This is a genomic window from Hymenobacter telluris (assembly GCF_017313265.1).
GTDB classification, from domain to species: Bacteria; Bacteroidota; Bacteroidia; order Cytophagales; family Hymenobacteraceae; genus Hymenobacter; species Hymenobacter telluris.
Genome location: NZ_JAFLQZ010000026.1, coordinates 1 through 55026 on the forward strand (window position 1 = coordinate 1; position 55026 = coordinate 55026).

A 55026-nucleotide genomic window follows, 5' to 3' on the forward strand; every position below is an offset into this window, starting at 1 on the left:
ACAGCCACCTCCTTTTTAGCCGTCGCCCATTTGCTGGCTGCGTTAGATTGGATGCGCTAGCTGTCCACACAGCCTAGTAAGCCCGCGCGAAGTACACGCGGCGTTTGCTAGGCTTGCCGGTCAGGATGCAGGTACCGTCCTCGTCGGGCTCAGCGAGGGCCATGCAGCGGATGGTGGCTTTGGTTTCTTCCTTGATGCGCTCCTCGGTTTCGGAGGTGCCATCCCAGTGCGCTACCACGAAGCCGCCTTCGCCTTCCAGCGCCTGCTTGAACTCTTCGTAGGTATCTACGCGGTGGGTGTGGGTTTCACGGAACTTGAGCGCCCGGCCGTAGATATTGGCTTGAATATCGTCGAGCAACGCGGCTACGCTATTCACGATGTCGGCCAGCGGCAGGTTCATTTTCTCCTTGGTGTCGCGGCGGGCCACTTCCACGGTACCGGCGTCCAGGTCGCGCATGCCCACGGCGAGGCGTACGGGTACGCCCTTCAATTCCCACTCGGCAAACTTGAAGCCGGGGCGTTCGGTGTCCCGGTCGTCAATCTTCACGGAGATGCCGCGCTCAATCAAGCCCATTTGCATGGGCCGGATGCGCTCCAGCAGCTCATCGAGCTGGCCGGTTTTGTAGATGGGCACAATCACTACCTGGATAGGCGCCAGCTTGGGCGGCAATACTAGGCCTTCATCGTCGGAGTGCGCCATGACGAGGGCGCCCATCAGGCGCGTGCTCACGCCCCAGCTGGTACCCCACACGTGTTCCAGGCCGCCTTCTTTGTTGGCAAACTGCACATCAAACGCCTTAGCAAAGTTCTGCCCCAGGAAGTGCGAAGTGCCTGCCTGCAACGCCTTGCCATCCTGCATCAAGCCTTCGATGCAATAGGTGTCCTCGGCGCCGGCAAACCGCTCATTCTCGGTTTTTACGCCTTTCACTACGGGCAGCGCCATCCACTCCTCGGCAAACTGGGCGTACACCTCCAGCATCTGGCGGGTTTCGGCTACGGCTTCCTCGGCAGTGGCGTGGGCGGTGTGGCCTTCCTGCCACAGAAACTCGGCGGTGCGCAGAAACAAGCGGGTCCGCATTTCCCAGCGCACCACGTTGGCCCACTGATTGATGAGCAGCGGCAGGTCGCGGTAGCTCTGAATCCAGTTTTTGTAGGTGCTCCAGATGATTGCCTCCGAAGTAGGGCGTACTACTAATTCTTCTTCCAGTTTGGCGTTGGGGTCAACGCGCAGCTTGCCGGGGTTGTCGGGGTCGGTCTGGAGGCGGTAGTGGGTTACTACGGCGCATTCCTTGGCGAAACCTTCGGCGTTTTTTTCTTCGGCTTCAAACAGGCTTTTGGGCACAAAAAGCGGGAAGTAAGCGTTCTGATGGCCCGTACGCTTGAACATATCATCAAGGGTGCGCTGCATCTTTTCCCAAATGGCATACCCATAGGGTTTGATGACCATACAGCCCCGCACGGCCGAATTTTCGGCAAGCCCCGCGCGTTTTACTAACTCATTGTACCACAGTGAATAATCTTCACTCCGTTTGGGCAAACCTTTGCTCATGTTTTAGGGTATCTTTGGTCAAGTGAAAAAGTTCCAGTTTGGCCTAGAATTTGTCATAGACAAACCGGCACCGTTTCGACGCCAAATTACGTTATTAAATAAACCGGAGCTTGCCTTTATAAAATGTTTGGGTTTCCAAACAACCATTTGGCAACTCGTTAGCTCTTTCTCTCGCCAGACTACTCTTTACGCAAGCAGCCATGAAAAATTCCCTCTCACATCTATTACCAGCCTTGGCCCTGCTTACGTTGGGTGGTTGCGCGGGTACCAGCGCCCTCTCCACTACGGAGAATGACGGCGTATATTATTCTTCCAAAGACCGCACTGTGCAGAACGCAACGGCGTCGGCGGCGGGTACTACTCCCGCCGAAGAGTTGCAGTCAGACGGTGATATTTCCAATCCGGATTATGCCGCGGAGGGCCAGCGTTCCTCTACGGTTACCGAGTCGACGGAGTATTACGACGACGACTATGCTTATTCTTCCCGCATCCGGCGGTTTCACCAGCCTTACTACCGTGGCTTTGGATACGGCTACAACGATTTCGTGTACGCCGACCCCTACTGGTACGGCGGCTCGCCTTACTACGGCAGTGCTTTCTATGACCCCTTCTGGGGGCCAGGCTACGGCTACGGTGGCAGCTTCGTAAACATCAATATCGGCTTTGGCAGCCCCTGGGGCTGGGGCTACAACCCATGGCGCTACGGCCGCGGCTTCGGCTACGGCGGGCTCTACGATGGCTACGGCTACGGATATGGTGGCTACGGCGGGTATGGCTACGGCGGCTTCGGTGGCTACAACAACTACTACATCAACAACTACTATGGAGGCGGCAACTACGGTGGCGGGGTCATAGGAACGGCACCCAACGTGCGTTATGGCCCACGTACCAGCCGCAGTGCCGAAGCTGGTACTGCTGGACGTACCAGCCCTGGTACGGGTAATGCTATTGGGTCACGGAGCCGCGCTACTGGCGGTGTTGCTGATCCAACAGGTGGCCGCGCTGCTTCTGATGGGTTGGTTGGTAACGGTAGCGTTCAGCCAAACGGCCGGGGCCGTACGCGTACCACCGAAGCTGGCACTGCCGCTGGTGTAGCGCCAGCCGTTATGACCAACGACCAGATACAGACGGGTAGAGTAACTCGTAGCCGAGACAACAATGCAACCGTAGGGCAGAATACCGATAAGATGATCGACCAGATCAACAGCGGAAGCAGTGTAAATCAGCCGGGAAATGTGTACGAAAGCCGTGGCCGCCGGCGTATGGCGGAAGTAACGGGTGGTACTGGCACCGATGCGGCGGCTCCGCAGTATTCGCAGCCTCGCCGCAGCCGCTTCAGCGAGTTGAATACCAACCCAAGCCAAAGCAGCGGCCAAAGCCAGGATGCAGCGCAGCCAACTCGTCGGCAGCGTGTGTACCAAGCTCCGCAGCAGAGTTACGAAACGCCGCAGCGCACTTATCAGGCACCACAGCGGACGTACGAAGCACCTACGCGTAGCTATGAGGCGCCATCACGCTCGTACGAAGCTCCTTCGCGCAGCTCGGCCCCGGCGGGTGGGGGCGGCGACGGTGGCGGCGGCCGTGGCCGTGGGCGCAATTAATTATTCCTTGTCCGGAACCTGATTTGTGACGGGCCTTCGGTGGCCGACTTCTCTTCCCTCAACATGAAAAACCTGAAATACTGGCTTGCTGTGGCTCTGCTGAGCCCGGCTAGCTACAGCTTTGCCCAATACCAAGTGGATGCGCTCCGCTTTTCCCAGACCCAACCTTCTGGAACAGCCCGCTCATTGGGCGTAGCAGGGGCCAACGTGGCGGTGGGTGCCGACTTAGGTAATCTGGTTACCAACCCGGCTGGTTTGGGACTGTATCAACGCTCAGAAATAAGCTTTTCACCTGGGTTTGGGGTGGGCAATACCAGTAGCCAGGCCTTTGGCACCACTACCACTGATAACCGCAACAGCCTGCATGTGGCTAGTTTTGGAGCGGCTTTCACTAACCGCCGTCCGGACGGGGATGGCAACCCGTGGCGGGGTGGAACGTTGGCTTTTGGCCTCAACCGCGTCAACGATTTCAATCAGAGCTTCAGCTACGGCGGTACGCCTAGTATCAAGAGTGATATTCTTTCGTACCTAGGCCGCTCTAACGCTGATCTTACCGCTACCGATTTAGACGATTTAGCTTACGAGGCCTTCGTGACGGAGCGTGACAACCAGGGAACTTACATTCCATCCGATTACGACAATACCGGCCCACTCGACCAGCGAGAAACCGTACTAACCACCGGCTCGCAAACTCAATTCGATATGGGTTACGGTGCTAATTACAAAGACCGGTTATACATCGGGGGCGGTATCGGCATTGTTAGCACCCGTTTCAAGTCTACCAGCACGCTCAGCGCCGTTGATCCTACGCCCCCAAGCACCCAGGAAGGTACCTCGTTTGGGAGCCTGAACTACCGCGAAACACTGGAAACCCGGGGCACAGGTATCAATGCCCGCATTGGAGCCATTTACCGGGTAACGGATGCCGTGCGGTTGGGCGCTTCGGTGCAAACCCCAACGGTTACCAGCTTCTCGGAAACGTACGGCGCTTCGCTGAATGCGGTATATGACAAGCCCATTACGGTGGAAGGCAAAACGTACACCTCGGGCAATGCCGTAGTGGACCCTGGTACGTTTGACTACCGCTTGACTTCGCCGTTCCGGGCCTCGGGTGGTGCAGCAGTAGTGGTGGGTAAGAATGGGTTCTTGAGTGGCGACGTAGAATACGTGAACTACGGCCAAGCCCGTTTGAATAGCGACGACGATGGCTATAGCTTCAGCAACAATAACAACGCCATCCAGAGCCTGTATCAATCCGCTGTAAACGTGCGAGTAGGTGGAGAACTGCGCCTCGACATCTTCCGGCTACGGGCGGGTTTTGCCCGCTACGGCGACCCCTACAAGGATAGCAGCCGCGACCGGACGCAGAACTACTACACCGGCGGTGTAGGCTTGCGCCAGAAGAATTTCTACCTGGACCTGGCTGGTGTGTACGGCACTACCAAGCGCTACTACAACCCTTATGTGCTACCCGATGCTGCTGATACGCCCGAAGTAGTGGTAGATAGCAACCGCTTCACTACTACCATCACGGCCGGTTTCCTTTTCTAAAACTACGGCCTTGCCTTCAGCTTACTATGCAAAACGCCCGCTTCCGTATTGGAGGCGGGCGTTTTGTTTGGCAGGAGTGGACGGCAGGCTGTTATTTGGTGATGCGCACCTGCATTCTGATGGCTGGGGTTGGCACAGTGATGATGGACTGCACGAAAACAAGACCGGTTTTAGCCGGTGAGTCAGCTGTTTGGAAAGCGAAGACCCGCCCGGCACCTCTTGAAGGCAAGGCTCCGGTTGAAGTAATTAGAGTGCCATTTGGGGCCGCAAAAGCAGCTTCTAGTTGGGCCGGAGTAGTAGCCGCCGTGAAAGCTGCCGAATCGAGGGCGGTGGCGCGGAGCTTGGTAGCGCGGCGGTTTGTCCAGAAGGTGCTACGGTTTGTGAAGGTAGGATCTTGGGGGGTGGCCAAGGCCCGGCCGCCATTAGGCAGCGGGAGATACACCAAGTCAATCAGGCTTTGGTTTTCAGGATGTTGGCGCAAGCTGAAGGAGGGCAAGGCCAGCCCCGATAACAGCGAAATGTAACTGCGCGACTGGTAGCTGATGGGAGCCGGCAGAATGGTCGTGTAGCGGTGATACGTCAGCAGGGAATCGGCATTGCGGAGCCGAAGCGTAAAACCACCTTCATTGGATTCGCCATCAACATCATCGGCCTTGAAGCGCCATATTTCCCTGCCCGATGTGGTGCGTGTACCAGCCTGAAACTGAACGGCTACCGACTGTTGCTGTTCCCCCGTCAGCACAGAATCTAGAAAAATCAACTGGCCAGCATCATTCGGAACGTCATTCGCTTCGAAGCCGGTGCTAGGGTACACGTAAGGGTTGCGGCTGCGAATGTATTCCACGGTGATAAGCAACCGGCTCAGATCAGCATCGTTAGGGTCGTACTTATCGGCAAAAACGCGCGTCGAGAAGGTGTCGCCGGGGACGGTGCTGCTCCGGCTAGCCGACAGGAAACGGGAACTGCCCACCAGCGCCACGCGAGGACCAGCCGAGGGCTCGGGGTTGCAGGAAGCCAGTAGTGCGGAGGCCAGTAAAAATGAAAGTAGGTAAAGACGCATAGGTTCGGTAAAGGTCGGGATTTGCCGTTATTGCCCGGCAACGGTTTGCAAACAAAGTCGGGGAGCAAGTGAGTAAGTAGCACTCACCCAGGCAGTACCTGCTATAACGGCAAAAACTGATGCGCATTTCATTTCTCCAGCCAGGAAATATGTTGCTTGAAGCCCAGCAGCACATTTTTGGTCATGCTTCTACAATCTGATGACGAAGTAGGCAGGATCAATCGAAGGTGAAGTAAGATAGGCAGCCGCTTTTTTGGTAGGCAAGCATAAGATATATGCAAGAGGGTACGCAGCCCTCGGCAAATTTTGCCGTAGTTCGCGGTATGCCCACTTTCCGGACTTTTCGCTCCGCTTTCCTATACTTGGGGTTGCTGCTGGTAGCTAGCTGCCAGCCCGACAAACCAACCCGCACTGAGCAGGCCGTTCCTGCTTTAGCCGATACACTTACCCTGGACTCGACGGCCAACCCCATGGGAGCCACCGATACGGCCGCCGCACGGCGCAACTGGCACCGCCTTGCCAAGCCTACTAGCCGCAATGCGCCACTGGTAGTGTACCGGAGTGTTCGTCGGCCGCCAGCGGGATTGGCCGCCAGCCCTGCTCCCGGCGAAGCTACCCTGTTTGATATTGGGCGCAAAGCCAGCGAATATTTTCAGATTGACCCCACCAAGGCTGCGGAAGTGCGTGGCCGGTCCGGTACCGTAGTGCGGTTAGCAGCCGGCACCTTAGTTGATGCCGCACAACGCGCCGCAACCGGGCCGGTATGGGTGGAGCTGAAGGAATGTTACACGCCCGCGGAAATGGTGCTCACCAACCTCACAACCCTCACCACCGATAACCAATTATTGCAAACTGGCGGGATGGTGTTGGTAAAAGCCACGGCAGCCGGGCGCCCGCTCCAGGTGGCCGAAGGCCGCACCATGCGCCTGGAAATACCGGCCGCCAAAGGCCATCCATTGCCGGGTATGCAACTTTACTATGGCCAAGCAACTACGCCGGTTCGCTGGGTGGCTGCTCCCGCAACCACGGCCCCCCCGGTTCTCGAAACCGTGTACACCGAAGCCCGCCCCATGCCCGCCTACGGCAACGGCCCCGCCGATATCAACCGGCTGATTCGCTACCCGCGTGAAGCCTTGGTCAGCCAGATACAGGGCGTGGTGTTTGCATCGTTTGTGGTGGATGAAAGCGGGCGAGTACAACAGCCGCACATCCTGCGTGGCATCGGGCACGGCTGCGACGAGGAAGTACTGCGGGTATTGCGGCAAACTTCCGGCCACTGGATGCCGGGGCAGCGCAACGGCGAGTTTGTGAAAGTGAAAATGGTGCTGCCCATCCGGTTTTCGTTCCAACCCGGCCAGCTCAGCACCGATACCAGCCGCCGCCCACTAACCGATGCCGAACCAGCCGAAATAGCTGCCGCCCCTTCGGAGGAACCCGCAGAAGCCGCACCCACCGACCGATACGTGTTCAACTGCGCGCAGCTGGGCTGGTTGAACGTAGACCGGCCGGTAAGTGCGGGTACCGTTTCGTTGTTGGCGGCTACTGCCCCCGATGATGCTACTACTGTACGCCTGGTACTGCCCGGCGCTACCCCAACTGTGGTAGCGGCCGACGCACTGGAAAACGGCTATCAGTTCAGTAGTATCCCGGCCGGTCGGCGGGGAGTGGTGGTGGGGCTGCGCTACGTAGGAGGCGTGCCGTACCTGGCGTGGCAGGAAGTTACCACCGGTCAGGAAGCCCTGGCCCCGTTGGAGTTCGAGGAAACCACGCTGGAAGAGTTGGAGCGCCGATTGGAACGGTTGTAGTCAGAGCTGCAAGTGTCTAATTTATAGAGTTTTGCAGTAGAATTGTAGGCTAGAGCTGAAGTAGCAGTCTGACTACAGCTTCACGGTAATGCTCTGCGGCTCGGTGAAAAAGCGCAACACCTCCAGGCCGCCTTCGCGCCCAACGCCGGAGTTTTTCATGCCGCCGAAAGGGGTGCGCAAGTCGCGGTGTAGCCAGGTGTTCACCCATACAATGCCACTGTGTAACGCGTGGGCCACGCGGTGCGCCCGGTTCAGGTTGCGGGTCCAGATGGTGGCGGCCAGGCCGTATTGAGTGCCATTGGCCCAAGCTAGTACCTCCTCTTCCGTGTCGAAAGGAGTAAGCGTGACAACCGGCCCGAAGATTTCCTCCTGGTTCACCCGGCAATCCGGTGCCAACCCTTCGAACACAGTAGGAGCAAGAAAATAGCCACCTGCGCACCGGCCTTCCAGCTGCACCCGTTGTCCACCAGCGAGCAGGGTGCCCCCTTCTTCGTGAGCCAACGCAATGTAGCCAAGCACTTTCTGCAAATGCGCCTCGCTCACCAACGCCCCCTGTTGGCTGCCAGCCAACTGCGGGTCCCCGATGGTTAGAGCAGCTACGCCAACCAGAAATTCGGCCTTGAACTGCTCATAAATTGGCCGCTCCACAAAAATGCGCGACCCACACAGGCAAATCTGGCCCTGGTTGGCGAAGCTGCTGCGCAAGCTGGTACGCACGGCTTCGGGTAGGTCACAGTCGGCAAAGATGATGTTGGGGTTTTTGCCGCCTAGCTCCAACGACAGTTTCTTGAACATGGGGGCCGCCGTGCGGGCAATATGCTCACCGGTTTTGGTGCCGCCCGTGAAGCTGATGGCTTTAATGGCCGGGTGCTCTACAATGGCTTGGCCAACCCCTGGGCCGGTGCCGTGTACGATATTGAGTACGCCGGCCGGCAGGCCGGCTTCTATGCACAATGCGCTCAGCAGGAAGGCGGTGTAGGGCGTAATTTCCGAAGGCTTGGCTACCACGCAGCACCCGGCGGCCAGCGCCGGCGCAATCTTCCAGGTAAACAAATACAGCGGTAAGTTCCAGGGCGAAATGCAGCCTACCACGCCTAGCGGATGCCGCACGGTATAGTTGAGCGCTACGCCTTCCTGAAAGTGGGTTTCCGAGGCAAAATGCTGCGCCGCCGTACCAAAGAAGGCAAAGTTGCTGGCCGCCCGCGGAATATCCACGGTCCGGGCCAAACTCACTGGCTTCCCATTATCCTGGCTTTCAGCTTGGGCTAATGCTTCCAGGTCACGCTCAATCAGCTCGGCAATACGCACTAGTAGGCGGCCTCGCTCTTCGGCGGGCAAAGCGCGCCATGCTGGCAGCGCAGCTTCGGCAGCCGCTACCGCCCGCGCAACATCAGCAGCGTCGGAATCCGGAATGTGGGCGTACACCTGCCCGGTGGCTGGCTCTACGTTGGGTAGGTAGCGGCCTGCGGTGGGCGGCACCAGGCGGCCGTTGAGGTAGTTCTGGAAGTGCAGCATAGAGGCAGCAGGAGAGTGAGTGGTAAGGTAAAGCTAGCCGATTTGAATACCTACTTTTGCCCAGTGTTGGCGCTACTTGCTACGCGCCACTTATTCCGTATGAAAAATTGGGTTAGTTTACTGCTGGTGCTGGCTTTTTACGCTGCGGTATTCGTGGTATTCACCTGGCCGTTGGCTACTTCCTTCACCTCTACTTTCCCAGCCGTGCTTGCGCCAGGGCACGACACCTATGGCTTTATCTGGAACACTTGGCACTTTCGGGAGCAAGTGCTTAGCGGCCATAACCCTTACCACACCAACTGGATGTTTTATCCGCACGGGTCGTGGTTGATAATGCACGCTTACACCCCCATTTTAGGGCTATTGAATTTATTGCTGGGCCACGAAATATTGGCCGTAAATACAGCCTTGCTATTGAGCTACGCTTTGTCAGGCACGGGGGCGTATCTACTGGCGCGCCGCTGGGTGCGAAGCCCGTTGTTAGGGCTGCTGGCGGGATTCGTTTTTGCTTATTCGCCTTATAAGTTGCAGCGGCTGCCCGAGCACTACAATTTGGTGCTGACAGCTACTGTTCCGTTCTACATTCTCCTGTTTCTACAAGCGCTGGAGTTTCGAGAAGGCCGCTGGTTGCCGCTGGTGCGGAGCTGGAGAGCAGTAGCCGGCTGTTTTGGGCTTGGTATTATCACGCTGCTCAGCGACTACTACGTTTTGTTTGGGCTACTGTATTTTTCGCTGGCCTACGCAGCATGGTTCTGGTTTCGTATTGGGCAAATTCGCTGGCGTGAGCGGCGTACCTGGTTTTGGTTGCTTGGTATCCTGGTCAGCAGCCACTTGTTTATTCGGCTGTTGCGCGTCAAGCATGTCAAAGACAACGGGGGCTTCTGGTGGGGCGGCGACTTGGTGGCTTATTTCATGCCGCCACCCACTAGCCGTTTTTTATACTGGGATTGGGCTGCGCGGCTCTACCACAACGCAAACGTGTTCAACACTCCTGGTTCTCACGAAAACACATTATTTATTGGCTATACACTGCCACTTTTGACACTGGTAGTAGGAATAGTATATCTGGCTCGTCGGCATTCGGCCCCAGCCTGCTATCAGGATAAGCGTGGCCGGCCACTGGCATGGGTGCTACTTGTTTTTGTGCTGCTCACAGTGCCTGCGCTCCGCATTTACGGGCACGACCGACTGAATTTGCCTACGGCTTTAGTGCACTTTATCCCCTTTATCAACAATATACGCTGCCCTACCCGCTGGATTATGATGGTCGGTTTGTTGCTACCGATTGTAGCGTTTAGCGCGCTGGAAGCTAGCTGGCCAACCCGGTGGCAGTCGTTTGCTCTCCGGACCGGGGGTAGTGTGCTGTTGGCGGTAGCTATTCTACTTGAGTTCTGGCCTCAGCCTTACCAGCGGGCTTCGCAGGCTACTGCTCCCGCTGTGTTCCAGCAAGTAGCCAAGCTACCCGGAAACACCCTGGTGCTTATTCCATTGGGTATTTTCGATGGCCAACAGCAGGTAGGGAAGATGCTGCCCGAACATATGTTCTACCAGACCGTGCATCGCAAAAAAATGCCTGGTGGATGTCTTTCGGTGGTAAATCCTCAGTTATTTAAGTCTATAGACCAAGAGCCGGTGCTGCATACGTTGCTGTATCTTCAAGCCAAGCCGGATACGGTGCCTCCTGCTCCCCTTACGCCTCAACAGGTCCAAAACTTTCTGCGCGTTTATAAGCCCGCTGCTTTTGTAGTGACGCCCGCTTATTACAACAGTCCCGTGTATCTATACCTGCGCAAGTTGCTCAAGCCTTACCATTTCCAAGAGAAAATGGTAGCTGGCTACGTAGTATTTGCCGCGCCGAGCGGGCCACAGTAATTTCTCTATGGCGCGAAAACCGGGCCTTGCTTAAACTAGCTGGTCGGTCATCCGAAGCATACATGCGCTTGGAGTAACCGACCAGAATCCCCATCAGAATGAAGCGCGGAGCTTAACAGTTCGGCTTCTTGAGTGGCAAATCAGTTTCGTCGATGATGTAGAGCGGGCGTTGGCGCGTGTTGGCCCCGAGGCGTGCCACGTATTCTCCAATTATCCCAATGGCCATCAATTGAATACCCCCTAAGAACAGGACGCTTACCATAAGCGAAGGCCAGCCTATTCCGTAATTTTTCAGAAAAAACCGGGCATATACGGCGTACAACATCACAAGGAAAGCCACGCCGGATACTACAAAACCACCTATTGAGGCTATTCGGAGCGGTAAATCTGAAAACGAGGTAATACCATCCAGCGCCAGCTTGATAAGCTTGCTGTACGTGTAGCCTGGTTCACCACCCGCTCGTTCGGAACGGTCGAATTCCAGGAAGGTTTGCTTGTAGCCAATCCAAGAAATCTGCCCCCGGATAAATTTGTTCTGCTCAGGCATGAGCTTTAACGCCTCCACTACCTTGCGGCTTACAATGCGGAAGTCGCCGGTATCAATAGGAATATTCACCGACGTTATCCGAGCCAGTATCCGGTAAAACATCTTGGCCGTGAACAGCTTGATGGCGCTTTCTCCCTGGCGGGAGCGGCGCTTGGCGTACACCACTTCGTAGCCTTCGTGCAGTTTAGCGTACAGTTCCGGAATCAACTCGGGCGGGTCCTGCAAGTCGCCATCCATAACCACAACGGCAGCACCCCGCGACAAGTCCAGGCCCGCCGTGATGGCAACCTGATGCCCGAAGTTGCGGCTGAAGGTGATGTAGTGCATCCGCGGGTCGCGGGCGGCAAACCCCTGCATCAGTTCCAACGACCGGTCACGGGAGCCATCATTCACAAAAATGACCTCTGTCTCAAGTAATAATGCATCGAGCATGGCCGCTAGCCGAGCATACAGGACCGGAAGGTTGATTTCTTCGTTGTAGATGGGAACGATAATGGAGAGATCCACGGAATAGGGAAAACAGGAGTCAGACAGTCGGAGATTTTGAGGCCAGCGCAAATACGCTCACGCCCACTGGCGCATTCAGGGCCTGGAGCAGTCGGTTTTCGGTGGTAATAACGCTGGTCAGCAGCTTGTTAACCAGCGGAGGCGCGGCAAAGAAGTCGTCTTCCGCTGGCTTGTTGTCGGCGGGCAGTACCTTCTTCAGCAGCCGGACGGCGGCAGTTGGAAAGAACAGGCTCACGTTCCAGTAAGAACGGCGGTTTACCTGCAAACCAGCTTTCCGGAGGCTAGCTGCCAGCTGTGCCGTCGTGTAGCGCCGAAAATGATGGTTGGCTTCATCGTGCTTGCCCCACAGAAACTGAAATGCTGGCACAAACACCAGCAGTTTGCCACCAGGCCGCAGCACTCTGGTCCACTCCCGTAAAGCCTGGGCTTCATCCTGAATGTGCTCCAGTACATCAGATGCCACCACCAAATCAAACGAATTGTCCGCAAAAGTCAGGTTGGCGCCATCCATGCACGACACATTCGGGATGCCACGCTGCTGCGCTACGGCAATACCAGCTTCGCTCACATCAATACCCGTCAGGTTGGAATAGCCGGCACCGCGCAGGCGCTGGAGGAGGGGGCCACCCGAGCAGCCGATTTCCAGAACAGGGGCTTCGGAGGGTAGTTTCAGATCCTCTATAAGCCGGAATACCATATCACGACGGGCCTGAAACCACCAGTATTTCTCTTCGAGCTGATGGTATTTTACTTCGTATTCGATATCCATAGTTCTTCAAAAGTAAGCAACATCGGCATAGGTCGCTACTTAGCATGTATCTCAGTCCTTATATAGGAAATCTAATGCCGAAACGGAATGCATGGCTATACTTAGCTCTTGGTGCATGTATCACATAAGCCAGCGTGACGAGGCCGCACAAAGGGCCAGGAATAAGGTAGTGCTTCTTGGGTTGCGAAAGGCAGTGCTTATGACGGCAAGTTGAACTCAGCTCTACCAACGATAAAAAACCGATAGAATCTTTATTCCGTTGGTTTTCAGAGTATACACTTCATTGCCGATGGTATCGGGGTAGGCTTCTGGGTGCATGCGGTAGGCTGTCAGGTAGTAGCGCTCTTTATCGGTTCCGTTTATTTTGAAACGAGCCCGGTCCGCTGGTTTCAGAATGGCGAGGTTGTTTTCCAGCACGATAGAAACAGGGGCATTAATGGTGAGCTGAGCAGCCGTATCGTGAGTTGAAATCCATTCCAGTCCCTGGCGGTACGCAACGCCCCAATAATCACGGTCAAAAAGCTGCTCCACTTGTTCCGGTGACAAAAAGGAAAAGAAGACCTGCTGGTTAGGATGAGCCGCTACCATGCGCACTGCCGTGTACACGGCTTCGGCGCCAGCCAACACCGCTAGAACTAAGGTTGCTCGCTTCAGCACGAGGCTATTTTTGCTGGCTTGCCAAACCGCGTAGGCCCCACGCACGGCCACCACTAAAAATGCCGGATAAATAAAATATAAATGCCGCCACCCGTCGTATATCACGGAGTGGAGCAGAATAACCATCAGAAGAGGAATACTAAACCAGCCCGCCAGCAACACGTCTATTCGCCCCTCTAAAGCGCGCAGCACCGCAAAACGGTAACGAACAACGGTGTAAAGCCAAATGACTGCCCCTGCCAAAAATGCCAGCGAATATGCTACTGGTGTGGTAATTGCAATCCAGACCGGCGCGTAATGCCACGGCAATTCGATGCCTTTTACTACCTGGCCCAGGTAGTAAACGTCGCCTTCCCAACGGAACCGCTTCATTTTGTCGAAAGCCTCCAGGAATTTACCCGCCGGATCTTCCCACAGATAAGGCCATCCAACCACCGTGAGGCTAATGGCAACCACGCAATAAAGGCTGATGGCTTTGCCAAGCTGCCTACGTTCGGCTTTGGGTTTCTCCCCCCAGATAGCCTCTATCATAAACATGCCGATGGAAAGCGCAAACAGCAAGCAACCTAGGATGCGCACATCGGTGGCAATAGCCGTGGCAAAGCCATGCAAGGCAGCGCGGGCTAGAGTGGGGCGCTCTAAGAGGCGGATAAGGGTATAAATTCCGAAAGTGAAGAACGACAAGAAAACCAGGTCTTTACCGTTGTAAAATCCGTCGGCAAATATGCGTGGAGACAATAGCAGTAACGCGCTGGTCAGCAAGCCTAGCAACTGACTCTTGAACCGGACAAGCGCTATTTTGTAAACCGACCAGAGGGCCAGTAGAAAGGTCAGGAATATGCAAAAATGCCGGACTAAGTAGTACGTGCGCGAATCAAGGCCTGGCCACACTACCTCCATAAATGCGAGCGGCAAATGAAACAAAGCTCCGTGGTCGTTTTCCAGGTGAGCGGCAAAATCAGGCACATTGGTGAAAACCAACTGGTGCTCCGTCCACTCGGGGGCCAAAGTAGCCATGATGTATTTGGCATTGACCATGCCATTGATGCGGTCAATTGATTCGTCCCAGGAAACGCCGTAATCCTTGAATATGAATACGCCTAACAGGAAGACAAGCAGGAAATAAACCTTAACATATGTGTTGCTTCGTGTTGCCATAGCTTGGTAGGAAAGGCCGTTGTGTAAGAGCAACAAAGCACTAAAAGCTCCTTGTTGCCAATGCGGCAGGTAAAAGTAGGAGCCCGCAACTTGTATCCCAACTGCAAGGTGGTGAGGCAATCTAAACGCCAACTGGTTTCTCCGGCGGCAACTAGCTGCTAGCCAGGCTTCCTGCCGGCGCGTGTTATGACCTAGGCAATGCAGAAAAGCTTATTCGCTGAGTATGGGAGGAGCACTAAATTTCAGTTAGTTTTGAAGCCACAACTAACATTTCAATTCCGGCAATGAAAAAATTGCTTTACGCATCTTTGACTTTATGCTTGGCCGCCTGCGGTGACAAAGCCGCCACCATTCCAGCCAACCAATTGGCCGGCAACGACTTCGAGTCGATTGAAGGCTGGGTAGGAGACAACACGCCAGCATCTTTAACAAAGGAGAATGCGCATTCAGGACGCTATTCTATCAAAGTAGATCCTGCTATTGAATACAGCATGGGGTATAGCAACCTACTGGGCAAGCTTAGCGCTAGTAAGCTGCGGAAGATTAAAATAAAAGCCTGGGTTTACCTCCCTAAAGGCACTACTGATGCAATGTTAGTTACCAGCGTAGTTGACCCAGCCGATCCAAGCAAGCCGGTACTATGGGATGGTTTTAAGCTGGCCGACCAAGTGAAAGCAGATAGCAAATGGACCGAGGTAGAAAAGGAAATTACCCTGCCTGACAATATAAGCTATACCCAGAAGTTGGGGGTGTACTTGTGGCGTACAGCAGCGCAAGGACCCGCATTTATGGACGATGTGATTATCGAAAAAGCAGAGTAGAAATTTGGTTCTCACAGAGGTACGGCTCTCAAGAATAGGCGCGAAGCTATCCTTGAGAGCTGTACTTTTTGATTTTATACCTAATTAGCTACCCACTCCTGATTCTAAAAAGCTTTGTAACTGATGCTGAATAGCTAGGATACTATGTAGTTGGTCCATCGGGAACAGTTAGTGCCTAAAGTGGTAGGGAGTTGATTTCCTGCTAGTTTTGGAATCAGAAGGACTCACTTTTTGCTTTTATGAAAAAACTGCTTTACGCAACAATTGCCCTGGGTCTGGCTGGCTGTGGAGACAAGCCAACAGGTAATCCTAATAACTATTTGACGTCCAGTGATTTTGAAACGGTTGAGGGGTGGATGCCAGAGCCAGTGCCCGCCTCCTTGGTAAGAGATAAAGCCCATTCTGGCCGTTATTCCATAAAAGTGGATGCCAGCAACGAGTACAGTATTGGCTATAACAATACGCTTGGCAAGCTCAGCGCCAGCAAGCTAAAAAAAATCAGGTTGCACGCTTGGGTGAATATACCCGATAAAAATTCTCAGGCTATCCTGGTGGCACAGATAGTAGACCCGGCCAATCCAACGAAAACCCTCCTGTGGGAAGGGTTGAGGCTAGGCGAAAAAGTAACTACGTATAACAAATGGGTGGAGGTGAGCCTAGATATTGCATTACCTGCTACAATCAACTACACCAACAGGCTGGCAGTATATCTATGGCGTGCTAATTCATCGGGAGCAACCTTTCTGGATGATTTAGCCATCGAAAAAGTGGAGTAGCCTAAGTGCACGCTGCCGGATTGGATGTTATTTCTGCGTGCGAGAGGTAAGCTAATTTTCGGCCTAAGTGTAAGCTGCTAATTGCAGCGGACAGTTGCTTGCACTGAATACAATTGTCGTGGTGGCGCTTACTACCTGCCTGCCTTGAGCTTCTATTTTACTTATTAGCCATGAGCCGCTCCGCACGATGGATGAGTTGCTCTAATTTGTCCTGTCATCACAACCCGTTCATAATTCACCAACCTGGGCCTTTGCTGGTATTGCACGCGAATACGGTCGTACAGAGAGCTTCATCGGCTTCCTGAAGATCAACAGTTTGTGGGCACTACAGGGACACTTATATGAAGTCACTTGCCTGTTACGTGTTTATTGTCACGCTAGCTCTGATTACTGTATTTCAGGCTGGTAAGTGGCGCAATAATGATGTGTTTGTATGGGATGTAGCGGGGTATTACCAATATCTGTCCAGCTACTTTATTTACGATGACATAGGCGACGGGTCGTATACTGCCGGCGTCCGGGGCCAATACCGTGCTGACTTAGATAGTAAGTATGGGCTGGCGCCGGCTCCCAATGGCCAGACGGTAATGAAATACCCGCTGGGCATGTCACTGTTTTATTCTCCTGCCTTCTTCACTGCCCACAGCATAGCTACGCTACGTGGCACTCCTGCCGATGGATACGCTTCAGTATACCAGAAACTATTAGTGTTGGTATGCCTGGCATACGCCATGCTAGGGCTGTGGCTATTGAGGACCGTGCTACGCCGCTTCTTCGAGGATACTACTGTAGCACTCACGCTGTTGGCTATTGGTTTGGCTACCAATTTCTTCAACTATGCCACCTACGAGTCGCCGATGGCGCATGGCACGCTGTTTTTGCTTAATGCAGGGCTGCTGCTGCTCACAGTGAAGTGGCTGGCTGCTTTCCGGCAGCGTCATGCGCTGCTGCTGGGCCTGACGCTAGGATTGATGGGGCTAGTACGACCTACTGAACTTTGGATGGTGCTGGTACCGGCCCTGTGGGGACTTACCTCTTGGGCAGCAGCGCGGGAGCGAGGGCAGCAACTCTGGCAGCATCGTGGTCAAGTACTGCTGGCTGCATTAGTGGCAGTAGCTGTGCTAGCGTTGCAGCCTTGGTTCTGGCACAGCGTAGGGGGCGCCTGGTTTATTGACTCTTACCCCACCGAGAAATTCGACTTACGGCACCCTCATTTTCTGAATGGCTTTTTCAGCTTTCGCAAGGGGTGGCTTGTCTACACGCCTATCATGGCGGTAGCCTTGGTTAGTATCTTCTGGCTGCGGCAGCAGGTACGCGCTGCGCTACCCGTGTTTATAGTGCTGTTGCCACTGGCCTTGTATGTTACCTGGTCGTGGTGGGACTGGGCGTACGGCGGCAGCTTCAGCCAGCGGCCGCTCATCAGCTTCTATCCGTTGCTTGCTCTGCCGCTGGCCAGCTTCTTTGACCGCAGCCGCCGCTCCAACTGGCTGCTGTACAGTGCCGCTTTCCTATTGCTGGTATGCATCGTGCTCAACCTCACTCAAACTTGGCAATATTACCGCGGCATCCTTAATTGCTGCGATACCACTTGGCAAATGTACCGTGAGCGTTTCTTCTGGCTGGAATGGCCTCAGCCGAAGTAGCAGGCCGCTAATCAATACGCAAGGGCCACCTTCTGTGTCTGTTACGCGTTGTTAGTAGATACAGAAAGTGGCCCTTGCCTTTGCTGTTTTACCCCAGCCTTACTTCACTTCAACCGTTCGTAGAAGCCGCACGGGCCAGTCCCGATAGCCTTTACTGAACAGCGTTATTTCAAGTGTGTATTGGCCAGGAGTAGTGGGCGTGTGCACTGTAATAAGCTGGCTCCAAGGGTGCCAAACGTCTACCTCCAAGGGCGTTTCGGAAGGAGGAACATCGGAAGGCCAATTAGGAGACTGGTAGAAAGACGCCCGTAGCAAGGTAGGGTGTGAGCTGTTGAGACTGGAATGCAGCGGCTGTGCTTCGTTAGGCACGGTTACCAGCACTTGCACCTGCTGGTTGCGGTCCGACCGCAGAACAGCCGGTAAAGAATCGGCCAGAGTTAGCCGAACTGCCCGGCGGGCATCAATGTAGGTGCGTAGCGCAGTGGTATCCTCCGGCGGTGGCGGGGTGTTGAGCGTGCGGTAGGTCTTTTCGGGAAGGCGAAAGTAATTTTCCGGTAGATCATAGATGGTCCACTTTTCAAAAGGACCAATAAATAAGTCGCCTTTGGCTCTGGCTTCAACAAGCAGGTAGTTTTCTGTGCCCGCATAGATGGTTTGGGCCGAGTCGGGGGAGTAGGTGGCACTACGCAGCATGGATTCGATGGTGATGCCCCAGGTTGGCTGACCGGCTGCCTGGCGTTCTGCATTCACGTTTTCCGGGGCCAGAATAAACTTATGCTCCGGAAACTGGCGGGTATAAGCCAGCATCTGGCCAATCCATTGCTGATAAGCCGTAGTTGGGGTATGGTTCTTCCATATTACTACTAGTCTGATAATGAACGTAATGGCCAGAACACCGGTCACGAACACGGTACCCCGGAGTTTGAATATAGTGCGGCCTTCCAAGGCGGGCAGCAGCTCCATAGCAAACGGGATGGTGATAATAAGGGTGAGTGGCAGCAGCAGGTTTTCTATATAAGTAGCGTCAGTGCCTTCAGGATAAGAAACATTGATTACGAGTACATAGCCAAACGCAAAGGCCCACACTAACAGCAAGCGGAGCCAAGCTTGTAAGGTGCGCTGGCGGATATAAAAAACAGACAACGCAAACAGTAGAATAGGAACGGCAATGAAATTGTGGCCGCAAAGCTTCCAGAAATCCTGGAAGCTTTGCAAAGCCAGGTAGTTAGGAAAATGCGCAATCAGATTGGGCACGAAGGTCATCTTATTGGCCTCGTAGGAACCCGGTTCGATCAACATGTCGCGCATCTTGTATGAGCCGATGCCTATAATCAGCAACCCGTAGTAGATCCAGTCCTTAAACCGTCGGTTCAGCAGCCAGTCGTAGGTCCAGATAAATACAAAAGGGAGAATTATAAGCGGATGCCCGAAAATATAGACGGGTATCAACGCAGCCAGGGCCAGGGTGCTAAAGCGGCGTTGCAGAGGCGCTTGCCGGGAAATGCCCGCGTAAAAAAGCAGTAACAGCGCCAGCGCCTGCGGCAACTCCGACTCTATCCAGTAAAACGTGCGCGCTGCTAACAGCACACACAGAAACGCAACTACTAAGGCTATTTGCTGATTGCGGAACCAAAAGGCACATAGCAGAAAGATGGTCAGATAGTACAGCACGAACACCATCGAATAAAATATCTCGACGAGGTACAATGGCGCTTCAGCTTTGATGACCAATAGAAGTGGTAGCTGAGCAATGACTGCTATAAAACGATGATGCTGGAAAAATACAGTTTTGTCTCGCAGGAGGTAGTGTACAAAGAAAGCCGAGTCTATGTAGCATATCCGCTCCTGATAAAAACGCCAAGCGAATATCAGCAAGACGAGTAGAGTGCCCAGTCCCAGATACAGTAGTTTACGCGTCGCGTATTGTTTGGAAAGTAGCATGCGGTAAGTGTGGAAGATGCAGAACTAAGCGCCTTCAGGTGACAGTGAAAAATGAATCGTAGTAAACTATAAGTTATGCAGGTTATGCTCCTGTGAAACCTACTGGCAAGCATAGAAGCACCTGCTTGCATCTTCACACTAATTCGAGGAGTATAGTAAGGAAATAGTGTGCTCGTATGCTGAAACTACCACAGTCTAAGATTCAGCTGTGGCCGTTGAGCTCGAAGGATTACCCGAATAACCCGTATTTTATAATGCAATAAATAGCCCGGAACCCATCACGCCAGCCTATTTTCTTGCCCTCAGCGTAGGTGCGGCCATAGTAGCTGATGCCAACTTCGTAGATGCGCACATTGGGGACGCGGGACACCTTGGCCGTTACTTCCGGCTCGAACCCGAAGCGTTTTTCTTCCAGCGTCAAGCCCTGAATAATGTCGCGGCGGAACAACTTGTAGCAGGTTTCCATGTCGGTCAGATTCAGGTCGGTGAACATGTTCGAGAGGAAAGTCAGGACGGCATTGCCGATGCTGTGCCAGAAGAACAGAATCCGGTGCGGATTGCCACCCATAAAGCGGGAGCCATATACCACATCGGCAAAGCCTTTCAAAATGGGCTTCAGCAACAGATTATATTCTTCGGGGTCGTATTCCAGGTCGGCATCCTGAATGATGACGTAGTCGCCGGTAGCCTCCCGGATGCCTGTGTGCAAAGCCGCGCCTTTGCCCTGGTTTACGGCATGTTGCAGCAGCCGTAAACCCATTTCGGGGTAGCGTGCCGCATAGGCCTGAATGGTTTCCGAGGAGTTGTCGGTCGAGCAGTCATTGACCAGAATAATCTCTTTCTGAATCCCGTTGACCAGCTTCAGCTCCCGCAGCAAATCTAGAATCTGATGGATAGTGCGGCCTTCGTTATAAACCGGAATGACGATGGAGAGCTTGTGGAAGGCTAGCAAAGCAGGAAGAGAATAAGCGGAAACTAAGCAAAAGTAGAGCGAAAGGGGGATTTGTTGGAGGTTAATTGCTGAATTGTTTGCTTACCGACGGGAGTCTTGTGCGGCGCGTAGTTGCAATCCAACAGTTTAACACTCAGTCATCAACCACTGTGCCTTACAGGTTGCCAGTGCGGCCGCCGTCTACGGGTACGTTGATGCCGTTGATGTAGCCGGCGGCTTCCGAAGCCAGAAACGCCACGGCGGCCGCCACTTCAGTGGCCTGCCCGAACCGATGCGCTGGAATAGTCTTGAGCATAGCAGCTTCTATTTCTTCCACTGTTTGCCCGGTTTGCGCTACTTTCTTTTCAATCAGGGAAGTGTGCCGTTGCGTGACGGTAGCGCCGGGCAGCACATTGTTCACGGTAATACCATGAGGGCCAAGCTCCGTGGCCAGGGTTTTGGCCCAGTTGGCCACCGCGCCGCGAATGGTATTGCTGACGCCCAAGCCTGGCAGCGGCTGCTTAACCGAAGTACTAATAATGTTGATGATGCGCCCGTGCTGCCGGGCCTGCATGGCTGGCACCACTGCCTGCACCAACAAGTGGTTGCACACCAAGTGCTGCTCAAACGCCGCCCGAAATGCATCAACAGAAGCCTCTAGAATCGGGCCACCTGCTGGGCCGCCCGTGTTGTTCACTAAGATATGGAAGCCTTCTGGCTGCGTTGTTAAGTACTCGTGCAGCCGCTGGCTAAGTGTTTCAGGGGCCGTGAAATCCGCTACAAGGTAAGTGTGGTGCTGGCCAGCGGGGGTAGGTAGGGCGGCGGCTACTTCACGCAGTTTCACTTCGTCGCGGGCCAATAAGGTGATGGTAGCGCCGCGCTGGGCCAGTTCCTCCGCTACGGCTCGGCCAATGCCTTGGGTACTGCCGCCTACCAGCGCGCGTTGGGAAGTAAAGTTGTTGTCCACGAGAAGAAGCTGGGAAAAGTGAGCTTAAAACTACATAAAATACCAACTGGCCTACTGATAAGCTAAGGCAAAACCAGCTTTTCCGTAAGTTCGCTGGCCGTTGTAAGAATGTCGGACGCGGCCCGCTTTTATCTAGATTATATGTCGCTTGCTAGTTGGTTGCTGCTAACGGCCGTCGTAGTTGAGTTCCTGCTATTTACTTTTCTGCGTAATCTGTTTGGGCCATTTATCAGCCCGGTAGTGTTGTGGTTGGCGGGGGTAGGAGTAGGAGTAAGCGGCCTGTGGGCATTCCGGAGCCAGCCGTTGCCCGCTCTGAATTCGTTTAAGCAGCGGCAGGTGGGATTGCTGCTACCGCTAGCAGCGCTGGTCTTGTTCGGCACCCGGATAGCCAAAATGTTGCAGCGGATGCCCATTGATCCGGCGCAGTCAGACGTCATTCCTTTGATTCAGGTGGTTGTGCGGCGCTGGCTGGCCAGTGAACCGGTGTACGTCCCTATTCACGACTTTGGCTACCTGCTGTATCCCACCTACCTGCCGCTTACCTGGCTGCCTTTTGTGCCCGCCGAGCTTCTGGCGTTTGATTACCGCTGGATAGCTTTCGGTGGTTTTGGGATAGGAATACTAGTAGGAGCCAGCTTATTGCTACGCCGCCGCTTGCCGCTGCCAGCTGCGTTGGGGCTGCTGGCTGTGCCGTTGCTACTGCTACAGGGCTTGCTGCAAACCAATCCTAGCACCCTGACTAATACCGTAGAACTGCTCATTGTAGGCTTCTACCTGCTACTAGCGTACAGCGTATGGCGCGGGCCGTGGTGGGCACAGGCTTTGGCGCTTACCTGCTGCTTGTTGTCGCGCTTTTCATTGGTGTTTTGGGTGCCGTTGTGGCTGGCGTTGCTATGGCAGCAAGCGGGCCGCGGGGTAGCATTGCGCGTGGCGGGCCTAACAGCAGCGTTAATACTCGCTATTTACGTTGTGCCTTTCCTAAGCCACGATTGGGGCGCGTTTGCGCGGGCGCAGCTAGCGTATACAAATGCTGCCATCGGCGAGTGGGAGCAGTTAACCTTCGGCCAGCCCGAGCATTTGTACCGGGGGGTGGGGCTGGCTATTTTCTTTCACCGGTTTACGCCCGGCCCCTTGGCGCAACAGGTTCAACTGGTTCGGTTGGTGCACGCCTGTGCGTGCGTAGCTGTAGTGGTAGCCGCCGCCACTTACTGGTTCCGGCAGCGGCCTCGCCTCGACTACCGCGTGTTTGCGCTGCTTGCCTTGAAAGTGTATCTGGCTACATTTTACGCCTTTGTGCAGGTGCCCTACATCTATCTGACGCTGGTGGGCGTAGCCCTTGCGTGGCCCATACTACTGCTGCTACCAACTCAGTCGGCTGGGGGCGCTGGCGGGGCAGCATTGTCGGCCGAATCTTGAGTGAACGGACACAGCTCTGCATTAAGTTCGGCGTACCACTTACCTTTCTACTGCTTATTTCACCTTCTTTTCTCTGACACCATGCCTGTAGCTCGCCCATTCAACCTGCAAAAGTGGATAGATGAACACCGCCATTTGCTGAAGCCCCCCGTTGGCAATCAGCAAGTGTTCAAAGACAACAAAGACTTTATTGTGATGGTAGTAGGAGGCCCCAACGCCCGCAAAGACTACCACGTGGATGAAGGTGAGGAGCTATTCCTGCAAATGGAAGGCGACATTGTGGTGAAGATCATCGAGGACGGTAAACCGGTGGATATTGAAATCAAAGCCGGGGAAATGTTCCTGCTGCCGCCCGGGGTGCCCCACTCGCCGCGGCGGCCGGCCGGTTCGGTGGGGGTGGTGCTGGAGCGCTACCGCACGGCGGGCGAGTTGGATGGCTTTCAGTGGTACTGCGAAAACTGCGGCAACAAGCTCTACGAGGAGTACGCCGAAATTACTGACATCGTGAGTCAGCTCCCGCCCATTATGAACCGGTTTTGGCTGGATGAGCACAAGCGTACCTGCCAGGTGTGCGGCACCGTAATGGCCCCGCCAGCGCCGGTGGCAGCTCCCGCCGAGTAGCGTTGCAGCTTCACCCAAGCTAGGCTACGGCACCACTCATCTGCTAATTCGTTGCTCACCGCCCCACCCCGGCCCCGTGCTTCACATCGATATTCACACCCATATTTTACCGGAACGCTGGCCCGATTTGCGCGAGCGGTACGGCTACGGCGGCTTCATTCGGCTGGAGCACCACAAGCCCTGCTGTGCCCGCATGATGCAGGACGACAAGTTCTTCCGCGAAATTCAGGACAACTGCTGGGACCCCGCCGTGCGCATGCGAGAGTACGACCAGTTTGGGGTGCAGGTGCAGGTGCTCAGTACGGTGCCGGTGATGTTCAGCTACTGGGCCAAGCCGCTCGATGCGCTGGACCTCAGCCAGCTGCTCAACGACCATATTGCCGACGTGGTGCACCGTTACCCCACCCGTTTTGTGGGCCTCGGCACCGTGCCTATGCAGGCCCCCGACCTGGCCGTGCGCGAGCTGGAGCGGTGCATGAAGATGGGTATGGCCGGCATCCAGATTGGCTCGCACGTGAATGACTGGAACCTGGATGCGCCGGAGCTGTTCGAGGTGTTTGCGGCGGCGGAAGAGCTGGGCGCGTGCGTGTTCGTGCATCCCTGGGACATGATGGCGCAGCAGAAAATGCCGAAATACTGGCTGCCCTGGCTGGTGGGCATGCCCGCCGAAAGCACCCTGGCGTTGTGCTCGTTGGTGTTTGGGGGAGTGCTGGAGCGGCTGCCCAAGCTGCGGGTGGCGGTGGCCCACGGCGGCGGCACGTTTGCCAGCACCATCGGCCGCATCGAACACGGCTTCAAGGTGCGCCCCGACTTGTGCGCCATCGACAACAACGTGAATCCGCGGGAGTATCTGGGCCGCTTCTGGGTGGACTCCTTGGTGCATGACCCGCTCATGCTCGACTACCTCACCAAAACCCTGGGCCCCGACAAGATTGTGCTGGGTACCGACTACCCGTTTCCGCTGGGCGAGCTGACACCGGGGGAGCTGATTCAGGCCATGCCCTTCCCTGACGAAATGAAAGCCCGCATGCTGGGCCAGAACGCCCTGGACTGGCTGGGGCTACCCGAGGCACAAGTAGCCGGAATTCTGGCGGGGCGGTAGTCGGGCAGCCGCCTATCTTTGCCCCAATGACTTCCTTCGAACCGACTCCCGACTTCGCCGCTCAGCTTGATGCGCAGGACCCGCTGCGCGAATTCCGCCACCAGTTCCACATTCCGCCCGGCCCCGATGGGCAAGACAGCGTGTATATGTGCGGCAACTCTTTGGGGGTGCAGCCCCGTACGGCTCGTGCCGCCGTGGAACGCCAGTTCACCAACTGGGAGCAGCTGGCGGTGGAAGGTCACTTTCTGGGCGATACGCCGTGGATGAATTTTCATGAGCGCCTCACCGATGCCACTGCCCGTATAGTAGGTGCCAGGCCCGTGGAAGTGGTGGTGATGAACAACCTGACCACCAACCTGCACCTGCTGTTGGTGTCGTTTTACCGGCCCACCATTGCGCGCTACAAAGTGCTGATGGAAGGCGGCGCTTTTCCTTCCGACCAATACGCCCTGGAAACCCAGGTGCGCATGCACGGCCTCAGCCCCGATGATGCCATTGTGGAGCTGGTGCCCCGGCCCGGTGAGCATACGTTGCGCACCGAGGATATTCTGGCGAAAATAGAGGAGCTGGGCGGTACGTTGGCTACCGTCATCATGGGCGGTATCAACTACTACACCGGCCAAGTATACGACATGGCAGCCATTACCGCCGCCGGCCACGCCGTGGGCGCAAAAGTGGGTTTCGACCTGGCCCATGCCGCCGGTAATATCCCGCTTCAGTTGCACGACTGGGACGTGGATTTCGCCTGCTGGTGCACTTATAAATACCTGAATTCCGGGCCTGGCGGCGTGGCTGGGGCGTTTGTGCACGAGCGGTTTGCCGACCAGCCCGAGCTGCTGCGCCTAGCCGGCTGGTGGGGTCACGACGAAAAAGTGCGCTTCAAGATGCAGAAGGGTTTCCGGCCAATGCGCGGCGCTGCTGGCTGGCAGCTTTCCAACAGCGCCATCCTGACCATGGCGGTGCACGAAGCCGCTCTGGCCGTACACGAAGCCGCCGGGGGCATGGCCGCGCTACGCCGCAAAAGCGAGCAGCTAACCGCTTACCTGGAGTTCCTGATTACGCGCCTGAACCTGCCCAAAACGCAGCTCGAAATTATTACCCCTACCGACCCCGCCCAGCGCGGCTGCCAGCTCTCGTTGCTGGTACACCACAACGGCCGCGACTTGTTCGAGCACCTGGCCGCCGCGGGCATCATCGGCGACTGGCGCGAACCCAACGTAATCCGGCTGGCCCCGGTGCCGCTCTACAACTCGTTCCGGGATGTGCAGCGCGTGGGCGTAGTACTGGCCGAGTGGGCCGAGAGTAATTGAGAATAGTGGAATAGCTGAGTAAGTTGTTTAGATAATGCGGTTGAGTATCTAAAACAGCTTACTCAGTTGCTCCGCTACTCAGTTACTCTCTTGTGTAACATTTCGGGCATCATTCACCACGTATCGGTGTTTTACGTTTCAACTACCAAGATTCGGTAGTCTTTTTATTGATCTACAGAACCATGGCTGATGAATACGCGGAGAAAATGTCCCGCAAATCCTTGTCTGAGCTGCAACTCTACGTGCTAAACCGCGCTGAATACCGCGAGGATGCCGTGTTGGCTGCGCTCAATGAACTAGAGCGGCGCGGCGAACAGCCAGCTGAAGCCGCGGCCATCCGGGCCGAGCTCTTGCCTATAGTTGAGCAGCAACGCCAGGAGCAAGCTAAGCTCGTAAACGCTAGCCCGGTAGCGGATATACTACCCGGCCAAGCAGCAGCAACCGAAGAGGGGCCAGCTCTCTATTCGCCGGGCACTATTGTGCTGTTTTCCTTCTTCGTTGGTGGTATCCTCATGACCATCAACATGTTCAAGCTGAAGGAGGTCGGCAAGGCTTTGCGCATTATGCTGTTTGTGGCCGTAATGCTGGGCTGCTACTACTACGTGCATTGGGCGGCTATTCCCAACCAAACCCAGATGATAATCAGTGTGGTAGTGCAGTTGGTGGCCATTTTTGCGTATCTGCTGTACTTCTGGCCGCGCTACGTGGGCGCCCGGCCGTACGTAAGCCGGCAATGGCTGCCGGCTATGTTTATCTGTTTGCTGATTATCGGTGGGATGTACTACCTGCTGATGTCAGCCGGCGTGGCGCTACCTAAATAGCCGCTACCCGTATTCTCCGGTCCTGTTCAACTCCCGCTGTGTCGCTCACGCCCGTTCCGTTGCCGCAGGCCGAGGTACTGCTCGACCCAACATTTCTTTCACCGGAAAGAGCGGCCGAACTCCTGGCCGAACTGACAACTACAATTCCGTGGCGGCACGAGCCGATTAAGCTGTTCGGCAAGGAAGTGCTACAGCCCCGGCTTACCTCCTGGCACGGCGACCCAACTGCGCGCTACGCCTACTCCGGCCTGGCCCTCGACCCGCAACCCTGGACGCCCGCACTGCTGCACCTGCGGCAGCAAGTGGAGGCTGCCGCGCAAACGCACTTCAATAGTGTGTTGCTCAACCTCTACCGCACCGGCCAAGACAGCATGGGCTGGCACGCCGACGACGAGCCGGAACTAGGGCCGGCTCCGGTTATTGCGTCGGTTAGCTTGGGGGCCACCCGCCGGTTTCGTTTGCGGCCGCGCAACCCGCAGCTTATTCCGCATGCTCCTGTTTCGTTGGATTTGCCTACCGGTAGCTTGCTGCTCATGCGCGGCACCACGCAGCAGCATTGGCTGCATGCAGTGCCCAAAACCGCCCGTCCTACTGAGCCGCGCCTCAATCTTACCTTCCGGCTGGTAACAGGGCCGTAACTAACCGTTAATGCCCGTCCGTGGCGCTTAGTAGCGAATATCAGGGTGGCCGCCGAGGTTGGAGGAGTCACCGCCACCTACCAGAAAATCACCAATTCTGAAAACGTCATTCAAGGCGTTTTGGGTGGCTTCCAGCATCATTTCGGCAATACGAATTTGGTCCAGCGGGTCGAAGGGAGTGAGTGGCATGATAAGGAGCAGTCGGGGTGGGAGAGAAGCGTCGGCCACAAGAAACGAGAAACAGTGGAAGACTTAGTGTTGAGCTTAACCAAGAAGCAGAAGTTTCAAGCCAGCCGCCTGTTCAATTGCTTCGTTTTATAATTCAAATCTACGGGCATGCACGATAGGTAAATTGAGGTTTACGATGAACCTAGGACGAAAACAAGTTGAACTTGTGTGTTTGTCCGATGAACTGCTCCCGCCGCATGGTCTATATTCAGGCTGAATACTTAGCTTCGCTGTTACCACCCACCCAACAAGCCTTCTATGTCCGACGCGGCCTCTCCTTCTGCATCCACCAACCGTTCTGAACAGCTTACGCTAATGGGCGCGGGGCTAGTGGGCTCCTTGCTGGCGCTGTATTTGGCCCGGCACGGCCACAGTGTAGAAGTATTTGAGCGGCGCGCCGACCCCCGCTTGGCGGGGCCGCTGGAAGGCCGCTCTATCAACCTGGCCCTGTCCGACCGAGGCTGGCGTGCTCTCGAAGGCGTAGGCATCGGCGACGAAATTCGGCGGGTGGGCATCCCGATGTACGGCCGCGTCATGCACGACCAGCACGGCAGCCTTACCAACCAGCCGTACGGGCAGGAGGGGCAGGCCATCTACTCGGTGTCGCGGGCTGGGCTGAACCGTACCCTGCTGAACCTGGTGGAAGCCGAACCCGGCGTGAAGCTGCATTTCAACCAACAGTGCCTGCACGTAGACCTGCGCGAGCAAACCCTGCACCTACGCGACGCCAGCACGGGCCAGGAAAAAGTGCAGCCGTTCCGGCGCCTGTTCGGTACCGATGGGGCGTACTCGGCTGTGCGTAGCGCCATGCAGAAAACCGACCGGTACAACTACTCGCAGAGCTACCTCGACTACGGCTATAAGGAGTTGAATATTGCGCCCGGCCCCGGCGGCACCTGGCAGCTAGAGAAGCACGCCCTGCACATCTGGCCCCGCGGCCAGTACATGATGATTGCGCTGCCCAACCTCGACGGCTCATTCACTTGCACCCTGTTTTTCCCCTACGAAGGGCCGCATTCCTTTGCCACGCTGCAAACCCCGGCGCAGGTGCAGGCTTTCTTCGAGGAAGTGTTTGCCGATGCCGTGCCGCTGATGCCGGAACTCACCCAGGATTTCTTCGAAAACCCCACCGGCTCGTTGGTGACGGTACGCTGCTACCCTTGGGCTTTCGACGATGACGTGCTGTTGATTGGCGACGCCTCACACGCCATTGTGCCCTTTTACGGGCAAGGGATGAATGCCGGCTTCGAGGACTGCTCGGTGCTCAACTCGCTCCTCGACCAGTACGGCTCCGACTGGCACACCATTTTCAAGGAGTTCCAAACCCAGCGCAAGCCCAACGCCGACGCCATGGCTGACCTGGCCATCTATAATTTCGAGGAAATGCGCGACCGGGTGGCCGACCCTCGGTTTCTGCTGCAAAAGAAAATCGAAAGCAAGATTTCTGCGCAGTACCCGGGGCAGTGGTTGCCGCTGTACTCGCAGGTTACGTTTTCGCACACGCCCTACGCCGAAGCTCTTGCCAACGGCCAGCGGCAGGAGCGCATTATGCGCCGCCTGATGCCCCACATCCACACCGAAGCCGACTACGACCAGCCACAGGTGCAGGAAATGTTGCGCGAGCAAATGCACCAAGCGTAGAGTGCCGGTGCTTACGGGCAGGTGCCACGAGGCTAGATGCTAGTTGGGCGAACCTCGGCGCGGTAGGCAGTAACCTGTTTCACTGCTTGCATGACAGGCTGTGCCGTCGTGGGGGTGGCTGGCAGAATGGTTGAGTGTTGTGCCCGGATGCTGGCCCGTAAGGTAGCCGGTGCCATCGGGCCAACCGCCGACAGCAACAGCAAGCCCAGAAAACCGGCGGAAACAAAAAAGCAAATCAGAGTACGGAACAGGTGCATAGGGGAGTAGTAGGTGTGTAGCCAACCTACGCCCAGCCTCGTCACCGTGGATTCTATTGATTGGTACTATTGGATGAAGTTTGGATTTCACTGGATAAAGCACCGTTTCTTGTCGTTGAAACAGTCAGTTCAAGCAAGAGCGTAATTGCACAGGCCTGAAACGAACATGACGCTCCAGCTTACTTCAGCGCTAACCCCGCTCCAAATCCGATAACCAGGCTTACTCCCAGCGCAAACCCTGCCCACGCCTGCGCTGGCGTATGGGCCCGTAGCGTAAGGCGGGCTTTCAGGACTGCGCCTGCCATAGCCAAGCTGCCCAGCAGCCACCATAGTACAGGAACGGCTTGTGGGGCGCTTATGCACAGCAGGGCAAACAAGCCCACCGTACCACCAGCCCCCGCGCCGTGCGCCGAGATTTTCCAGCGCAACGAAACCACCAGCGTCAGCAGCACCGTCAGGGTCATGCCTAGCATCATGTAGCGCAGCAACGGGTCGAGGGCTTCCGTGGCAGTATCCAGCAATACAGCCCCTATTCCGAAGCTAACTGTGGCTAGCAACAGTGGCAGAGGGCGTTGTTGCCGCTCCCGCAGCTCCAGGGTGCCATTTATCGCGCCGGTCCAGATTAACAGGGCCGTACCCAGCGTAGGGAGCCCAAACGTGAATAGCACCACCAGCGCAACCAAGCGCCAGCGGTCAGGCAACGGAGGGTATTGCACCAGTGCCGGCAGTTGGTAGCAGACCACATAATAGAGGTAGCTGGGCAGCAGCAGAGGGTGGCAAACCGCCGAAAAAAACAGGGCAATAGGGCGGTTCAAGGAAACAATAGGACCAGGGCCCACAGATAAGACAAGCAAAACTACTAAAGCTCCTGCGGTTTCGCTCGCACTTTCCTATCTTTAGGAAACCTGCCAAAGGAGATATGTGTCTGTTGAGCAGGCTCACTTTACATCTTACTATTATAGCATGAAGCGTACAATACTCGGTGTCCGGGCGCGGCAATTATTACTTGGCTTGGCAACGGCCGGCACCGTGGGCGGAGGCGCCTGGTGGTGGCAGCATCAGGCCGAAAAATCGGAAGTAGCCTATGAAATGCGGGAAGAGCACGAAGGCGAGGAAGAAGAGGACGAAGACCGCCCTGACCGTCCTGACCTAGCCTTAGAGCAGGACATAGCCCGGACAATGGACCCCGCCTTAGGCAGGGTGCCGAGCGAGCGACTGGTGCCGGCCCAGCAATATGCCCAGCAGCTCTTGGCCCAGCGAGCCAATATGCGCCCTACGGCAGGTAGCATTGCCCTCACGCAGTGGTTCGAACGGGGCCCAGCAAACGTGGGCGGCCGCACCCGTGCCCTGCTCGTGGATGCTGCTGACCCCACTGGCAATACGGTGTGGGCTGGCTCAGTAGGCGGGGGGCTTTGGAAAACCACCAACGGCCTGGCAGGAGCCACAGCCACTACCTGGCAAAGCATTGACAACTTTTTCGCCAACCTGGCCATCACGGCTCTTGTTGCCGACCCGCGCAATGCCAACACCATGTACTTTGGCACGGGCGAAGGGTTTTTTAATGCCGATGCCGTTCGGGGGCAGGGCATCTGGAAGTCCACCAACCACGGAGTTACTTGGGCGCAACTGCCCAGCACCAACGGTGTTGATTTTCAGTACGTGCAGAAGCTGTTGGTGCATCCCACCAATGGTGACTTATACGCCGGTACGCGCAACGGCTTATTCCGTAGCTCTAATGGCGGCACCACTTGGGTGAAAGTGCTGGGCTCCGGCGTGGGGGCTGTATCCGACCAGATAGCGGATATTGAAATAGCGGCCGATGGTACCTTGTATGTTGGCACAGGGTTGAGGGCAACCGATGGTATCTACCGCTCTTCTACTGGCAACGCTAGTTCCTGGACCAAGCTCAACACGCTGGCTAACTCGGGCCTGCCAACTACAGGTTACTACCGCATCGAGCTGGCCTGCGCGCCGAGCCGGGCGCAACGAGTGTACGCCATTATGCAGAACTCGGCTAACAGCCAAGTGCTGGGCCTCTACCGCTCCGATGATGGCGGCGACACCTGGGTAACCATGACCTTTCCGGGCGGTACGGCCTCTACACTCGCTAGCAGCCAAGCCTGGTACGACCTTATAGCAACCGTGTCGCCCACCAACCCCGACCTGATCTATGCTGGTGGCTTGGATATGTGGCGGTCGGCTACGGCCGGTGATGATCCGGTTATCTGGACGAAAGTATCGAACTGGACAGCCGCTACAACTTCGCCCGGTTACCTGCATGCCGACCACCACGCCATTGTTTTCGCTACGCCGGATATTTGCTACTTCGGCAACGACGGCGGCGTATCCGTTACGCAAAATGCGGCGGTGGCCACGCCGGCTACTCCCATCTTCAGCACCCGTGTCAACAACTACAATGTAACGCAGCTATACGCCTGCGCCGTGCATCCTACCAACGTGAATTATTTTCTGGGAGGAACGCAGGATAATGGTACGCAACGCTACAACGGAGCCGGAACGGTGAGTACCACGGTGGCCACGGGCGGCGACGGTGCTTTCTGCTTTATTGACGAAGACGAGCCGCAGTACCAGTTTACCAGCTACGTGTACGCTCAGTATCGGCGGTCCACCAACAACGGTACCAGCTTTGCGAACCAAAATATCAGCTCTTCATTGGGCTCGTTCATCAACCCCACCGACTACGACAGCCGCTCCAATGCTATGTTTGGCGGCTATGGTGCCAATGCCATGTTCCGCTGGCTTGATGCCACCACCACGGCCGGCACCACTGCTACGAGCGTTGCGCTACCCGGTGCTGGTACGGTTACGCACGTAACCGTGTCGCCAGGCGTGCTTGATCGAGTATACGTGGGCACCAACTCGGGCAAAGTGCTGCGCATTGACTCCGCCCGGAATGTAGCACCGCGTACCCCGGTTATCACCGAAATCAAGGGCACTTTCTCGGGCTCGGTTTCCTCGGTAGCTGTAGATAAAACCAACGAGCAGCACCTGGTGGTTACGTATTCCAACTATGGCGTAGTGAGCGTGTGGGAAACCACCAACGGCGGCACCGCCTGGCGCAACGTGGAAGGCAACCTGCCCGACATGCCCATCCGCTGGGCGCTGTTCGACCCTACTGATGGTACCCGCGTACTGCTGGCCACCGAGCTGGGCGTGTGGGGCACGGATAACCTGTCGGCTGGTACCGTCAGCTGGATACCGGTTAACAACGGCCTGGCCAACGTGCGGGTAGACATGCTGCGCATGCGCACCTCCGACAAGCAAGTGGCCGCCGCCACGCACGGCCGCGGCCTCTACACCACCGACGCCCTGCGCGTACTGAGTACCAACAAAGGCAAGGCCGCCGCCACCAACGGCTACGTGCGCAACGCCTACCCCAACCCCTTCCGGGAGCAACTGAACGTGGAGCTTGACCGGCCCGCTGCCGCTGGTACCACCTTCACCCTCACCGATATGCAGGGACGGGTGGTGCACCGCGCCACCGCCCGTGGCAACGCCCGTGAGCAGGCTGTACAGCCGCCATCCAACCTGGCATCTGGCGCCTACATCCTGCAAGTGAAAGGCAACGGCCAAATCGCCACCCGCCGCGTAGTGAAGCAGTAGAGAATACTGATTTAATACAGAAGAAAGGCCCGAAGCAACTTGCTTCGGGCCTTTCTTCTGTATTAAATGCTTTATTATGAAAGCTGAGCGCCGAAGTATTACAGCTCCTTGCGCAGGCGGGCTACCGGGATGTTGAGCTGCTCGCGGTACTTGGCCACGGTGCGGCGGGCAATGTTGTAGCCGCGGGCGTTGAGCATCTTTTCCAGCTTGTCGTCGCTCAGCGGCCGGTCTTTCTTCTCGCCCTCAATGATTTCCTTGAGGATGTGCTTCACTTCGCGGCTGCTGGCGTCCTCGCCCGAATCAGTGGCAATGCCTTCCGAGAAGAAGTATTTGAGCGGGTAGATGCCGAACTCCGTCTGCACCGATTTCGAGTTGGCCACCCGGCTGATGGTACTGATGTCCATCCCGATTTCCTGGGCTATGTCCTTGAGAATCATGGGGCGCAGCTTGCTTTCGTCGCCGTCCTGGAAGAACTCGCGCTGGTAGCGCACAATGGCATCCATGGTGCGCAGCAGCGTGTTCTGGCGCTGCCGGATGGCGTCGATAAACCACTTGGCCGAGTCCAGCTTCTGCTTCACGAACGTCACGGCCTCCTTTAGCTTCTTGTCCTTCTTCGAGCCTTTGTCGTAGGCCCGGAACATGTCGGTGTAGGCGGGGCTCACGCGCAGGTCGGGGGCGTTGCGCGAGTTGAGCGTGAGGTTGAGCACGCCGTTGTCGTTGGTCAGAATGAAGTCGGGGATGATGTACTGCACCTTGCCGCTGCCCACCGGGCCACTACCGCCGGGCTTGGGGTTGAGCTTCAAAATCAGCGCAATAGCCTCTTTCAGCTCGTCGTCTTCCAGGTCTAGGCGCTGCTGAATGCGCTGGTAGTGCTTCTTGGTAAACTCATCGAACGTCTCGCTCAGAATCCGCTCGGCGTGCTCGGTGTTTTCGTCCTGGTGGCGGCGCTCCAGTTGCAGCAGCAGACACTCCTGCAAGTCGCGGGCGGCAATGCCTGCCGGGTCCAGGCTTTGCACCAAACGCAGCACGGCCTCAATTTCGGGTACGGTGGCTTCAATGTTCTGCGCAAAAGCCAGGTCGTTGGCAATGGCCGACAGGTCGCGGCGGATGTAGCCGTCGTTATCAATGGAGCCGATGAGCTGGCGGCCAATGGCTTCCTGCTTTTCGTCGAGGTCGGCAAAGCCCAGCTGGTCGAGCAAACTGTCGATAAGGGAGCCGCCGGTATCGGCCAGGGGCATTTCCCGGTCGTCTTCCTCTTCGCCGGGGCCGTCGCCCTGCATTTTGTAGCCGGCTATTTCGTCGTCGTTAAGGTAGTCGCTCAGGTCGAGGTCGTCGGCGCTTTCCGATTCCTTCACCTCCAGCGGCTCGTCTTTGGTGGGTAGCTCTATTTCCGGCTGTTCTTCGCCTTGGTCGTTGCTGTCGAAGTCCTCGTCCAGCGTATTATCGGGGTTGTCGAACTCGGCATCAGGGTCGTCGAAATCGTCGTCCGAATCATCGGAATCGTCGCGCTCCTGCTCCTCGAAGTCGTCGTCCGCGTCGTCGCCTTCTTCCAATGCGGGGTTAGCCTCTAGCTCCTCCTTGATGCGCGCTTCCAGCTCTGCCGTCGGGATTTGCAGCAGTTTAATGAATTGTATTTGTTGGGGTGACAGCTTCTGCGAGAGAAGCTGCTTCATATCCAGTCGTTGCATACGCTAAAAACTCAGGCGCTCCGTCTAGGTGAAAAACGGGGGGTGGTTCAGTCAAATATAGGCCTTTCTGTACTTGGGTTAGGCGGAAAATGTTGGCGTTGCACCCGCCTTTCAAGGTGGCCGACTGTTGCACTGCGCTTATTGGGTGCGGTTCTGAGCGTAGGGTACGGGGCTAGCTCCCGCCCGGCGTTGGGCGGCCTGCCTTAAAACAAAGCAACGATGGGCGGGGGTTAGCCCCGCCCATCGTTGCGCTTCCTTGGCAACGGTCCGCCAGCGTGAGATAAGAAAGGTGTTCTTACGCGCTACCAAATCTTCTACCTTTGCTGTTCTATCTATTCAATTCGAGAACCGAAAGCCCGATGTCTGACCTTAGAAAAACCAGCGTGCAGGAGTTGCTCCGCAGCACCGACCTGGACCGCGAAGTGCTCCTGAAAGGCTGGGTACGCACCCGCCGCGGCAACAAATACGTGCAGTTCATTAGCGTCAACGACGGCTCTACCATCCATAATATTCAGGTGGTGGCCGATGCCGAGAAGTTTTCGGACGAGAGCCTCAAGGAAATTACTACCGGTTCGAGCGTGGCGGTGCGCGGCAAGCTGGTGGCCTCGCAGGGCAAAGGCCAGGCCGTGGAAGTGCAGGCCGCCGAAATTGAAGTGTACGGCGCCTCCGACCCCGAAACCTACCCGCTGCAAAAGCGCGGCTCCGACCAGAAAGGCATTTCGTTGGAAGAGCTGCGCAAGATTGCGCACATGCGGCCCCGCACCAACACGTTTGGAGCGGTGCTGCGCATTCGGCACGCCATGTCGTTTGCTATTCACCAGTACTTCAACGCCAACGGCTACTTCTACGTGCACACGCCCATCATCACCGGCTCCGATGCCGAGGGTGCCGGCCAGATGTTCCGCGTAACCACGCTGCCCGACGTGAACCCGCCGCTCAACGACGCCGGCCACGTGGATTACAAGCAGGATTTCTTTGGCAAGCCCACCAACCTCACCGTATCGGGGCAGCTGGAAGGCGAGCTGGCGGCTATGGCGCTGGGCAAGGTGTACACGTTCGGGCCTACGTTCCGGGCCGAGAATTCCAACACGGCCCGCCACTTAGCCGAGTTCTGGATGGTGGAGCCCGAAGTGGCCTTCAACGACTTGCAGGACAACATGGACCTGGCCGAGGATTTCCTCCGCAGCCTGGTGCGCTACGCCCTGGAGCACTGCGCCGACGACCTGCAATTCCTCAACGACCAGTACGACAAGGAGCTGCTCAACCGCCTGAAGTTCGTGACCGACAACGAGTTCCAGCGCCTGACCTACACCGAGGCGGTGGAGATTCTGAAAACGGCCAGGCAGAAGTTTGAATTCCCGGTGGATTGGGGCACCGATTTGCAGTCGGAGCACGAGCGGTACCTGGTGGAGAAGCACTTCAAAAAGCCGGTTATCCTCACCAACTACCCCAAGGAAATCAAGGCCTTCTACATGAAGCTGGATGACGATGGCCGCACCGTGCGCGCCATGGACGTGCTGTTCCCCGGCATCGGCGAAATCATTGGCGGCTCGCAGCGCGAAGAGGACTTGCAGAAGCTCAGCACCCGCATGCAGGAAATGCACGTGCCCGAAGAGGACCTGTGGTGGTACCTCGATACCCGCCGCTTCGGCACGGCGCCGCACGCCGGCTTCGGCCTGGGTTTCGAGCGCCTGATTCTGTTCGTCACCGGCATGACCAACATCCGCGACGTCATTCCCTTCCCCCGCTTCCCCAAGAGCGCCGAGTTTTAGAATTGTACTATGGCACGGTAGAGTTGTAAACCTACCGTGCAACCCGTATACTTGCTTTCATTGAAGAGCTTGTTCGGGGCGTTTCGAATCAACCTTCGAGCCGCCCTGAACAAGCTCTTCACTTTGAAAGTGGCGTATGCACGCCTGCTTTACCCCGCCAAAACCTGCCCTGAGTTCCGCCCGAATATCCTGTATTAGTTGAAAGCCGCGGCTGCTTTTCCTGTGCCCGGAAACGGCTAATACAGAATTCCCATGATTACCGATGCCTTTGTAGCAGCAGCTGCCAGGAAAGCAGTTGGCTGTTATCATTCACCGTCTAATCTGGTACTGTTATGCGTGCTCAGCCTGGTTATAGGCCTGCGGTAGTTGCCACGGGAAAATCCCTCAGCTCTTACCGGGTGGCGGTACTTGCCATTATTTCCCTGGGTGTTCTGTTCCGGCTGTTTCACTTCTTCTATAACCGCTCGTTGTGGGAAGATGAAGTGTACCTCTCAACCGGCATCGTGGAAATGAGCTTGCGGGAACTGCTCACGAAGCCACTGCCGCACTTGCAAAGCGCCCCGCCCGGCTATCTGCTGATAGCTCACTCGTTTGTAGTGCTGTTCGGTAAGAACGAGCAGGCCCTACGGCTATACTCACTGGTTACCGGCGTGGCGGCGCTGTTTTTGTTTGTGCCGGTGGCCCGCTATTTCCTCAGGCCGCTGGGCACCACAGTAGCGCTGGCGTTGCTGGCGTTTGCGCCGCCACTAGTGTACCACGCGGTGGAAGCCAAGCCGTACGGCCCCGAGCTGTTCGTGACGATACTGATTATGTGGCTGTATGTGCGCTACAAAGGCCAGAACAACCTGCGAGCTATGCTGCGGTGGGGAATATGGAGCAGCGTGCTGGTGTGGTTTGCCTATTCGTCGGTGTTTGTGCTGGCGGGACTGGCGGTGGCAGTTGGGGCCGCGTACCTACATAGCAAGCAATGGCCCGTGCTGCTGCGCTTACTGGTTCCGGCGGGGATGGGAGCGGTGAGCTTCGGGGTAGTGTACTGGCTGTTTGGCAGGCAAAGCGCCGGGAGTGGCTGGCTGGTTTATTTCTTCTACAAGTGCAACAGCTATTTGCCACTCACTTCGGCCAGGGAAGCAGTGGTGTGGCTGGGGCAGCGGGTGTTCCTGTTTTTTCACTACCCATTGGGCTTGAGCTGGTCCAACAACAGCATGCTGAAAGCCAGTGAGCAAGTGCTTCAGCGAATGTCGTTGGTGCCGGTGGTATTGATTGGCGCGGGCGTACTGTATTTCTACAAGCACAGCAAACAGTACCTGTTACTACTGGCGGCGGTGTTGCTATTGGCGGTGGCGGCTTCTGCGCTGAAAGCGTATCCGTTCATCGACCGCCTGACGGTGTATCTGGCGCCGCTGGTAATACTGCTGCTGGCCGGCGGCTGCGACTATCTGGTTGCTAAACGCAGCCTACTAACGCAAGCTGGCTACGCGCTGGCCTTGCTGCTGGTGTTCGGGCCGCTTAAAAACTCAGTGGCCCAGGTAGTTACTCCGTACTTATTCGGCGAGTTCAAGAAGTCCTACCACCGCGAGGCCATCCAGTACATCAACGCCAACTACCGCCCCGGCGACGCGGTGTACATTCATTGGAACGAGAAGCCCGCCTACAACCTGTACCGCACCATCACGCCGCTCCGGTTCACTGCCGTGCAGGGCAACGACTACCGGCACGCCGTCGGCAACTTTCCCGAGTATTTCGCCCGAATGGATGCCGAGCTGCACGCCCTGCCTAACACCAAACGTGTGTGGGTTATCTGGAGCAATACCGATACACCAGTCGGCAACTACGTGGGGGACCCGGCCTGGTACTACCAGCACAACGACGGGGTGCAGCGTTTCCGGCAGCATCTGATGAGCATCGGCAAACGGCTGGAGGGCTTCAACCCCGCTGATGGCAACAGCAACACGATGAGTGATGCCCACGTGAGTTTGATGGAGCTATACTGAGGGGTAAGTAGTAGGTAGTTGGTCGTAAGATTGATTGTGGGTTGGTTTCTTGTCACCACCCACTCGCCTAGCAGTAATTGCGCAACTCCTTATCGTCTACGGCCACTAGCGCATCCAGGCGTAGCTCAAATCCATCGGCCAGGCGCAGGTATTCCACTTTGTCTTTGATATAAAGGTCTTGGATGGTGCCGGTGTAGGTGCTGGGCGGCGTGTCGGGCTCGGTGCGGTAGGTGAGCGTGCACGGCTGACCGGTGGTGGCGCGGGCTTCCAGCTCGTCGTAGAAGCTGCAGCTGATGGGTTGGTAGGTTGGAGCAGGCATGGAGCGGGGAATTTTCAAGTTGGACAGAAGTACTTGTACAATATCAACGAGTGTGAGAGCAGAGGGTTATCTTACACTATCCATCACTACCAAATTCCTTTCCATGATGAATACGCTACTCACTTTCTGCTCCCGCGCAGTGCTTGGCCTAACACTGCTGGGGTTTGCCGCTGCCGCGCAAGCTCAGTCGCTTATCACCGTAACTGTTGGTGCTGGTACCAGCGCGGCTTCCACCAACGCGCTGCTTAGTACCAGCACTACCACCAACAAGTACGCGCGCACCGTCTCAATTTACTCAGCGGCGGAGCTGCTGGCCGCCGGGGCACAGGCGGGCTCCTTTACGCGGATTGCCTGGTTTAAAGGCGGAGCGGGTGAGTACCCGGCCAACGATGCCCAGCTAAGCATCTACCTGAAGCGTACCACGGCCACGGCCCTGTCGGCCAATCCAGTGGTGTGGGCCACGGAGGTGGTAGGCGCAACTCCAGTGTACACCAACTCCGCGCTCAGCTTGCCTGCCGGCACGGGCTGGAAAGACTTTGTTTTCTCGGCCCCCTTTGCCTGGAACGGCACCGACAATATAGAAGTGCTGGTAGACTGGTTTCGGAACAGCACCCCAACGGCGGATATTACGTGGCAGTACACTGCCGTTTCGGCCACGGGCGGCGCACATGCTACGCAGGTGAATAGTGCCCTCATTCCTACTGTGCGGTGGGCCGCCAACCGGCCCAACGTGCAATTGCAGCTGGCCGTAGTCAGCGCCACGCACCAGCAGGCCCCGGCCGGGTGGGTGCAGGTGGCCCCCAACCCGTTTGCCGGCGAGCTACAGCTGGCGGTGGGCGCGAATAGCCAAGGGCAAGCTCTGGAAACGATACTTACCGATGCGCTGGGCCGCACCTTGCAGCAGCGGCGCACCTCGCTCGGCGCCGTCCGCACCTTGCAGACCCCGGCCCACCTGGTACCCGGAATCTATTTCCTGACGGTAAGAAACGAAAAGTGGCAGCAAACCTTTCGGGTGGTGCACGAGTAGCGCCTGAGCGCAAAGTGCCGCGTACCCACCACTGGTACGCGGCACTTTGCGCTCGAAGCCAACCTCAGCCGGGGGAACCGCGTTTTGCAGAAAGAACGTCTTTTCGCAACTGCTGTGTCTGAACTAACTGAAACCAACCTGGCTCCCGCCACTGCCTTGCAGGACGGCGAAATGCGCATCTATAAAGCCCACGACACAGAGGTGTTGCTGCTGCGCCAACAAGGGCAGTACCACGCGCTGGCCGCTCATTGTCCGCACTACGGGGCGCCGCTGGAAAAAGGTAAGCTGGTCGGTGACAAGCTGGTATGTCCGTGGCACCATGCCTGTTTCCGCGTGACGGATGGTGCCCTGTGCGAGCCGCCGTCCTTGGATGCCCTGCCCTCGTTTCCGGTGCGCGTGGCCGATGGCCGGGTGTGGGTGCAGGTCCCAAAGAATCCACCAGCTTCCACGGCCAGCCCCGATGCTACTCCTACGGCGTTGGTGGGTGGCGAAACGCCCGCGGCCAACGCCGCCGCCCCCGATGCCCGCACGTTTGTGCTGGTAGGGGCCGGAGCCGCCAGCCAGTTTGCCGCCCAAACGCTGCGTCAAGAGGGTTTCGGCGGCCGAATTGTGATGCTGACCACCGAACCTGAACCGCCCTACGACCGGACCAAGCTTAGCAAAGCCTACCTGGCCGGCAAGGCCGAAAAGCAGGCCCTGCCGCTGCGCGACACTAGCTTTTACAAGCAGCACCGCATCGAGTTGCTGACTGACACTCGCGCCATCGGCCTCAACCTGCCCACTAAGGAACTGCACGTGAGTGGCCGGGTCCCGTTGCGCTACGACAAGTTGCTGCTGGCTCCCGGCGGCGTCCCCAATCTGCTGGCGGCCTTGCCGGGCCACCAGCTAGCCGGTGTGCTGCCGCTACGCAACCCCACCGATGCCGAGGCCATTCGGCAAGCTGCTAGTGAGGCCGCGCACGTGGTAATCATCGGGGCGGGTTTTATTGGCATGGAAGCCGCCGCCAGCCTGGTAGCCGATGGCCGACGGGTGACGGTAATAGCGCAGGAAAAAGAACCGTTCGAGCGAGTGCTAGGGCCAAAAATCGGGGCTATGTTTCGTAACCTGCACAAGCGCAACGGCGTGCGGTTCAGACCGGAAGCCGTTGTGGCTGAGCTGGAAGGCGAGAATGGAACAGTAACAGCTGTGCGGCTGCAATCGGGCCAGCGCCTGCCCGCCAATGTGGTAGTGCTGGGAGTAGGCGTAAAGCCCGCCACCGACTTCCTGCAACACACCTTTGCCCTGGAAAAAGACGGCGGCCTGCGGGTAGACGCCCACTTGCAAGCCGCCGAGCACGTATACGCCGCCGGTGATATTGCCCGCTTCCCGCTAGCCGCCGGCCTGGGCCAACACCGCATCGAGCACTGGCGGGTGGCGCAGCAGCACGGGGCCTGCGCTGCCCGTAACATGCTGGGCCAGCAGCAGCCGTTCAGCGCCGTGCCGTTCTTCTGGACTCAGCAGTACGGCAAAAGCCTGCGCTACGTGGGCCATGCCGAAACCTGGGACGAAATTATCTTCCACGGCGACGTGCGCCGCCAGGATTTTATGGCCCTCTACGCCCACCAAAACCGCCTGGTAGCCGCCGCCGCCATGAACCGCGACCAGGACATGATCTGCATCGAAGCCCTCATGGCCTTGGGCCAGATGCCCACCCCCACGGCCGCCCGGCGCAAGCAGAACTGGGCACGGCTGCTGGAGCAGGCACACCCAGTCGGGACCTAATCAGTATCTGGTCAAATCGTACTGCGCGGCAGCCATGTTGTAGAACAAATAGTTATAGTCCTGGCCAGTGTTATGCGCTTGCTTCCAGAGGGAATCCTGTATGGCGGGAGACTTCCTTAGCTTGTCCTCTATCGCCTGAACGCGCTTTTCGTCTATAGCCGTGTAGGGGTTAAATGACTTGAAGGCATCGGCACTAAATCCTCTGTCGAAGTTGCCCAAGCTGTGCTGTGCGAACAGAACGAGAACTATTTTTTGATTTAGTATTTCAGCTTTGCGGTTCAACTGAAACACATCTTTGTTCGGCGACATATCGTCTCGGGCCCCTAGCTGAACTTGGTGGTTGTAGTACCAGAACTGCGTTTTATCACTGAGTAGATTCTGGATGTAGGGATAGAAGCCAATCAAACTGTACACATAACTGTCGCCAACTATCAGAACGTTGGGCTTCTGCTGGTTGGGCTTGGGCGGGCTAAATTCAACGGTTGGGTAAGCCATTTCAAACGCCGCCGGCTCCTTAAGCAGGTTCAGGGATTTGGCTATATCGTTATCTGTGTCGCGGGGCTCAGTGGTAATCACTCGGCTGGTTGCGGCAAAATCTGGTAAATCGAGGTGGGTGTGTTGCTCGATATAGCGGAACAGCGAGTCGGCGGCCAGCGTAACACCGTAGCCGCTCCAATGAATACCGCCGCGCGGGAATAGCGGGTAAGAAGCCGTGTCTTTCCATTGCCGGAATGCCTGAGCTAAATCAAGCACATTGACGCCCGTATTCTTCATTTGCCGCACGTAAGCCGTGTAGTTGGATTCGGCACGAGGCAGTGTGTGGAAGTAGGACGGATAATACTCAGGATAAAAATTAGCCTTGTCCGGTGCGACAACATAGGCCAGAAAAATTCCGCGGCGCGCTAAGGTGTCTTGCACCGACTTGAATCGACGCACATTAGTCTGAATAACGGTGTCGCCCTTGAAATCCTGGCCCAGGTAAGACCGAATAGCTACTTCATCAAGTAGCACTTCGTTTTTACCGACTAATACTGCATTAGCCTTGGCTACTCCAAAAACCGAATAAGCCAGTTGGTTGCGTAGCCGGATAAGCACCTCACGGAAACCAATCCGGTCTTCTACATATTTTTCCAGTGCGGGTTGGTAGCTATTATCGAATATGCCAGACCAGCTAAAGTCGGGGTGTGGAGCTTGTTCAGAATATCCCCCGAGCGTACCCATCTTGAAGATGGGAAACCGCGTCTGGACAGCTGGCAACAGGAGAACAACCAGCAGCACTGCCAGAAACAACCGCTTCAGTATGTTGGAAAGGAGTGTCACGTGCTAAAACCGGAAATAGATAAACGGATTGAACGAGCTACCAATAATGGCTCCCGCGCTCAGGATAAGCAGTACTGCGGCGGCCAATGTGAGGCCCGCCGCCCTCGGTAAGCTGAGTTTTTCACCGAACAGCAGGCCCACTTCCCAACGCTCCACTCGGGGCAGCGCCGCCATGAAGGAAAACAGGGCGGCCGATGCCAAAGTAACCCAGAACTCGTTGTTGAAATAGGGCAGCTGCCCCAGGCCGCCACTTGCCATTCGCTTGAGGTAGGCCAGCGCCCCGGCGAGGCTTTCGGCGCGGAACAGTACCCAGCCAACCACAGTAACAATGAATGTGGGGATGATACTGAGCACACCCAGCCGCTTGGCGATGCGCAGTAGAAACAGCCGGTCCAGAATCAGAAACAGGCCGTGAAAGGCACCCCAGGCAATGAAGTTCCAGGCGGCGCCGTGCCAGAATCCGGAGAGGATGAACACGGTCCAGAGGTTGGCGTAGAGCCGACCAGTGCTTACCCGGTTGCCCCCAAGCGGGATGTAGAGGTAGTCGCGCATCCAGCGGCCCAGCGTGATGTGCCAGCGCTGCCAGAACTCGGTGATAGAGCGTGAGACGTAGGGGTTGTTGAAATTTTCAGGAAACTGGAAGCCCATCAGCCGGCCCAGCCCAATGGCCATGTCGGAGTAGCCCGAGAAGTCGAAGTAAATCTGAAACGTGTAGGCCACCGCCCCCAGCCACGCCAGCGGTGCCGATACGTCGGCTGGGTTCATAGCGAATATCTTATCAGCTTCTAGGCCCAGTACGTTGGCAATGAGCACTTTCTTGCCCAATCCTACACCAAACCGAAACAAGCCCGCCAGCTTCTGGTCCACCGTATCAAAAGCGCGGCGGTCAGTGAGTTGGCCGGCTATTTCGTGGAAGCGCACGATGGGGCCGGCAATCATCTTCGGAAACAGCATGATGTAGAGCATGAAGTCCCAGAAGCTGCGCAACGGCTTGTTCACGCCCCGGTACACGTCGATGGTGTAAGTCAGCTTTTCGAAGGTGAAAAAGGAAATGCCAATGGGCAGCACCACCCGCTCCCAGGTCAGGGCTGAGCCGCCCAGCGCCGTTTGTACCGCCCCAATATTCTCCAGAAAGAAGTTGGCATACTTGAAGTAGAAAAGCATGGCCACGTTAATGACTATGCTCATCGTGAGGTAGATGCGCTTTTGCCAGCCCTCGGCCTTGTCCATGAAGCGGATCAGGATGAAGTTGACCACCACCGAGGCCACGAACAAAGCCAGGAAGTTGAGGCCGCCCCAGGCGTAGAAGCCGATACTGGCTATCAGGGCCACCGTGTTCTTGAGCCGGGTGGGGGTCAGGAAGTAGAGCAGCAGGAAAGCCGGCAGAAAATAAAACAGAAACAGCGTACTACTAAATACCATATAGTGCAGAGCAAACGGACCTCATGTCTGCCCGAAAATACAGGATTACCAGTTGTTGAGCGGCAAAAAAAGCCGGACTCTCAGAAGAGAGTCCGGCTTATGCTAATGGCAGGTACAGAGGGAAGCGAGCTAGTGCTTGCCGTGGCCTTTGCCATGGCCCTTGTTGCCTTTGTTCTTGCCTTCTACCACGTACACGCCACCCGGCTGCACGGCTCCTAGCTTTTTGGCCTGGCCCGGCGGCAGGCCCTTGCCGTTTTGCAGGCGCTTCACCTGGCCGGGCGGCAGGCTAACTGGGTACAACGTGCGGTGGCGGCTGTACTGTGACCAAGGCTGGGCGCCTACGTAATCGATAACTACGGGGTGGAAAGAAGATGTTGAGTACCCCGTTAGGTTGGCAGTGCGCACCCATTTGCCGTTTTGCTGCACGATGTAGCGCTGCGCGCCCAAGTCATAGTAGCTGCTGGCCTCCGGAATGTAGTAGTATTGCTTGCCCGCTGGTACGGCCGGCCCCCACGAAGGCGGCGTAATGTTGATATTGACCTGAGCCTCAGCGGCCAATGACATACCAGTCAGCAGAAAGGCGAAAGTGAGCTTGGGAAATAGGTTCATGGATGGGGAGTGGTTGAGAGAGTTCAGACGGATACAGCTGGTAGTTGCAAGAAAGAGGCCAGACTGCTTGTACTGTTCTGCTTCCTACGCAAACTGCCAACCTGACGATGTGCAAATACGCTGATTTTAATCATAAAAAAGCGGCTCTACGTAGAGCCGCTTTTTTATGAGAAGCATACTATGGTTTACCGGCCGCGGCCCCGTTCCCTACCTCCATCGGAACCGCCGTTTTGTATTTCACGACCACCTTGCGGGCCTCGGTCGTTGCGGCCGGGACCGGGCTGATAGTCGCGCGTAGTGAGCTGGTAGCCACGATTGTCGGAGCCGTTGTACCGGCTATCGGGGCGGTAGTTGCCGCGGTTGTTCCGGTCGTAGTCGTTGGAGCGGGCGTAACCCCGGTTGGTATAGGGGTTGTTGCCGTAGCTGCCAGGGGCGGGGCGGTAGTTAGGCTGCGGGGTGCGGTAGCCATAGCCGGAGTTGTGGCCGCCATAGCCGCCTCGGTTGTAGCCATAGCCCCGGTTGCCGCGGTAGTAGCCCGGCTGCCAGCCGCGCTGGCCGCAATACACCCGATGGTCGTGAATGTAGCCCCACGGCTGCCGCCCCACATAGTTGATAACGATGGGGTGGAAGAAGCGCGGGTCGTAGCTGGCGTAGTAGGTGGGCAAATATGGGGTGCTTACCCAGTAGCCATAGGGGTCGAGGTACACGTATTGCTGCGTGTAGAGGTCGTAATAGCCGTCAATTTCCGGGATGTAGTAATACTGCGCGCCAGGGCCTACGGCCGGGCCCCAGGCAGGCGGCCCCACATTCACGTTGACCCGCACCTGGGCCTGCGCTACGCCGCGTTGCAGCAGCAAGCCCAGCATCAGTAGCAAGCTCAATCTAAGTGTCAGTTTCATGGTTGAAAAAGAGAAATGAACAATGAAACCTATAACGCAAGAACAGCGCCATTTATCTGATTCTGAGTTGGAAAATGCGTCGAACTCGTGGCCTCGTAACAGAACTTCCAATCCACTGGGACGTTTAGGGCGCTTGTGTTGTTACAGGCTGTCTGTCCGCGCCAGTTTTTGGGCGGACTGCCCCAAGTAAGTTGGCCAAAATGCTTGGCAAATAAGCTATTCGGGGTAGCCATTGGGGCGCGTATTGCGTACCTTTGCAGACTTATTCGCTTCGCTAGTGCATGGCCAAAAAATCAACTGCTGCTCCCGCTGCTACTTCTCCCAAAGCACCTAAAGCACCCAAGGCTCCGAAAGTGGCTGCGGCCCCTGAGGTAGCCTCGGTTTCTTTACCATCTGTTACGCTGCCAACGCTGGTGCAGGGCCAGCTCAACGGCCACGCCGCCGATACCGAAGCGCCGTTCATTGAGGTGTACGGGGCGCGGGAGCACAATCTCAAAAACGTTTCTATCCAGATTCCGCGCGGGCGGCTGGTGGTATTCACGGGCATCTCCGGCTCGGGCAAGTCGTCGTTGGCTTTCGACACGATTTACGCCGAGGGCCAGCGCCGCTACATGGAGACATTTTCGGCGTATGCCCGCAGCTTCATGGGTGGCCTGGAGCGGCCCGATGTGGACAAGATTGAAGGCCTGTCGCCGGTAATCAGCATCGAGCAGAAAACCACCTCGCGCAACCCGCGCTCCACGGTAGGCACCATCACCGAAATCTACGACTTCCTGCGCCTGCTCTACGCCCGCACCGCCGAGGCGTTTAGCTACGCTACCGGCGTCAAGATGATCCGGCAGAGCGACGACCAGATTATCAACTACATCCTGCAACAGTTTGATGGCAAGAAGCTGGTGGTGCTGGCGCCCGTAGTGAAAGGCCGCAAAGGGCACTACCGCGAGCTGTTTCAGCAGATTGCCAAGCTCGGCTTCACCAAAGTGCGGGTGGATGGCGAACTGCTCGACATCACGGCCAAGATGCAAGTGGACCGCTACAAGATTCACGACATCGAAATTGTGATTGACCGGCTGGTGGTGAAGGAGGAAGACCGGTTCCGGCTGTCGGGCTCGGTGCAGAACGCGCTGACCCACGGCAAAGGCACTATGCTAGTGCTCGACCCCGACGAAAAGAAAGTGGACAAGCAAACCCAGTTCTTCTCGCGCTTCCTCATGGACCCCGTCACCGGCATTGCCTACGACGACCCAGCCCCGAACACGTTCAGTTTCAACTCGCCGTACGGTGCGTGCCCGGTGTGCAATGGCTTGGGCGAGGTGCAGGAGATTACCGAAGAATCGGTAATGCCGGATAAGAAGCTGAGTATCAGCCGGGGCGGTATTGCGCCGCTGGGCGAGTACCGCGACATTTGGATTTTCCAGCAACTCAGTGTCATCCTCAAAAAGCACAAGCTCAGCCTCAGCACTTCGCTGGAAAAGCTCCCTGCCGACTTAATCGAGCGGCTGCTCTACGGCGTACCCGAGGACGAGGACGCCGACCCCAAAAAGGCCAACTACGCCGAGCCGTTCGAGGGCATTATTCCGTTTCTGCGTCGGCAGATGGAGTCGGACTCCGAGAACATCCGGGAGTGGATTCAGCAGTACACGCAGGCCAAGGAGTGCCCCGAGTGCCACGGCTACCGTCTCAAAAAGGAGAGCCTGCACTTCAAGATGGACGACAAGCACATCGGCGAGTTGTCGGTGATGGACTTGAACGAGCTGGCTACCTGGTTTGAAGGCCTGGAAACGCGCCTGACCGACCGGCAGAACCTGATTGCGCGGGAACTGCTCAAGGAAATTCGTAAGCGCATCGGCTTTTTGCTGGAAGTGGGCCTCGACTACCTTAACCTGCACCGTTCCGTGCGCACGCTGTCAGGGGGGGAAAGCCAGCGGATTCGCCTCGCCACCCAGATTGGTACCCAGCTGGTAGGCGTGCTCTACATCATGGATGAGCCCAGCATCGGCTTGCACCAGCGCGACAACGAGCGGCTAATCAAGGCCTTGCAACACCTGCGCGACATCGGTAACTCGGTGATTGTGGTGGAGCACGACAAAGACATGATTCTGCACGCCGACTACGTGCTGGATATTGGCCCCGGTGCGGGTATTCACGGCGGGCACATTGTGGCGTCGGGTACGCCGCAGGAGATTTTCAACTCCGGTAGCCTGACCTCGCAGTACCTCAGCGGGCAGAAGCACATCGAGCTGCGCAAGAAAAAGCGCACCGGTGAAGGCAAAGAACTGGTGCTGAAAGGTGCCAAAGGCCACAACCTGAAGAACGTAACGGCCAAGTTTCCGCTGGGCAAGCTGATTGCCGTAACGGGTGTGTCGGGTTCGGGCAAGTCGTCGCTCATCCACGACACGCTGTACCCCATCCTCAACCAGCACTTCTTCAACGCTAAGCGCGAGCCGCTGCAATACGGTAGCATCGAGGGTTTGGAGCTGATTGACAAGGTGATTGAGGTAGACCAGTCGCCGATTGGCCGCACGCCCCGCTCGAATCCGGCTACCTATACCGGCGTGTTCACCGAAATTCGGCAGCTGTTTTCGTCGTTGCCGGAAGCCAAGATTCGGGGGTATGGGCCGGGCCGTTTCTCGTTCAACGTGAAAGGCGGGCGCTGCGAAACCTGCGAGGGAGCTGGTATCCGCACCATCGAAATGAACTTCCTGCCCGACGTGCACGTGCCCTGCGAAACTTGCAAAGGCCGCCGCTACAACCGCGAAACGCTGGAAGTGCGCTTCAAAGGCAAGTCCATCACCGACGTGCTGGATATGACCGTGGAAAAGGCTGTGGACTTCTTCGAGTTTCAGCCGCGCATCCTGCGCAAGATTCAGACCCTGAACGAAGTAGGCCTTGGTTACCTCACGTTGGGCCAGCAAGCCACCACCTTATCGGGTGGCGAAGCGCAACGAGTGAAGCTGGCCACGGAACTCAGCAAGAAGGACACCGGCAAAACGTTCTACATCCTCGACGAGCCGACCACCGGCCTACACTTCGAGGATATCAACCACCTGGCCGACGTACTCCAAAAGCTGGCCGACAAAGGCAACACCGTCCTCATCATCGAGCACAATCTCGACCTGATTAAAGTGGCCGACCACGTCATCGACATCGGGCCGGAAGGCGGTGCGGGCGGCGGTACTATTGTGGCGCAGGGCACCCCCGAGCAGGTGGCCAAGTCGGGCAAGGGCCACACCAGCCGTTTTCTGGCCGAGGAACTGCGCACCAGCAAATACGCGGAAGCATAGCAGTATCTGCTGATAACCGATAAAATAAAACGCCTACTCTCATGCTTGAGGGTAGGCGTTTTTGATTACACAGGCAAGTAGTTACTATAGCCCCGGCCCTTCTTCGGAGCGGCCGAAGCGGAACTTGATACCCCAGCTTCCACGCAGCACCGTGCCGTTTTCGCCGATGCCGATAACCGCTAACTCAGAATGAAAGCCCAGCCGTTTTTTCGCAAACGGGAATACCACCGCGCCTACCGGCACCACACCGCCTGCCAGGGCGTTGGTGCGCCCGCCAATGCCGGCGTACACGTAGTAGTCTTCCTTGTTCACGAACTTGTAATTCAGCGTAAGCTCCGGGCTTAGGTCGGACGTAAACGCATCCACGTTCACCCGAAAGTCAGGGTGGAAACGGCCAAAATCGTAGGAGGCCGCCACGAAGGGCAGGTTGGATTGATGATAGGCTACGTTGAATTGCGCATGCGCCGCCACGTTGGTAAAGCCCACAAAAAATAGGGTATAGTACAGTTTTTTCATGCCCACAAGCTAGGCATACTATCTTACGGCACCATACGCTGCCAGCATAAAAAAGCAGCCTGACTTACGGCAGGCTGCTTTTTTATTATGGTGTCAGCAAGAAGTTCTATTTCAGTGCATTAGCGCGCTCGAACAGAATGGCTGTCTGGCTTTCGTGGGCGCGGAGTTTGGGGAGCATCTCCGTCACGTAAGCCAATAGTTCGGGGTTGGCAAGCTTGGTGGCGGCCTCAGCGTAGCGCTTTACGGTGCGCTCGTGCAGTTCTTTCAGGTCGCGCAGGTATTTCTTGTCGAAGCCCAAATACTTTCGGTCGTCGATGTCGTCGTAGATGGCGCGGTCTTCGGTGCTCATCATGGTGGGCAGCGCCATGCTGTTCTTCACAGTAATGGCTTCCAGCTTCTGCTCAGCGGCGTCGTGCTCCTGCTCCATGGTTTTGCCCCAGTCCTTCACTTCCTGCACAATGGCTTTCTGCTGCGCCAGCTTACCCAACGACACTTCCAGCATGTTGGCACTGGCGGCGGCTACGGCAAACTCCGAATCGTATTTCAGCTGGTCTTTGGTGTAGGCGGAGCCGGCTGCCAGCGCTTTGGCGCGCTTCTTATTGGGTTTTTCGGCCTTTCTGGTTGGGCTCTGGGCTTGTGTTGGGGCGGCAATACCCAGTGTAGCGGCAAACAGTAGTAGGCCCGCAACTTGTTGCAACTGCTTTTTCATTGGTTGTATCGAGGCAAGAAGATAAAGCGGGCACCAGTGGGGGCCAGCTAAGCCTTATACTCAACAACAAGCAAGTAGTTCCAGCGGCTACTTGCGGTTGGCTAAGGCCGCACTCATATTCTGCGCCATTTCGAGGTGGTGCTTCAGGATGGGTACCTGCTTGGTGGCGAAGGCCTTGATTTCGGCGTCGGAGGCTTTTACCGAAGCTTCCGTGAATTCCTTCACGTCTTCTTCGTGGTCTTTCACCATTTCCTTCAGGTACTCCTGGTCCATTTTTACCCCGGCTTCCTCGGTTACGTCGCGGTACACTTTCTGGTGGTCGTCGCCGAGAGCAGTGGGCAGCGTGATGTTCTTTTTAGCGGCAATGGCCTTCAGTTCCGCGTTTGCCGTGGTGTGGTCCTTCACCATGTCGTTGGCGAATTGCTTGGCTTCCGCGCTGGTAGCTTTGGCGGCCACCGCTTTGCCAAGCTCCACTTCCAACATGCCGCCGCTGGCCGCCTTGGCCATAAACTCGGCGTCGAAATCGTTTTTGTCTTGCTGCAACTCGCCGGTTTCGGTGTTGGCGGTAGCCGCATCATTTTTGGTTTCGTTCTGTTCCTGCGCCTGCTTCACCGAGTCGTTGTTGGAAGTGCAGGACGCAACTGCTAGCACTATCGCACAGCAGCTGATGTAAAGGGAAGTACGATTCATAGCTGAAAAAAATCTGAAGAAAAAAGGAAGAAACAAACAGGTGTAAAGCCGAAGAGTCTGCCCTCAAACGAAGACAGACTCTCGAATACGTGTGGCCAGTAGCCAGCTTACATCATGCCGTTATGCTCTTTCGACATGGTGAGGTGCTTCTCGACTACCGGGGCGGTTTTCGTGATGAAGCCCTGCAAATCGGCATCTTGGGTCATGGCTTTGTGAGCGGCCATGGTGTTAAGCGTCTTCTGGTGGTCGGTTACCATTTGCTCCATGAACTTCTTTTCCAGCTCCTTACCGGAGAGCTTGCGCATCTGCTCGGCAATGGCTTTGTGCTCGGCGTCCATGTCGGTGGGCAACGTTACGTTTTTCTTGGCGGCAATAGCCTTCAAGTCCGCCGTCGACTTGGTGTGGTCGGTAATCATCATGTCGGCGTGGGTTTTGGCCATACCCGTAGCCCCTTTCTCCAATACAAGCTTGCTCAACTGAATTTCGTTTTGGTCGCTATGGGCCGCCGACTTCATAAAGGTTGGGTCGTCGGTATGCGGAGCGGTGGGGCCGTTCGGGTCGGCCATGGCACCAGTGCCAGCAGCGGCAGTGTCGGTCATGCTGCCACCCGCGGTAGAGTCCATTGCGCCAGCGTTGTTGTCGGTGGGCGCGCTGCCCACGGCCGTATCAGCCGTATCGGCCGCAGTAGAAGTGGTGTCGGAACTGTTGCAGGCGCCTAATGAAAGTAAGCTTACACAGGCAGCACTAAAAAGAATGCGTTTCATAGGAGTTGTTGTGGAGTGATGGATAAACAACTTACTACCTATAGAATACTTTGGTTATGGCCGAGCTCCGCCGGTTGAGTCGGTTGCCGTAGCCGAATCGGCATCAGCCGTTACTGTTGGTCCCGCATCATTATCAATAACCGTGGCATCAGCTTCTACGCCGCCTTCGGCTGCAGCCTTATCAATATCACTTACCGCTTCGCCAGCAGTGCCGTCGGTGCGTTTGGCGGAGTCGCCGCAGCTAGAAAAAGAAAGAACAGCGGCCAGGGCCAGCAGGGAGAGAAAGCGCATTTTCATAGGAGTGTTGGATGTAGTGAAATGAATGTAAGAATGAGATGTAGCAGAGTTTTGCCACTGAAAACCGTACGTTACTTGGGCAGTTTATCGGCGGCTTGGTCGGCGGCCTCCCGGTGGCTTTTCAGGGTGGGCAGGTACTTGGCAGCAAGGGCTCGGATGTCGCCATCGTAGGCGTCTTCGCTCATATCGTCGAATTCATCGACGCCTTTCTTGTGCGTTTCCTCCAGCAGTTCGAGATACTTCCGGTCGAAGGCGGTGCCATTTAGCGCCGTTAGCTCACCTACCAGTTTGGCTTGGTCGCCGCCCAGGCTGGCGGGTAGCACAATGCTCTTTTTCTCGGCCAACGATTTCAGCTCTGCTTGCATCGGCCCATGCTGGCTGGCTACAGCTTCGGCCACGTACTTCACGTCGGGGGAGGTGGCTTTGCGTTTGGCTATCTGGCTGATTTCTAAGTCAAACAACCCACGGTTGGCGGCCGTTACCATAAATTCGGCGTCGCGCTCCTGTTTTGCCGTGATGTCTTCGTTGCCGATGCGCTTTTCATTCTGAAACTTCGCTTCCGCTACCGGGTCCTTGTTGCTTTCACCTCCCGAGCAAGCAGTGAACAGAGGCAAAACAAGCAGAGCAGTGAGTTGGGAGGCGCGCATGATTTCAGAAGAGAATGAAAGCGAGAAAAGTGTGTGTACACCTATACGGTAGGTTAGAGTAGCGGTTGGGATGGAAGTACGCCTCCAACTTTAAAAAAAGTTTATAGTTGTATTAAACTATGTTTGCTGGTTCAGCTCCAAGCCAGTGAAACCGCTACGCGCAACAACTCTCTTTCTTTTCTTTTACTAACTCCCTCTTTCGTATGCAAACCCCACTTTTCCGCTCCGTTCGATTCGCCGCGCTAGCCAGTAGCCTGCTACTGCTCGGCACTGCTGCCTGCAACACCAACAAAGAACAAGCAGAACCCGAAAACCTTGTTTCCGCCGAGGATTCGGGCATGGCCGACGATGAAAACGCCAGCCTCAACGACTTCGTGGAAGCGGCCACGCCAGCTGATATAGCCGTGGCAAATGGCGCCGTTGCCGAGCCCGCCGACCTGGCCCGTATGCTGCCGGCCTGTGCCACGCGCACCTACGACCCAAACACCCGCACACTCACGCTGGATTTCGGTACCACAAATTGCACTGGTTTAAATGGTGTGACGCACCGTGGCCAGATTGGGGCGGTGTTTAATGGCCGCCCCAAATTGCCGGGTTCCTCCGTAACCATCACCCTGGTCAACTACTTCCGCAACGACAACCAGCACACCGGCACCCGCATCATCACCAATGCCGGCGACGGTTCCTATACGCTCAGCGTTCAGAACGCCAGCATTGTAACCACCAACGGCACCCACTCCTGGACCTCTCAGCGCACCTACACCCGCATTGCTGGCCAAAGCACCCGCACCCTCCTCGACGACCAGTATTCCGTAACCGGCTCAGCTACCGGTACCAATCGGCGCGGCACCGCGTACACGGCTACCATTCAGCAGCCCCTGCTCAAGGTGTTTACGCCCGGCTGCGCCCGGTTCTTCACCGCTGGCACCGTCAGCATCAGCAATGGCAACAACACGCTACTCCTTAACTACGACCCCACCAATACCCAGGCCTGCGACAACATGGCATCCGTTACCGTAAACGGCCGCAGCCGCACTATTCGCCTCGGACGCTAGCACGTAACTGGTTGCTATTCGGGTATTTAAGTAATGGAATTCCGTTGCTGCCCAAACGCCAAAACGGCTCTACTCTCACAAAGGAGGCAGAGCCGTTTGGTGTTTAGAGGATATACTGCGCTTTACTTGGTCAGCACCACTCGCTGGTGTACCACTTGCGTGTCAGTAGTGAGGCGGAGCGTGTACAAGCCGGCCGGTAAATCAGCACCCGAGAACACCACTGTCCGGGGTTGCTGGGCCTGCATGGTGCCTGCGAACAGCTTGCGTACCAGGCGGCCTTGCAGGTCGTAAACTGCTAGCGTAGCTTGGCCGTTGTCGGCTACTTTGAACTGCACTTGGCTCTCGTTGGTGAAGGGGTTCGGATAAGCCACCAGTTCAACCGCTTTCTGGGTGGTGGTAGAAGTAGTGGCCAACGGACCACCCGCTGCTACTGGTATCACGAAGAGGGGAGTTTCAGAAACCTGCAAGGAAAGCAACCCACCCGCTGGCACGCTCACCCGCTGTACGCTCATAGCACTGCCTGCCTGTGGGCGGTACACATCAGCCTGGGTAGCCGTGCCTAAGTTCAGCGAATACGACGCCGTGCGGCCGGTTTCGTCGGGAATGACAAGCATGTAGGCGTTTTGGCCGTTGAGGCTGTAGCGGTCCACGAGCGGGTCGGCGTTCAGGGTCTGCTCGAAGCGGTAGCGGCCGAGCAGGGTCTGCACCTGGCGCAGGTACTGCGCGGCCAGGCGCGGGGTGCGGTTGCTGTTCAACAGGCCCATCGAGCCGAACTGGATGCTGCTGGTCGGGTTGTCGTCGTAGGCCTGGTAGTGGAACACGCGCTCAATGCCCCAGCGCGCATAGCTCAAGCTCGAGCGCAGGATCCAGTCGGCCTGGGTCTGCTCCACCGAGCGGCCGCCGACGGCAATGGCCTTGAGCGGGCTGC

At 56.6% G+C, this 55026-nt stretch carries 46 protein-coding genes; 21 read left to right on the top strand and 25 right to left on the bottom strand.

Features of this window, described 5'->3' with window-relative positions; all coding sequences use genetic code 11:
* Positions 1–73 precede the first annotated feature (73 nt).
* Positions 74–1549 carry a proline--tRNA ligase gene (gene proS, locus J0X19_RS23155; RefSeq protein ID WP_206986798.1) on the bottom strand — a complete coding sequence of 492 codons (1476 nt, stop codon included), beginning with the start codon at positions 1547–1549 and terminating at the stop codon, positions 74–76.
* A 200-nt stretch (positions 1550–1749) separates the two neighbouring features.
* Here proS and J0X19_RS23160 point away from each other — a divergent pair, with 200 nt between their 5' ends.
* Complete coding sequence (locus tag J0X19_RS23160; protein WP_206986799.1) at positions 1750–3150, top strand: hypothetical protein; 1401 nt, start codon at positions 1750–1752, stop codon at positions 3148–3150.
* 63 nt (positions 3151–3213) lie between these two features.
* Positions 3214–4701, top strand: coding sequence for an OmpP1/FadL family transporter (locus J0X19_RS23165; protein ID WP_206986800.1), 1488 nt, complete (start codon positions 3214–3216; stop codon positions 4699–4701).
* 91 nt (positions 4702–4792) lie between these two features.
* Here the strand turns inward: J0X19_RS23165 and J0X19_RS23170 are convergent, their stop codons facing one another.
* Positions 4793–5761 carry a hypothetical protein gene (locus tag J0X19_RS23170; protein WP_206986801.1) on the bottom strand — a complete coding sequence of 323 codons (969 nt, stop codon included), beginning with the start codon at positions 5759–5761 and terminating at the stop codon, positions 4793–4795.
* 323 nt (positions 5762–6084) lie between these two features.
* Between J0X19_RS23170 and J0X19_RS23175 the strand changes: the two genes are divergently transcribed.
* A complete protein-coding gene (locus tag J0X19_RS23175) occupies positions 6085–7566 on the top strand; it encodes an energy transducer TonB (protein ID WP_206986802.1) in 1482 nt (493 codons plus the stop codon).
* Positions 7567–7638: 72 nt separating this feature from the next.
* Here J0X19_RS23175 and J0X19_RS23180 read toward each other — a convergent pair whose 3' ends face one another.
* On the bottom strand, positions 7639–9081 hold the full coding sequence (locus tag J0X19_RS23180) for an aldehyde dehydrogenase (protein ID WP_206986803.1): 1443 nt from the start codon (positions 9079–9081) through the stop codon (positions 7639–7641).
* 99 nt (positions 9082–9180) lie between these two features.
* Between J0X19_RS23180 and J0X19_RS23185 the strand changes: the two genes are divergently transcribed.
* Positions 9181–10953 (top strand): hypothetical protein, encoded by a 1773-nt coding sequence (locus J0X19_RS23185; RefSeq protein ID WP_206986804.1) that lies wholly within the window; start codon positions 9181–9183, stop codon positions 10951–10953.
* Between the two features lie 112 nt (positions 10954–11065).
* Here the strand turns inward: J0X19_RS23185 and J0X19_RS23190 are convergent, their stop codons facing one another.
* The 3 genes from J0X19_RS23190 to J0X19_RS23200 all read right to left on the bottom strand — a co-directional run bounded on the left by J0X19_RS23190 (position 11066) and on the right by J0X19_RS23200 (position 14711).
* Positions 11066–12007 carry a glycosyltransferase family 2 protein gene (locus tag J0X19_RS23190; RefSeq protein ID WP_206986805.1) on the bottom strand — a complete coding sequence of 314 codons (942 nt, stop codon included), beginning with the start codon at positions 12005–12007 and terminating at the stop codon, positions 11066–11068.
* A 19-nt stretch (positions 12008–12026) separates the two neighbouring features.
* The gene (locus J0X19_RS23195) at positions 12027–12776 is read right to left on the bottom strand and encodes a class I SAM-dependent methyltransferase (RefSeq protein WP_206986806.1); all 750 of its coding nucleotides are present in this window, start codon (positions 12774–12776) and stop codon (positions 12027–12029) included.
* Positions 12777–12998: 222 nt separating this feature from the next.
* Positions 12999–14711, bottom strand: coding sequence for a hypothetical protein (locus tag J0X19_RS23200; protein WP_206986807.1), 1713 nt, complete (start codon positions 14709–14711; stop codon positions 12999–13001).
* A gap of 164 nt (positions 14712–14875) precedes the next feature.
* Between J0X19_RS23200 and J0X19_RS23205 the strand changes: the two genes are divergently transcribed.
* From J0X19_RS23205 to J0X19_RS23215, 3 genes are all read left to right on the top strand, one after another.
* Positions 14876–15412 (top strand): carbohydrate binding domain-containing protein, encoded by a 537-nt coding sequence (locus tag J0X19_RS23205; RefSeq protein WP_206986808.1) that lies wholly within the window; start codon positions 14876–14878, stop codon positions 15410–15412.
* Positions 15413–15651: 239 nt separating this feature from the next.
* Positions 15652–16188, top strand: coding sequence for a carbohydrate binding domain-containing protein (locus tag J0X19_RS23210; protein ID WP_206986809.1), 537 nt, complete (start codon positions 15652–15654; stop codon positions 16186–16188).
* Positions 16189–16529: 341 nt separating this feature from the next.
* Positions 16530–17831: a hypothetical protein gene (locus tag J0X19_RS23215; RefSeq protein WP_206986810.1), complete on the top strand. Its 1302-nt coding sequence runs from the start codon at positions 16530–16532 to the stop codon at positions 17829–17831.
* Between the two features lie 99 nt (positions 17832–17930).
* Here J0X19_RS23215 and J0X19_RS23220 read toward each other — a convergent pair whose 3' ends face one another.
* The 3 genes from J0X19_RS23220 to J0X19_RS23230 form a co-directional block, all read right to left on the bottom strand.
* The gene (locus tag J0X19_RS23220) at positions 17931–19562 is read right to left on the bottom strand and encodes a hypothetical protein (protein WP_206986811.1); all 1632 of its coding nucleotides are present in this window, start codon (positions 19560–19562) and stop codon (positions 17931–17933) included.
* A 439-nt stretch (positions 19563–20001) separates the two neighbouring features.
* Positions 20002–20724, bottom strand: coding sequence for a glycosyltransferase family 2 protein (locus J0X19_RS23225; protein ID WP_206986812.1), 723 nt, complete (start codon positions 20722–20724; stop codon positions 20002–20004).
* Positions 20725–20878: 154 nt separating this feature from the next.
* Positions 20879–21670: an SDR family oxidoreductase gene (locus J0X19_RS23230; protein WP_206986813.1), complete on the bottom strand. Its 792-nt coding sequence runs from the start codon at positions 21668–21670 to the stop codon at positions 20879–20881.
* A 141-nt stretch (positions 21671–21811) separates the two neighbouring features.
* On the opposite strand from J0X19_RS23230, the gene J0X19_RS23235 reads away from it, so the two are divergent.
* The 6 genes from J0X19_RS23235 to J0X19_RS23260 all read left to right on the top strand — a co-directional run bounded on the left by J0X19_RS23235 (position 21812) and on the right by J0X19_RS23260 (position 27578).
* Positions 21812–23086, top strand: coding sequence for a hypothetical protein (locus J0X19_RS23235; RefSeq protein ID WP_206986814.1), 1275 nt, complete (start codon positions 21812–21814; stop codon positions 23084–23086).
* An 81-nt stretch (positions 23087–23167) separates the two neighbouring features.
* Positions 23168–23707, top strand: a complete 540-nt coding sequence (locus J0X19_RS23240) for a 3-hydroxyanthranilate 3,4-dioxygenase (RefSeq protein WP_206986815.1) — start codon at positions 23168–23170, stop codon at positions 23705–23707.
* Between the two features lie 76 nt (positions 23708–23783).
* Positions 23784–24809 carry an amidohydrolase family protein gene (locus J0X19_RS23245; RefSeq protein ID WP_317194809.1) on the top strand — a complete coding sequence of 342 codons (1026 nt, stop codon included), beginning with the start codon at positions 23784–23786 and terminating at the stop codon, positions 24807–24809.
* Between the two features lie 26 nt (positions 24810–24835).
* Positions 24836–26119: a kynureninase gene (gene kynU / locus J0X19_RS23250; RefSeq protein WP_206986816.1), complete on the top strand. Its 1284-nt coding sequence runs from the start codon at positions 24836–24838 to the stop codon at positions 26117–26119.
* Positions 26120–26301: 182 nt separating this feature from the next.
* Positions 26302–26940, top strand: a complete 639-nt coding sequence (locus J0X19_RS23255) for a hypothetical protein (RefSeq protein WP_206986817.1) — start codon at positions 26302–26304, stop codon at positions 26938–26940.
* Between the two features lie 38 nt (positions 26941–26978).
* A complete protein-coding gene (locus J0X19_RS23260; RefSeq protein WP_206986818.1) occupies positions 26979–27578 on the top strand; it encodes an alpha-ketoglutarate-dependent dioxygenase AlkB family protein in 600 nt (199 codons plus the stop codon).
* Positions 27579–27605: 27 nt separating this feature from the next.
* On the opposite strand, the gene J0X19_RS23265 is transcribed toward J0X19_RS23260, so the two are convergent.
* On the bottom strand, positions 27606–27767 hold the full coding sequence (locus tag J0X19_RS23265; protein WP_206986819.1) for a hypothetical protein: 162 nt from the start codon (positions 27765–27767) through the stop codon (positions 27606–27608).
* A 297-nt stretch (positions 27768–28064) separates the two neighbouring features.
* Between J0X19_RS23265 and J0X19_RS23270 the strand changes: the two genes are divergently transcribed.
* Complete coding sequence (locus J0X19_RS23270) at positions 28065–29447, top strand: FAD-dependent oxidoreductase (RefSeq protein ID WP_206986820.1); 1383 nt, start codon at positions 28065–28067, stop codon at positions 29445–29447.
* Between the two features lie 32 nt (positions 29448–29479).
* Here J0X19_RS23270 and J0X19_RS23275 read toward each other — a convergent pair whose 3' ends face one another.
* Both J0X19_RS23275 and J0X19_RS23280 read right to left on the bottom strand, forming a co-directional pair.
* Positions 29480–29704, bottom strand: a complete 225-nt coding sequence (locus J0X19_RS23275) for a hypothetical protein (RefSeq protein WP_206986821.1) — start codon at positions 29702–29704, stop codon at positions 29480–29482.
* A gap of 179 nt (positions 29705–29883) precedes the next feature.
* Positions 29884–30519, bottom strand: coding sequence for a hypothetical protein (locus J0X19_RS23280; RefSeq protein WP_206986822.1), 636 nt, complete (start codon positions 30517–30519; stop codon positions 29884–29886).
* A gap of 148 nt (positions 30520–30667) precedes the next feature.
* On the opposite strand from J0X19_RS23280, the gene J0X19_RS23285 reads away from it, so the two are divergent.
* Positions 30668–33328, top strand: a complete 2661-nt coding sequence (locus tag J0X19_RS23285; protein ID WP_206986823.1) for a T9SS type A sorting domain-containing protein — start codon at positions 30668–30670, stop codon at positions 33326–33328.
* A gap of 98 nt (positions 33329–33426) precedes the next feature.
* Here the strand turns inward: J0X19_RS23285 and rpoN are convergent, their stop codons facing one another.
* The gene (gene rpoN, locus J0X19_RS23290; RefSeq protein ID WP_206986824.1) at positions 33427–35016 is read right to left on the bottom strand and encodes an RNA polymerase factor sigma-54; all 1590 of its coding nucleotides are present in this window, start codon (positions 35014–35016) and stop codon (positions 33427–33429) included.
* A gap of 359 nt (positions 35017–35375) precedes the next feature.
* Here rpoN and asnS point away from each other — a divergent pair, with 359 nt between their 5' ends.
* Both asnS and J0X19_RS23300 read left to right on the top strand, forming a co-directional pair.
* Complete coding sequence (asnS, locus tag J0X19_RS23295; RefSeq protein ID WP_206986825.1) at positions 35376–36788, top strand: asparagine--tRNA ligase; 1413 nt, start codon at positions 35376–35378, stop codon at positions 36786–36788.
* Between the two features lie 398 nt (positions 36789–37186).
* Entirely contained in the window at positions 37187–38779 is a 1593-nt protein-coding gene (locus J0X19_RS23300) for a glycosyltransferase family 39 protein (protein ID WP_206986826.1), read from the top strand.
* 67 nt (positions 38780–38846) lie between these two features.
* Here the strand turns inward: J0X19_RS23300 and J0X19_RS23305 are convergent, their stop codons facing one another.
* The gene (locus J0X19_RS23305) at positions 38847–39098 is read right to left on the bottom strand and encodes a hypothetical protein (RefSeq protein WP_206986827.1); all 252 of its coding nucleotides are present in this window, start codon (positions 39096–39098) and stop codon (positions 38847–38849) included.
* A gap of 103 nt (positions 39099–39201) precedes the next feature.
* On the opposite strand from J0X19_RS23305, the gene J0X19_RS23310 reads away from it, so the two are divergent.
* Both J0X19_RS23310 and J0X19_RS23315 read left to right on the top strand, forming a co-directional pair.
* Entirely contained in the window at positions 39202–40125 is a 924-nt protein-coding gene (locus tag J0X19_RS23310; RefSeq protein WP_206986828.1) for a T9SS type A sorting domain-containing protein, read from the top strand.
* Positions 40126–40239: 114 nt separating this feature from the next.
* Entirely contained in the window at positions 40240–41886 is a 1647-nt protein-coding gene (locus J0X19_RS23315) for an FAD-dependent oxidoreductase (RefSeq protein WP_206986829.1), read from the top strand.
* On the opposite strand, the gene J0X19_RS23320 is transcribed toward J0X19_RS23315, so the two are convergent.
* The 4 genes from J0X19_RS23320 to J0X19_RS23335 all read right to left on the bottom strand — a co-directional run bounded on the left by J0X19_RS23320 (position 41887) and on the right by J0X19_RS23335 (position 46136).
* Positions 41887–43206: an alginate O-acetyltransferase AlgX-related protein gene (locus J0X19_RS23320; RefSeq protein ID WP_206986830.1), complete on the bottom strand. Its 1320-nt coding sequence runs from the start codon at positions 43204–43206 to the stop codon at positions 41887–41889.
* A gap of 3 nt (positions 43207–43209) precedes the next feature.
* Positions 43210–44628: an MBOAT family O-acyltransferase gene (locus J0X19_RS23325; protein ID WP_206986831.1), complete on the bottom strand. Its 1419-nt coding sequence runs from the start codon at positions 44626–44628 to the stop codon at positions 43210–43212.
* 129 nt (positions 44629–44757) lie between these two features.
* Positions 44758–45237: a hypothetical protein gene (locus J0X19_RS23330; protein ID WP_206986832.1), complete on the bottom strand. Its 480-nt coding sequence runs from the start codon at positions 45235–45237 to the stop codon at positions 44758–44760.
* A 185-nt stretch (positions 45238–45422) separates the two neighbouring features.
* The gene (locus J0X19_RS23335) at positions 45423–46136 is read right to left on the bottom strand and encodes a hypothetical protein (RefSeq protein ID WP_206986833.1); all 714 of its coding nucleotides are present in this window, start codon (positions 46134–46136) and stop codon (positions 45423–45425) included.
* Positions 46137–46417: 281 nt separating this feature from the next.
* Between J0X19_RS23335 and uvrA the strand changes: the two genes are divergently transcribed.
* The gene (uvrA, locus tag J0X19_RS23340) at positions 46418–49420 is read left to right on the top strand and encodes an excinuclease ABC subunit UvrA (RefSeq protein ID WP_206986834.1); all 3003 of its coding nucleotides are present in this window, start codon (positions 46418–46420) and stop codon (positions 49418–49420) included.
* A gap of 84 nt (positions 49421–49504) precedes the next feature.
* Here the strand turns inward: uvrA and J0X19_RS23345 are convergent, their stop codons facing one another.
* From J0X19_RS23345 to J0X19_RS23370, 6 genes are all read right to left on the bottom strand, one after another.
* Positions 49505–49936, bottom strand: coding sequence for a hypothetical protein (locus J0X19_RS23345; protein WP_206986835.1), 432 nt, complete (start codon positions 49934–49936; stop codon positions 49505–49507).
* Positions 49937–50042: 106 nt separating this feature from the next.
* Entirely contained in the window at positions 50043–50645 is a 603-nt protein-coding gene (locus tag J0X19_RS23350) for a DUF4142 domain-containing protein (protein ID WP_206986836.1), read from the bottom strand.
* An 87-nt stretch (positions 50646–50732) separates the two neighbouring features.
* Positions 50733–51335: a DUF4142 domain-containing protein gene (locus J0X19_RS23355; RefSeq protein WP_206986837.1), complete on the bottom strand. Its 603-nt coding sequence runs from the start codon at positions 51333–51335 to the stop codon at positions 50733–50735.
* A 107-nt stretch (positions 51336–51442) separates the two neighbouring features.
* Positions 51443–52099, bottom strand: a complete 657-nt coding sequence (locus J0X19_RS23360; protein ID WP_206986838.1) for a DUF4142 domain-containing protein — start codon at positions 52097–52099, stop codon at positions 51443–51445.
* 54 nt (positions 52100–52153) lie between these two features.
* Entirely contained in the window at positions 52154–52396 is a 243-nt protein-coding gene (locus tag J0X19_RS23365) for a hypothetical protein (protein WP_206986839.1), read from the bottom strand.
* A 71-nt stretch (positions 52397–52467) separates the two neighbouring features.
* Positions 52468–53043 (bottom strand): DUF4142 domain-containing protein, encoded by a 576-nt coding sequence (locus tag J0X19_RS23370; protein ID WP_206986840.1) that lies wholly within the window; start codon positions 53041–53043, stop codon positions 52468–52470.
* 203 nt (positions 53044–53246) lie between these two features.
* On the opposite strand from J0X19_RS23370, the gene J0X19_RS23375 reads away from it, so the two are divergent.
* Positions 53247–54098, top strand: a complete 852-nt coding sequence (locus J0X19_RS23375) for a hypothetical protein (protein WP_206986841.1) — start codon at positions 53247–53249, stop codon at positions 54096–54098.
* A 122-nt stretch (positions 54099–54220) separates the two neighbouring features.
* Here J0X19_RS23375 and J0X19_RS23380 read toward each other — a convergent pair.
* The coding region (locus J0X19_RS23380; protein ID WP_206986842.1) for a T9SS type A sorting domain-containing protein at positions 54221–55026 on the bottom strand (806 nt) is incomplete at its 5' end.

Coding starts and splice junctions, on each gene's coding strand:
- proS (WP_206986798.1), bottom strand. CDS start 1,549: ATGAGCAAAGGTTTGCCCAAACGGAGTGAAGATTATTCACTGTGGTAC.
- J0X19_RS23160 (WP_206986799.1), top strand. CDS start 1,750: ATGAAAAATTCCCTCTCACATCTATTACCAGCCTTGGCCCTGCTTACG.
- J0X19_RS23165 (WP_206986800.1), top strand. CDS start 3,214: ATGAAAAACCTGAAATACTGGCTTGCTGTGGCTCTGCTGAGCCCGGCT.
- J0X19_RS23170 (WP_206986801.1), bottom strand. CDS start 5,761: ATGCGTCTTTACCTACTTTCATTTTTACTGGCCTCCGCACTACTGGCT.
- J0X19_RS23175 (WP_206986802.1), top strand. CDS start 6,085: ATGCCCACTTTCCGGACTTTTCGCTCCGCTTTCCTATACTTGGGGTTG.
- J0X19_RS23180 (WP_206986803.1), bottom strand. CDS start 9,081: ATGCTGCACTTCCAGAACTACCTCAACGGCCGCCTGGTGCCGCCCACC.
- J0X19_RS23185 (WP_206986804.1), top strand. CDS start 9,181: ATGAAAAATTGGGTTAGTTTACTGCTGGTGCTGGCTTTTTACGCTGCG.
- J0X19_RS23195 (WP_206986806.1), bottom strand. CDS start 12,776: ATGGATATCGAATACGAAGTAAAATACCATCAGCTCGAAGAGAAATAC.
- J0X19_RS23205 (WP_206986808.1), top strand. CDS start 14,876: ATGAAAAAATTGCTTTACGCATCTTTGACTTTATGCTTGGCCGCCTGC.
- J0X19_RS23210 (WP_206986809.1), top strand. CDS start 15,652: ATGAAAAAACTGCTTTACGCAACAATTGCCCTGGGTCTGGCTGGCTGT.
- J0X19_RS23215 (WP_206986810.1), top strand. CDS start 16,530: ATGAAGTCACTTGCCTGTTACGTGTTTATTGTCACGCTAGCTCTGATT.
- J0X19_RS23235 (WP_206986814.1), top strand. CDS start 21,812: ATGTCGCTTGCTAGTTGGTTGCTGCTAACGGCCGTCGTAGTTGAGTTC.
- J0X19_RS23240 (WP_206986815.1), top strand. CDS start 23,168: ATGCCTGTAGCTCGCCCATTCAACCTGCAAAAGTGGATAGATGAACAC.
- kynU (WP_206986816.1), top strand. CDS start 24,836: ATGACTTCCTTCGAACCGACTCCCGACTTCGCCGCTCAGCTTGATGCG.
- J0X19_RS23255 (WP_206986817.1), top strand. CDS start 26,302: ATGGCTGATGAATACGCGGAGAAAATGTCCCGCAAATCCTTGTCTGAG.
- J0X19_RS23265 (WP_206986819.1), bottom strand. CDS start 27,767: ATGCCACTCACTCCCTTCGACCCGCTGGACCAAATTCGTATTGCCGAA.
- J0X19_RS23270 (WP_206986820.1), top strand. CDS start 28,065: ATGTCCGACGCGGCCTCTCCTTCTGCATCCACCAACCGTTCTGAACAG.
- J0X19_RS23275 (WP_206986821.1), bottom strand. CDS start 29,704: ATGCACCTGTTCCGTACTCTGATTTGCTTTTTTGTTTCCGCCGGTTTT.
- J0X19_RS23285 (WP_206986823.1), top strand. CDS start 30,668: ATGAAGCGTACAATACTCGGTGTCCGGGCGCGGCAATTATTACTTGGC.
- rpoN (WP_206986824.1), bottom strand. CDS start 35,016: ATGCAACGACTGGATATGAAGCAGCTTCTCTCGCAGAAGCTGTCACCC.
- asnS (WP_206986825.1), top strand. CDS start 35,376: ATGTCTGACCTTAGAAAAACCAGCGTGCAGGAGTTGCTCCGCAGCACC.
- J0X19_RS23305 (WP_206986827.1), bottom strand. CDS start 39,098: ATGCCTGCTCCAACCTACCAACCCATCAGCTGCAGCTTCTACGACGAG.
- J0X19_RS23310 (WP_206986828.1), top strand. CDS start 39,202: ATGATGAATACGCTACTCACTTTCTGCTCCCGCGCAGTGCTTGGCCTA.
- J0X19_RS23325 (WP_206986831.1), bottom strand. CDS start 44,628: ATGGTATTTAGTAGTACGCTGTTTCTGTTTTATTTTCTGCCGGCTTTC.
- J0X19_RS23330 (WP_206986832.1), bottom strand. CDS start 45,237: ATGAACCTATTTCCCAAGCTCACTTTCGCCTTTCTGCTGACTGGTATG.
- J0X19_RS23335 (WP_206986833.1), bottom strand. CDS start 46,136: ATGAAACTGACACTTAGATTGAGCTTGCTACTGATGCTGGGCTTGCTG.
- uvrA (WP_206986834.1), top strand. CDS start 46,418: ATGGCCAAAAAATCAACTGCTGCTCCCGCTGCTACTTCTCCCAAAGCA.
- J0X19_RS23345 (WP_206986835.1), bottom strand. CDS start 49,936: ATGAAAAAACTGTACTATACCCTATTTTTTGTGGGCTTTACCAACGTG.
- J0X19_RS23350 (WP_206986836.1), bottom strand. CDS start 50,645: ATGAAAAAGCAGTTGCAACAAGTTGCGGGCCTACTACTGTTTGCCGCT.
- J0X19_RS23355 (WP_206986837.1), bottom strand. CDS start 51,335: ATGAATCGTACTTCCCTTTACATCAGCTGCTGTGCGATAGTGCTAGCA.
- J0X19_RS23360 (WP_206986838.1), bottom strand. CDS start 52,099: ATGAAACGCATTCTTTTTAGTGCTGCCTGTGTAAGCTTACTTTCATTA.
- J0X19_RS23365 (WP_206986839.1), bottom strand. CDS start 52,396: ATGAAAATGCGCTTTCTCTCCCTGCTGGCCCTGGCCGCTGTTCTTTCT.
- J0X19_RS23370 (WP_206986840.1), bottom strand. CDS start 53,043: ATGCGCGCCTCCCAACTCACTGCTCTGCTTGTTTTGCCTCTGTTCACT.
- J0X19_RS23375 (WP_206986841.1), top strand. CDS start 53,247: ATGCAAACCCCACTTTTCCGCTCCGTTCGATTCGCCGCGCTAGCCAGT.